We start from the raw sequence: 53847 nt of genomic DNA, 5'->3' as shown, positions 1-53847 counted from the left end.
TGGCTTGGTTTATGGGTGCGCCCGCCACGCTGTTTCTGATCCCCGCGCTGCTGATCCCGCTGGTGCCGGGACGACCGCTCTATTATGCCATGTACTATGCCGTTCAGCAGGACATGGATCTGTCGGCGGACTTTGCCCGCCAGACCGCTCTTTATGCCCTTGGGATCGCACTGGGCGCCAGTCTGGTGTGGGCCCTTGCCGATATGCGCCGCCACCTTAAGCAAAACGGTTTTGGAAATTGAATCCAGCAAAAACCCGCCGCTGACAAAAGTCAGCGGCGGGTTTCTTACTTATAGATTTACAATATTCGCCCGCAGGAGGTTCAGCTCCGTCCGGTCATGGGTCACCAGCAGCACCGGCTTTGTTTCCGCCACCCGGCGGATGGCCCGGATGGCCCGCTGCCGGTTTTCATCATCCAGTCCCGTAAATGGCTCGTCCAGGGCAATAGCCTCCGACGGGGCCAGCAGCGCCCGGGCCAAGGCCAGACGGCGCTTCATGCCTCCGGACCACGCCCCCACCGGCTTGCCCGTCTCCCAGGTCAGGCCCAGCGCCGTGAGCATGGCCGCCGCTTTCGCTTCCTCGTAGTCCGTCCCCAGCGCAAACCGGAGATTTCCCAAGGCGTCCAGCCCCTCTAACAGGCGGTCCTCCTGAAAAACGGCGCTCCAACGGACGGCCGTTCCCATCAGTTCGCCGCTGTCTGGCTTTTCCAGGCCCAACAGGATCCGCAGCAGGGTGGTCTTTCCCACGCCTGACGGCCCCCACAGGGCCGTGACTCCCACACCGACGGTAAAAGACACGTTTTCCAGCACCGGAAGGTCTCCGTAGGCTTTGCATAGGTTTTTGACTTCCATCACAGCCCCGCCTTTCCCATCAGTCGGTCCACCAGCGCCAAAAACAGTCTCTCAAACGCCACTGACACCGCCACAATGGTAACGGTCCACGCAAACAGATCCGCCGTCTGGAAGTAGACCTTGGCGGTGTATAGCCGCTCTCCCATGGACCCGGCGGGCAAGCCGATGATCTCCGCCGCTGCCCCGGCTTTCCAGCAAAGCCCCAGGCCCAAAGATACCGCCGTGCGGAAATAGGGCATCACCTGCGGCAGATAGATGCCCCGGAGCCGCCGCCCAAGGGGGACCCGGAACACCCGGGCCATTTCCAGAAGCCGACGGTCCGTGCGGCAGATGCCCTCCAGCACATTCAGGTACACCGGCGGGAACACCATCAGCGCCGAGATGAACAGGGACAGGCTCCGGCTGTTGAGCCACACCTGCGCCAGAATGATGAAGGACGCCACCGGCACCGCCTTGACCGCCGCCACCAGCGGGGCCATCAGCCCCCGGAGCCACTGTTTCCACGCCGCCAGTGCCGCCAGCACCACCGCCAACACCGTGGCGAGCAGAAATCCGCCGAAGATGCGGATGGCGGACCAGGCCACCGTCCGCCAGAAAGCGGCGGTAACGGCCAGCTGCCCCAGCCGCAGCAGCACATTCACCGGAGACGCCAGCAGCAGCTCTCCATGGGGGTATGCCGCCCTCAGGGCCATGGCTGCCAGCTGCCACACCACCAGCCAGAAAAGCACCGCCCACAGGCGGAGGTCTGTTTTCCTGTCCATAGGCGGCGCTCCTTTCTATCGTAAATTCAGATATAGGCCAAGTGTAGCTCTGCCTGCGCGGATTTTTCGGTTTTATCCGCCATAGTAAAAATCATCCCCGGGCAGGGCGCCGCCCACGGAGGAGGGCTCCGCGTCGGCCAGAACCTGCAGATAGCCGGAGAGCTTGTCCTTCATCTCACCGCCGGTGAGACAGACGATGTTGCAATAGGGCAGAGCCTTTTCCGCCACAGCGGCATCTACAATGCCGTACTCGCCGACAAGGGCGGCAGCCTCAGCAGTGTTGCCGTTCACCCACTCCACGCTGGCGGCGTAATTCTGGAGGAAGCTGTCCACCGCGCCGGGATTGGCCTCCACCACATCCCGCCGGGCCACGATGACGCCGGTGATGAGTGCGGAGCCGTTGTCCAGCTTGTCCCACTCCGCTGTCAGATCCAGCGCCATGCGAAGGCCCTCAATTTTTGTCTGAGCCACGGTGACAAAGGGCTGCGGCAGCAGGGCGATGGCCGCCTGGCCGGAGGCCAGTGCCGCCACACACTCGCTGTGCTCGCTCTTCCAGTCGATGGTCACATCCTTGTCCGGGTCAATGCCGTTTTCCGTCAGCAGATACCGCAGGGCATATTCCGGGGTGCTGCCCTTACCGGCGGCCACGATGGTCTGGCCCTTCAAGTCCGCCATAGACTGCACCGTTTCTCCGTTTTCCACGATATACAGCACACCAAGGGTGTTCACCGCCAGCACTTCCACGGCGCCGCCGGTCTTGCCGTACAGCACGGCGGCCAGATTGGCGGGGACGCAGGCCATGTCCAGGTCCCCCTTGATGAGGGCCGGGGTCACCTCGTCGGCAGAGCCGGCCAGCGTGAAGGTGTAAAGATTGCCCACCTCACCCTCGTAGGGTTTGGCAGAGCTCAGCAGGGCGCCGATCGTTTCATCATTGTCCTTCATCAGCTTCACAAGGCCCATAGCAGTCGGGCCTTTCAGTGCGGCAATTCTGAAATGGGCAGTGTCTGCCTCTGTACCATCCGGCGCTTCGACCGCCGGTTCTTCCGTTTGGGCAGGTTCCTCCGGCTGCTCCGATTCGGCGGCCTTCTGGCCGCAGGCAGTCAGGGACAGGGTCAGGGCCAGAGACAGGCCCAGCGCCAACAGTTTTTTCTTCCAGTTCATGTTTTTTCTTCCTTTCATACGCTCCCCGCCGGGGCATAGACGGTCTTGGCGGTGACACCCTCCAAGCGGCCCAGCTTTCCAGACAGGGCGGAGATGACGTCACCGGGGGCATCCATGGCCACGCTGATGATGTTCACGCCCTTCTCCCGGTAGGGTACGCCCATGCGGCCCACGATATACGGCCCGTACTGGTGCAGCAGGTCATTCAGTGCCGCGACCTGCGTGCCCTCCCGGACAATGATGGCAATGACAGCCACCCGCGTTTCCACAGCTTCCACAGCGGTCTCTCCTTCTCAATAAAGTAATACATCCCCCCTGCCGTTCAGCAGAGGGGATGACAAATGTACAGCGATCTTGTCCTTCCTCATCTTTCGGTTCGGAGCATCCTCACCGGCAGAACGGTATGCGGGCATGGTGTCGCCGGTCAGAAGCACTTTCCGGAGACGTTCCAACCATAACATACCCGTATGGTCCTGTCAAGACAAAGCCCCGCCCCGGAATGATCCGGGACGGGGCATAAACGTTTTTCTTATTACATGCCGCAGGGCTGATAGGTAGAAGTCAGCACCTGTTCAAAGGCAGGGGCATCCGGCGTCTCGATCCGCTGGAGGATCAGTTCACCGGCAGTCTCACCCAGCTTTTCCACCGGCTGGATGATGCAATCCATCTGGTTGGAATACAGGTAATTGATGTCCGAATCATAATCCACAAAGGTGACCAGGTCGATGTCCTCTCCCAGCTTGAAGCCCTTCTTGTGGAGGTAGATCACCGTCTCCGAGGCCATCAGGCCCTGGGCCACCACCAGCGCGTCACACTTCTGCTCCAGCAGCTCATCCAGACAGGACTGGGCGCTGTTTTCCATAGAGTTGCCGTAGCGAATCAGCAGGTCATCCTGAGGCAGACCGCAGTCCGCCACAGCCTCCTGATAGGCAGCGATCCGCTCCTTGGTAGAGGACAGCCGGGGCAGGCCGCCGATCATGCCGATCCGCTTGTCGCCCTTGCCCGCCAGACGGCAGACGCTGCGGTAGATCGGTTGGAAATTGGACACGCTCACCGACGGGAACCGCTTTGTGTCAAAGGTCCGGTCCACCAGCACCACCGGAAATCCGGCGGGGATCAGGGACTCGAACCGGCTGAAATCCTCCATGGTGCTGGCGATGAGCAGCCCGTCCACCAGTCCCGCGGAAAGCAGGCGGATATTGGTCTCCTCCCGCTCTGGGTTCTCCTTTGTATTGGCAATGATCAGATGGTATCCGTGGGCAGAGAGATAATTCTCTACGGATTCGATCATCGTTGCGAAAAACTTATTGGAAATATCCGGAACGATAAATCCAATGGTTTTTTTCTTTCCGGTCCGGAAGCTTCTGGCCGAGGCGTCCGGCGTGTAGCCCAGCTCCGCGATAGCCCGGTAGACCTTCTCCTTGGTCTCGCCGGAGACGTAGCGGGTCGAGTTGATGGTGTGGGAAACCGTGGCGGTGGAAACACCCGCCAACCTTGCCACATCGCTGATGGTCACCTTCATGATCGTTCACCTCTTTACGCAATTTTTCTACGTTTGCGTAATCATTTGCATTTTACAGTATACGCCCCCGCTTCATATAACGTCAAGTCTTTTTTGGCTCCTTTCTTCTACTTTTTCGCTTTTTTATCAAATTCCAACCAAATCCTCGCCATTTTGCCCAATATGCTCTCAGAATGTTATGCAAAATGCTGATTGCCATTTTTTATCGTCCATGATAAGATAGTAAAAGCAAAGAAATAATCGTTTGCGCAAACGATTCTTTAATCTTTTAAAGTTTTTTCAATATTGAAAGGAGTTTTCCCATGCTCACGAAGATTGGTATCAATGGCTTTGGCCGCATCGGCCGTCTCACTTTCCGCGCTGCCCTGACTCATGACGATGTTGAGGTTGTCGCTCTGAACGATCCCTTCATGAACCCCGAGTACATGGCTTACATGCTCAAGTATGACTCTGTTCACGGCAAGTTCCCCGGCACTGTCGAGGCTTATGACGGCGGTCTGATCGTCAACGGCAAGAAGTACCCCGTCTTCACCTCTATGGAGGTCAAGGACATTCCCTGGGCTTCCGTGGGTGCTGAGTACATCTGCGAGTGCACCGGCAAACACCTGACCAAGGAGCTCTGCCAGGGCCACATCGACGCTGGTGCCAAGCACGTCATCATGGGCGCTCCCTCCAAGGATGACACCCCCATGTTCGTCTGCGGCGTCAACCTGGATAAGTACACCAGCGACATGACCTTCGTCTCCAACGCTTCCTGCACCACCAACTGCCTGGCTCCCATTGCCAAGGTTCTGAATGACAAGTTCGGCATCGTGGAAGGCCTGATGACCACCGTTCACTCTGTCACTCCCACTCAGAAGCTGCTGGACGGCGCTTCCCTGAAGGATTGGCGCGGCGGCCGTGCTGCTACCGGCAACATCATCCCCTCCTCCACCGGCGCTGCCAAGGCTGTCGGCAAGGTTATCCCCGAACTGAACGGCAAGCTCACCGGTATGTCCATGCGTGTTCCCACTCTGGACGTTTCCGTTGTGGACCTGACCGTCAAGCTGGCTAAGCCCGCCACCTATGAGGATATCTGCAAGGCCATGAAGGACGCTTCCGAGGGCGAGCTGAAGGGCGTTCTGGGTTACACCGATGAGGAAGTTGTTTCCTCTGACTTCCTGGGCGATTCCCGCACCTCCATCTTCGACAAGAAGGCTGGTATCGCTCTGACCGACACCTTCGTGAAGGTCGTTTCTTGGTACGACAACGAGTGCGGCTACTCCAACAAGATGGTGGAGCTGATCCGTCACATGTCTGCCGTTGACCACAAGTAAGTTTTCAAGCATCATGAAGCGGCATGGCGTTCTGCCATGCCGCTTCAGCGTGTAGAAAAAGTCTTTTCTCTCTGCTGAGTCTATTTTCAGAGCTTTACAACTGTTCTAAAGCTTTTTGATTTCAATAACGCAGCACCCTTTTTGGGGTGGCCGCGCACACGCTTCCTCACCGCTGCAGAAAATCTGTCGCTTTCTTGGCAGGCGCAAAGCCGCTCGCCGCAAGGGTTCCGGCAAAAAGCGCAAATTTCTCAAGAGAAATACAGAAAAGGGCTTGACTTTTTTAAAGTCTCTGTTATAATAATATCGCTGTCTGTTCAAGGCAACAAGTGCATAGCGGAAAAGCGCTGGACACAGCTATGGAGAAGTCGCCTAGTTGGTCGAGGGCGCATGATTGGAAATCATGTAGGCTCCTAAAGGGTCTCGAGGGTTCGAATCCCTCCTTCTCCGCCACACAAAACCCTGTAATCTCAACGGTTACAGGGTTTTGTTATGCCCTTTGCACCTTTATTGAGCTTTACGCCAACCAGACTGTTTCGCCGGTCATGTTCCATAAGACCGGCAGCCGTAGGCGGCGCTACGAAGCCTTACCGGTTGGCTGTCCCCGATGATATAGCTGTCGTTTCAACGTCATCAGCAGCAGTCTTTTCCCCCCGCCCTACTTGCGCTTTTCCCAATAGGATGATAAAATGTGCTATTAGAAAACGCCAAACAACAGCAAAAGGAGAATTTGCTTTATGAAATTAGGTATCGTGGGACTGCCGAATGTTGGCAAGTCCACCCTGTTCAACGCCATCACCAACGCCGGTGCCGAGAGCGCCAATTACCCCTTCTGCACCATTGACCCCAACGTGGGCATGGTAGCAGTGCCGGATGCACGGCTGGACAAGCTGGCAGAGATCTATGAGCCGGACAAAAAGACCCCGGCGGTCATTGAGTTCGTGGACATCGCCGGTCTGGTGAAGGGCGCCAGTCAGGGTGCGGGCCTTGGCAACAAGTTCCTGGCCAATATTCGCGAGACCGATGCCATCGTCCATGTGGTCCGCTGCTTTGATGACGAAAACATCATGCACGTGGTGGCAGACGCCGGCACCAACGTGCCCGTAGATCCCGTGGGGGATATTGAGGCCATCGATATGGAGCTGATCATGGCGGATTTGGACATGGTCCAGCGCCGTGTGGACAAGGCCCAGAAGGCCGCCAAGGGCGACAAGAAGTTCCTTCATGAGGTGGATGTATTCAAGGCCCTGGCGGAGCATCTGGACGGCGGCAAGTCTGCCCGGACCTTTGACTGCTCCGATGATGACAAGGCCCTGATCTCCACCTCCGACCTGCTGACCCTCAAGCCCATCATCTACGCCGCCAACATGGACGAGGACGGCTTCGCCAATCAGGAGGGCAACGAGTATCTGAAGAAGGTCCGTGCGCTGGCAGAAGCGGAGGGTAGCGAGGTGCTGCCCATCTGTGCCAAGCTGGAGCAGGACATCGCTGAGCTGGAGGGCGAGGACCGCCAGATGTTCTTGGACGAGCTGGGCATTGCGGAATCCGGTCTGGACCGGCTCATCAAGTGTAGCTACTCCCTGCTGGGCCTTATCTCTTTCCTGACCTACGGCAAGGATGAGTGCCGCGCCTGGACCATCAAAAAGGGCACCAAGGCCCCTCAGGCCGCCGGTAAAATCCACACTGACATCGAGCGGGGCTTCATCCGGGCGGAGGTCATTGCCTATGATGATATGATCAAGTACGGCGGTGTCAACGCCGCCAAGGAGAAGGGCCAGCTCCGCAGCGAAGGCAAGGAGTATGTGGTTCAGGACGGTGACATGATCTACTTCCGCTTCAACGTGTAAAATCAGCTTTAAACAACAGCGGTCCCGGATATGACACCCGGGACCGCTCTTTCGCGAGGATGGGGGATGTGTGAAAAAGCTCTACCGCCAAAAGAAATGGACATGACGAAAAGTCATGTCCATTTCTTTTGGTGGAGCAGAGCAGAGCTTAAACGAACACTCAGCCTCGTTATTCTCTACTGCGTTAACTGCGGATTCTATTGGGATCTGGATTGTATTTTTATTGCCGGAGAAACTGAACACCAGCCGCAGATCATCGTCATAAGCATACACCGCGACCAGGAATGTGTCAAATAGGCGCGCTTGGTACTTCTTATCGTGAACATCGCCATCTCGGAACATCTCCAAGCCGGATATAATGTCATCGCGGCTGACAGTCACGATGTCTGCCCGAGCCGCTGCGATATTAGCTTTGATGGTAGCGCGCTCAGACTCCAGCTCGACCAGCCTGCTTTTCGTGGTTTCGGTGATGATGCCCTGCTCGATGGCGGACATGATGTTTTTTATGCCATGCTCCGTGCCGGCGAGTTGGTCTTCCAAAATGCCGACCTTGCTCTCGGCTTCCTTGCGCTCATTGTAGGCGACCGTGCTGTCGGCGATCCACTCGATAACATCGTCCTTCAGAGCATAGTCCTTGATGGCCTGGGCGACCTGCAGCTCAATTTCATCTCGGCGCACATTCTTTTTATCGCAGGTCTTTTCCGTTCGACGCTTCTGGCAGACGTAGTAGTAATGCAGGTTGCCGGAGCGTCCGGTGCCGGAGACGCCAGTCATGGGGCTTTTACAATGCCCGCAGAACAGCTTGCCGGTAAGCAGATAGTCACCATTGACGCGGTGACGCCCTTGCGGATTCTTCTTCGTGGTGATCACCTCCTGGACCTTGAAGTAAAGCTCGTCGCTGATAATCCTCGGGATGCCGCCCTCTTTGCGGACATCGCCGTAAATATAGATGCCGCGATACCGTTCGTTGGAAAGGATCTTCTGAAAGCTCGACCGCCCCCACGGGCGACCGTACGAGGTCTTGATTCCACGGGCATTCAGGCTGGCCATGATATCAACGAAAGCCTCACCGCAGGAAACGCGAGTGAATATCTCCCGGATAACCGCAGCCTTCGGCTCGTCGATGGCATAGTGCAGCGTTTCGTCCGCTTTATAGCCGTAGGGCAGATGGCCGTTCGCCACCATGCAATTCGCGGCGTTGTCATATAGGCCGCGCTTGATGTCCTCGGCCATGTTCTCGGAATAGAACTGGTTGACATTCATCATCGAGCGGGCGGCGAAGCGTCCAGCCGCAGTATCGTCGAAATCCTCCTCCACATAGAGAACACGAACGCCAAGATCCTGAAGCCGAGCTTCGTTGATCAGAGCCTCCAGCATATTGCGCCCCATGCGGTTAGACTTCCACGCGATTACATAGCGGAACTTCCCTTTTGCAGCGTCAGTCATCATGCGCTGGAAGTCACGGCGCTTGTCGGTGCGGCCAGAAACGGCGCGGTCGGCATAGGTGTCAATGATCCTGATGCCATACTCCACCGCCAGCTCGTAGCCCTTTTCAAACTGCTGCTCTACGGAAATGTCCTTCTGGTTGTGGCTGCTGTACCGACCGTAGAGAACGCCCGGCTCTTCGATTTCCAGCTTCTTGCCCCGCTTCGGTTTCGCCGGGTGCTTTGCAGGTTTTCTTGGCAACAGCGCCACCCCCTTCTAACGATAGATTTGCAGTAGTAGATATTCAGAATCAGAAACAGATTACAGATACAGTCTCAGATACAGATACAGGTACAGAGACAGTGCGCGCACGATCGCGCGCACACGCACGCGCGCACGCGATGTATCGCTACCCTATAGATACGGTATAGATACCATATCTATAGGGTATCTATTGTTCGATTTTATGATTTTCCGCATATAAGCGCGCTGCGGGGAACTTCTCGAATAAATCGTCGAGACTTGAAATCTGGGTGGTTACCACAGAGCCAGATCTCGTATCAGAAAATAGACCACTTATTGTATCAGCCTCATCAGAATAGACATCACTGCTGAAACGGAGCATTGAGTTTCCAGTCACAGCCATGCTAACAGAAAAACAATCTCGGGAATCGGCATCGAACTCAGTTTCAAATGCTTCGCGCGTTGCCAGTACATAGTCCCCGAAAGATGATTCTCTCCCGGAGGTTCCAACGGAAACACGGAGGCTATATATGCCGTCTTCTTCTCCGACGGACAGAGATAAAACAGGTACAACTCCAGACAGCATAGAAGAAAGGCTATCTTCGTGGGCTTGCAGCTCCTGGTCGACAGAGGCACTTTCTTGGACTTCGGACGAGCACCCAGCTAATGATAATGCCAATACACAGCATAAGAAAACTGGCCAGCCTTTGAACACTCTTTTCATGTTTACCTCCTCGCTTCTCAAACTCCCGCTCCTACACCATACCACGATGCGAAGTCAGTCGAAAGTGATAATATATCTTTTCAAAGCGAAACTGCATAAATTTTGATAGAATAACGATGCCGTAGATGGCAATTTTGCAAAGAAAGGAGTCCGGGCATGGGACACGATCATCAATCGGAAGCAGTAGCGAGGAGCATATTGAAAACGCTGCTCGCGGCCGAGCTGTTTTCAAAGCTTTCCGAAAGCCAGCAGGATATGATAATCAGCCAGCTAAAAGCCCTTTTATCACATTGATGATGATATCTTGTTTTTCCGGGGTCAGCAGCTCGAATAGCTCAATATACTCTTTTGTGCGCCCATCGCTCGTTTCAGCGGTGGGCGTTACGCTTCTTTCCATGCTGACATCATATCCCATAAGCCAGGCCTCGGAAACGCCGAGTGCGAGGCCGAGGATTGTAAGCTTGTCCTGCCCGGGAAGGGTCTTCCCTGAGACATACTGGCTCAAATCGTTCTTGTTGAGCTTTACGTCAAACCGTTTGCAATAAGGCTCTGCAGCGTGAAGAATATCGACCTGGCGCATCTTCTTGATGTCCATGATTTGCTTCAAACGCTGAGAAGTGTTGTACTCTTTCATCGGTCTATCCTCCCCTTGCAGATGACATCATTATAAAGGGCTTTGAACAAAAGTTCAATAGCGAAAAGAAAAAAAGTTCAACTTTTTTGAAAAAATGTGTTGCAAATCATCAAGGCGTATGGTATTCTAACGACAGGTTCAAGGAAATTGAACTTTTGAACAAGCTGAAAGGAGGATAAAAATGGCGTACGATTACAGCAAGCTCTTGGGTCGCATCACCGAAAAGTTTGGAACGCAGGCTCGCTTTTCCGGCGCGATGGGAATGTCTGAGCGCAGCCTTTCTCTGAAGCTCAACAGCAAAGTACCGTTTAAGCAGCCGGAGATTTCCAAGGCCTGTTCTCTGCTGGAGATTGGCGATTCCGACATTCCTGCTTATTTTTTTACCATTGAAGTTCAATAGCTTTGAACTAATGGGAGAGAGGAGGTTCCGATGCAGGTCGCAAGGCTTACGCCAACCGAGGAAAGCGAGCTGGTGAACGAAGTACATATCAACACGGCGGAGATTCCTGATTTTGTACGGGACAACCTCGCCGCAGCGACGCTGGATCTGATCCACGGAATACTTCGGCAGCCAGGTGGACGCGAAGCGCTGGACGCAAAAACCGCAGCCAGACGCGCAGGCAGATCCGCAAAATGAAGGGAGTTGAAAGAATGGCATATTACCGGACTTGCCCGCTTTGCGGGAGCAATAATGACCCGGGTGAAGCCTGTGATTGCCGCGCGGAAACGAAAAAAGAGTCCGCCCCGGCGCAACGGGAACGGACTCAGGCAAATGGATACCCGTACACAGTTTACCAGCCGGGTCGAGCCTCGTCAAGAACAAAGGAGGTGCAACCGTGGCAGAAGAGTTGAGAGAGCTCCGGCTTTCCAAGCAGATACCGGCCAAGGATATGGTCGCGGTGGTACAAGCCATCTACCCCAAGTACGACAAGACCGTTCAGAGCAAGTGCGAGAACGGAGACGCCTACGGTGTGAGCCTGCGGCCGGACGCGATGGCGGCGCTCTACGCGCACTTCGCACCGGAGCTGGTAGAGAGCCGTAAGACGGCCAAAAAGGACGCGCACCGGCTGACCTGTCGTATCTCGGCAAGGCTTGAAACCGCCGACTACGAGGAGTTGCAACGGCTGATAGCGGCTGAGGGCTACGCCACCACACAGGACTGGCTGACCGCCACCGTCCGCCGCTACATCGCAGAGGCAGGTGAAACCGAATGAACTACGATCTGCCAGACCACCCCGTTATCCAAAACATGGAGCGCACCGGCTACCCGGACGGCAAGGAGCCGACCTTCCCGATTTGCCCCGTCTGTGGTGAAGAGTGCGAGGAAATTTTCAGAGACAAAGATTTGAATATCGTCGGCTGCGATATCTGCATCAAGCAGTCCGACGCATGGGAGGAGCCGGAGTGCTTCCCCGGAAAGGAGCATTGATGAAAGGACTGGTTATCACTACCGAAAACAAGATGCAGGTCAGGGAGTTCGGCGAGCCTGCCTATGAGACCATCGGAAAGGCTGTCGGCGGATGGATCGAGGTCGTACACCCGAAGGGCCTGCCCGATCCGTTCTGCATGGTCGTCAACGAGGAAGGACTGCTGCACGGTCTGCCGCTCAATTTGTTCGGCTGCATTCTCTACGATACCGTGCGCCACGGAAATCCCATTGTCGGAAACATCGTGATTCTCAAAGAAGGCTTCACCACGCCTGGCGAGAGAGACTTTATCGGGCTGGACGAGGACGACGTCAAATTCCTCGGCGCAATGGCCGTCAGTCTGAGCGGCGGCGGCATCAAGTGGGAAAGCGAGGCGCGATAATGGCAAAGTTCTATTTTACCTACGGCACGGACGGTCAGCCGTTTTTCGGCGGCTGGACTGAGGTCGAAGCCCCGGACTCTCACGCGGCCTGTGCCGCGTTCCGCGCCTATCACCCCGATAAGACCGAGGGCTTAGTGAATTGCTCCAGCATCTATGACGAGGAGAAGTTCAAGCTGACCGGAATGTACCGGGAAAGCAATTTCGGTTTCCGGTGCCACGAAATCATCACTCTGCGGCGCGAAGCCGCTACCAACTGAAAGGAGCTATCACCATGATTAGAAACCCGAACGACATCCAGGAGGGCGCAAAGAAAATCCGCATGCTGATCGCCGGTTATCCCGGCATCGGAAAATCCACTCTGGCACTGTCCGCCCCCAATCCCCTGCACATTGACGTCGATTTCGGCATCGACCGCATCGAGCCGCGCTACCGCAAGCCGTACATCCAGCCGCAGAGCTACGACGAGATCCTTGGCGACCTCACCCCCATCAATCTTCAGGACTTCGATACCCTCGTCTTTGATACCGGCGGCAAGCTCATTTCCCTCATGTCCCTGTGGGCTATCAAGAAAGACCCGAAGTATGGCCAGCGCGACGGCAGCCTCTCTCTCAAGGGCTATGGCTTCGTCGGTAAGGAGTTCGTCCGGCTGATGGACTACTGCTTCTATGAGCTGCAGAAGAACATCGTCATTGTATTCCACGCCACCGAGGAAAAGGACGGCGACAACACCCGCCTCCGCATCAAGGTCGAGGGGCAGACAAAAAACAATGTCTGGGAGCCTATGGACTTGGGCGGCTTCGTGGAGATTTACGGCAATGACCGCACCATCGGCTTCTCCAACTGCGAGAGGTATTTCGCCAAGGGGACGCGCGGCATCTCCGGCATTCGCAAGATCCCCGCACTCGGCCCGACCAGCCCTAACGACTTCCTGACGAAGCTGTTCGCCGAGTACAACGCCAAGGCCACTGCCGAGGTCGAGCAGAACGCTGTTGATCAGGCGGCATACGAGGCCGCGATGGTTGAGGGCACGGCCATCATCGCCGGCATTGTCGATGCCGACACCGCCAACGCCGCCATGCCGAAATATCAGGCCATTAAGCACGCGCTGACCTCCAACAAGGAGCTGGGCGTCCTCTGGAACAAGAAGGTTAAGGAGTGCGGCCTGTTCTACGATAAGGTGCTGAAAAAGTACACGCCCGCGCCGGCAGCGCCCGGAGAGGAGAAGGGAGCTGAGTAAATGGGACGCTACCTGATGACCCATTCGCTGCTGTCGTCCTGGCTCTACACCATGAAGGGCAACCCCTATGAGGATATGACAACGGAGCGCGACCCGATGGCGGAGTTTATGCTGACGCTGCGCCGGGAGCCGACGCCTACCACCGAGGCCATGCAGAACGGCATCGACTTTGAAGATTTGGTGACGAGCATTATCAACGGCCGCGGCGATCCGAACAATCAGTGGTATGCCGCTGCCGAAAAGGTCGCTCGACGGTGCGCCGAGGGCATCCTCCAGTACAAGGCCAAGAAGGTTGTCGAAGTCGGCGGCGTGAGCCTGCTGCTGTACGGCCGTCTGGACTGCTTGAAAGCCGGGGAAATCATCGACGTCAAGTTCACCAAGAGCTATGACGCTGGAAAATATTTCGGCAGTACCCAGCACCCCACCTACTTCGAGTTAATCCCCGAAGCGCGGCAGTTTACCTACATCGCCAGCAACGGGCGCGATGTATGGCCGGAAACGTACCGCCGTGAGGACGCTCCCAGCATCTTCCCTGTCATTTCCGACTTCTTCGACTGGCTCCGGGCAGTGGATCTGATGCAGGTCTATCAGGAGAAGTGGGCTGCATTATGAACGGCAAGCTGAAAGACTGGTCGTTCTCTCGCACCGGCGAAAGCGTCCTGACCATCACGACCAGAGAGAGCTGCAAGAAGCTGTGGGATGCGCTCGGCGATCAGGAGATCACATTCTCCATCAAAAGGCGCGTCATCCCCCGAAGCCTCAACGCGAACAGCTACGCGTGGTCGCTGATTGAGAAATTGGCCGTCGCGGTGAAGTCGGACAAGGACTCTGTTTACGAGGAAATGCTCCGGCGCTACGGCACCGGCGAGACATACACCGACGAGGCCGGGAACGAGTGCAAGGTACTGTTTTCCCTACGGGAGGGCGTACCGCCTGCACTGGTGGCGCGGCACTACGCAGAAACTGGCGTCGGTTATGTCGAGGGGAAGAAGTTCATTCATTACCGGGCGATCAAAGGCACCAGCGAATATTCCACGAAAGAAATGAGTGTCTTTCTGGACGGCATCATTTCCGAGTGCCAGGAGGTCGGCATCGAAACCGACACCCCCGAGCAGATTGCCAGATACAAGGAGGAATGGGGTCGATGAGCTATGGCGAAGAACTTATGACTGAAATGCTGATTGCCGAAGCACTCGAGGAGCAAGACCGGAAGGACCAGGTGTGCCGCTTCTATGGAGCTATCGGCGCCAAGGTGTGGATTACCTCGGACGGGAGCAGCATCAGCATTCGCAAGATGGATAGCCGTCATATCCGAAATTGCATCTCAATGCTCAAGGGGAATATGCCGCTTTATGATGAGCCTTTCGATAGGATCGCCTTAAAGTATATCGAACTGTTTGAAGCGGAAATTCAGACAAGATACCCACCCAAAGATGCCTCCGAGGGCTTCTTTGATGAAGAGGAGGACGAATTCATTGCGCAAAGTTTATTGTGACTACTGCGGTCGAGAGACTGAGTATGTCGACAGCAAGGTCATCTACGGCAAGAGCTACGGCAAGATTTACCTCTGCCGGAACTGCATGGCTTATGTTGGCGTTCATAAGGGAACGGACAAGCCCCTCGGTCGGCTGGCCAATGCGGAACTGCGGAATTGGAAAAAGGCTGCACACGCCGTATTTGACCCTCTGTGGAAGTATGGCCGCTTTCGCGGTCATCGCAACGCTGCCTATGCGTGGCTAGCCCAGAAGATGGGCTTGCCTGTGGAGAAGACCCACATCGGAATGTTTGATGTCGGCCAGTGCCGCAAGGCTATCGAAATCATTGAGAAAGAAACGAAAGGAGACCGTTATGGAAGATACCAAAAAGACCCCCGCTGAGCTGGTCGCTGATCTGATGCTTGACCCCGGCTTTGTCCTCGTTCCGCAGGATCGCTACGAGGAGCTGATCCGCGCTGAAACTGAGCGCGATGTGCTGGAAGCGACCATCAAGGGTGAGAACAGCTACAATGTCGATAGAGTTCTCGATGCCATTCAGCAGGCGCGCAGTGCGCTGTTCCGCATGAAGATGTTGGTGCTGCGAAACGCTGACGAGCCGGAGGATACGGCCGATGCTGAATAAGATCATCGTCATGGGTCGATTGACCCGCGACCCAGAATTGCGGCGTACGCAGTCCGGCCTTTCTGTGACCAGCTTCTCCGTCGCCTGCGACCGCGATTTCAAAAGCCAGTCCGGGGAAAAGGAAACGGATTTCATCGACATCGTTGCCTGGCGCCAGACCGCTGAATTCGTCTGCAAATATTTCAGCAAGGGACGCATGGCGATCGTCGAGGGGCGACTGCAGATCCGCGACTGGCAGGACAACAACGGCAACAAGCGCCGATCCGCCGAGATTGTAGCCGACAATGTTTACTTTGGGGATTCCAAACGCGACGGTGACGGAGGCGGCTATCAGCAGGGCGGTTACGCGCCGCAGGGCGGATATCCTCAGCAGAGCCAGGGCTACGGTGCGCCGGGCGGCTCTTATGGCGGCACTGCTCCTGGTGGATATCCCGCCTCTGACTACGGTGACTTTAGTGAAGTCGGCGAGGATGATGGAGAGCTGCCATTCTGAAACGGTCGCCCGGGGAACCGGGCGACAGCCCACCGAAGGAGGTGAACACTATGGCGAGCTATCGGAATATCAGCATGGACTTTTGGACGGACAGCAAGGTCGTCGATGACTTTACGCCCGAGGATCGGTACATCTATCTCTACTGCATGACCAATCCGCACACCAATCTCTGCGGCTGTTACGAGGTCAGCATCAAGCAAATTGCCAACGAGACAGGGTACAACAACGATTCCGTGGAGCGCCTGCTGAAACGCCTGGATAGCGCGCACAATGTCATTCGGTACAGCGCGCAGACCAAGGAGCTGCTGATCCTTAACTGGTGTCGATACAACTGGTCGACGTCCGAAAAGCTCAACAAGCCGCTGCTGGGCGAGATTCGCAAGGTCAAGAACGATCGTTTCCGCGAGTACCTGGCAGCGCGCTACAACGAGCGCTCTACCGTAACGGCGCAGTATAACGCTGCAGAAGATGGCCACCCCGAGGTCCCCCGCCATAAGCACGGCGCGCATGGATGGGTGCGGCTCACCGAAGAGGAATACGCCCGGCTGATCGACGACCTCGGCGAAGAAGAGTTGACGCGCTGCATCGACTACATAGACGAGTCCGCTCAAATGCACGGCAACAAGAACAAGTGGCGCGACTGGAATCTTGTCATTCGGAAGTGCAGCCGTGAACGCTGGGGCATCCGTGCCGGCAACGGCAGCCGATCGAGCACCAGCGGGAGCGCTATGGACGACCTGCAGCAGCTCCACCAGATGTACGCCAGCGAGGAAAGCCTATGACGCACAAGGAAATGAGCGAGATATTCGCCGTGATGCTCCTTGCCTATCCGAATGCAGAGGTTTTCAAGGGCGGCATCGCAAAGCTCGGCCCTACCATCAATCTGTGGGTGACCTGCTTGCCGGAGATCGACTTCTGGACGGGGCAGCAGGCTGTTGTAAAGTTGGTGCGCGAGTGTAAATTCCCGCCGACTATCGCAGAATTCAAGGAAAAAGCCGAAAAGGTGCAGGCCGAAGTGAGGGCGCGGATTGATCAGGCGTGGAATTACCTCAAGCTCGATATGGACTTTGGGAAAACACCAGAGGAGGCTGTGGCAAGATTGTCGGAGGGAACGGATATCAGGCGCGTCATTGAGACTATGGGTGGCCCCTCTCGGTTGATTGCAACAGGAGAGCGCACCTTTGGCGACGGCACCGTAAAGACATACGAGTATTACAACTACGACGGTTTCAAGTCCGCATATGAAACGATCATCCGGCAGACAAGCGCGCTCAACAGCGGGCCGCGCAAAGCGGTCGGGCCGGGCATGAAGCAGATAGGAGGGAAAACATGAAACGAAGAAGAAAAAGGAGGGCTTCGCCGGCGCCGCTTATCTGCCTGCTCGCAGTTTTAGCCTGCATCGTGGCTCTCCGCATCAGTGTCAGCGAGGAAACCGCAGCGTCAGCACAAATGACCGGCAAGTTAGAAAAACCAGCAACGACAGCACCTGTCCGGCTTTTAGAAGTAGAAATGGCCGAGGCTGAGCAAGTTACCAGGGCCGAAGATCGTCCCGCCCGTGCAGCTCGGTATGTCAACATCGAAATGACTGACGAGGAGCTGGCAGAACTGGCTGCGGTCGTATTCCTCGAAGCCGGCAATCAGCGCGCCGAGGGGCAGCAGGCCGTTGTCGAAGTCGTTTTCAACCGCGTGCTACACTCCGCTTTCCCGGACTCAGTACACGATGTGCTGCACCAAGGAGAAGACGGCGATGTTCCCCAGTTCTCCACCATCTACGCGGTCAGCACCGCGACGCCGACGCAAGCGCAGTATGACGCCATCAACGGCGCTCTGTATGGAGATACGATCCTTGACGCCGACGTGGTTTTCTTCTCCCGCAATGGAGAGAACGACCGCGTATGGGGGCAGATCGGAGATCACGTCTTCTGCCGCGAATACATCTGGAGGTAACGAGCATGACGCGAAAGAGATTTCGGCAAGCCTGCGGCATCATCGCCGCGCTCGGCTTTCTCCTGGTCCTCGGAACTGCCGGCGCCAGCGATTGCGACCTTATCCCCATGAGCCAGATACTCCGGCAAGGTTGCATCGGGCTGGGAATGTTCGCCGGTGGGCTATGGTTGGGAGGGTATCTCTCATGACTGTGAAGAAAGACCCGAAGCGCCAGCTGCTCGGCAAGATCGCAAAAGCCCGCGGCAAGCAGTTTGAGAGCCGCATCGACGATTCCTTTGCCTACTACGCACAGAAAGGCTATGCGATCATCGAAAAGACGCCGGAGCCGATGCACCCCACGAAAAATCTCGGCAATGGCAAGTTCATCGCCTACTACGAAAAGCAGGCACAGCCGGACTATAAAGGCACCATCAAGGGCGGTAGGACGGTCATGTTCGAGGCGAAATTCACCGCCGCCGACCGAATGGAGCAGAGCCGCGTCCTCCAGAGCCAGCAGGACTATATGGACAGGCATCAGGCGCTCGGCGCTCGCTGCTTTGTCATCGCCGGTTTCAGTTCCGGCATGGTCTATTGCGTCCCCTGGGACATCTGGAAGACCATGAAAGACCACTTCGGCCGCAAGTATGTGACGGAGGCCGACTTGGAGAAATATCAAGTGCAGACGGCGTGGAATGGCACGCTGCTCCTGCTCAACTGAATTGAAAGGAGTTACCACCATGAGCGAAATTTCCATGTATGAAGCCCAAAAGAAGAAGATGCAGGGCCTGTGCGATGAGCACGATCTCGTCTATCGCTTTGAAAAAGACAGATACCCCATCATCTTTACCATCAAGCCCGTACAGGGCATGGACGCACAGATTTCCATGCTGGAGAATGTCGAGGAGGTCGGCTACCGCAGCCCCGACGCCTCCATGTCCTGGATCTTCGAGGACGGCGGTCTGGACACGAAGGTAACGGGCGGCACCTTTACCATCAGCAAGACGCTCCGCACCAAGATTGAGTCCATTCTGGTGAAGATGATTACCTACTGGCAGCAGTATTTCTTTCGCGATGTGCTGGAAAAGAACGCATTGCGCAGCGGCCTCATGCCGGTCATTGACGAGGACGAGGCTGGCGATACCGACGAGGAGCCGGAGGACGAGGGGGATATGCAGGGCGAGGATGGCCCCGAGGTTGACCTGGACGACCCCGACATTCAGCGGGCCATTACCATTGTTCGGGCAGAGAATAAAGCGACTGTGGGGCTGTTGCAACGCCGTATGAGCGTTGGCTACGCAAAGGCTGCGCGTCTGATTGACGCACTGGAGGAGCTTGGTGTCGTCGGTCCGTATAACGGATCCGACGGCCGCGAGGTCCTCCCCACCGACGAGCCTGACGATACGGAAGGCGGTGAAGATTGATGCCGACCGTGAATGCAAATAAGCATACCGCACACGACCTGCAGCTTGCCGGTCAGATGCGCCGCGAGGACTACAAGACAATCAAGCACATGGACAAGGCGACGCTTGCGGCCTACCTCAGCCGCGTGTGGAAACGCGGGTATGACGCCGGGTATCAAGCCGCCGTTAAGTCGGTCGCACCTCAGCTGCGCGAAGCCGCAGAGCTGAAAGCGGCGGGCAAGGAGGGCTAAGTCATGGGAAACGCCCTGCGGCACGTCAGAGGGGAAAGTCAGAAGAATATTGTCCGCTTCATAGAAGGGCTGAGCGGGAAGTATTCCCGCTGGGACATCTGGCAGGACTTCATCATCATGTCGGCCACCGCAATCGCCAACACGATGGGAGGTCCGCAGGTCAAGGCCAGGGAAGAAATGTACCGCAGCCGCGCAGAGAAGTATTCCGCCAAGGAGCTGGAAGTCTTTGCAGATATGTTGCTTGAGCTCGTAGCCGAGCTGGAGCGCGATCCCGAGCAGGACTTCCTCGGTGAGCTTTTTATGGCGCTCGGCCTCGGAAATGAATGGAAAGGACAGTTCTTCACTCCATACAGTGTCTGCAGGGCGATGTCCGCGATGTCCTATGCGCCTGACATGACGGCGCGGATAGAAAAGCAGGGCTGGATATCCGTGAACGACCCCGCCTGCGGAGCCGGTGCGCTGCTGGTTGCATTCGCCAACGAGTGCAGGAGACAGCATATCAACTACCAGACCTCGGTGTTGTTTGTGGCACAGGACATAGATTTCCTCGCCGGGTGTATGTGTTACATCCAACTGAGCTTGCTCGGCTGCCCTGGCTATGTTGTCATTGACGACTCGCTCCTGCGCCCGTCCGTCAGCTACGACACCCGCGGTCTGCTGCCAAAGGACGGCCCGCAGGTCTGGTACACGCCGATGTATTTCCGCGATGTCTGGCACTACCGCCGCATCGGGGCGCAAATGGATCTCCTGTTTCGGAACGCGGCAGAGCAGGTACCGGCAGAGCCGCCGACGCCTGCCGCGCCGCCGGAACAATCTCAACCGCTGGCGGAAACGAAAACCGGCCAGCTCACTCTATTTTGATGGGAGGGAATGGAATGCGGCAGCCGCCGCCTCTCGGGAGCCGGACATGGAAGCCCGAGGAAGAAGATTATTTGATGGAAAAGTGGGGGCAGATTTCTGTTCCGGCCATCGCAAAGAAACTCAATCGCACCACAAACGCCGTCAAGGTCAGAGCTCAGCGTCTGGGTTTAGGCGCGGTATTGATGGCCGGCGAGTATGTCACTCTAAATCAACTCCTGCTGGCGGTGAACGGAGAAAGCAGCTCCTACGGCTACAAGATGAAAAGCTGGGTCGAAAATCGCGGCTTGCCCGTCCACACGAAAAAGGTCAACCGCTGCAGCTTTCGTGTGGTCTACATTGAGGAGTTCTGGGAGTGGGCCGAGCGATACCGCAGCTTCATCGACTTTTCCAAGATGGAGCCGTTGGCGCTCGGTGAGGAGCCGGGCTGGGTAGCCGAGCAGCGCAAGAAAGACTTTGAGGCCTATGCCATTCAGAGGAAAGACCCGTGGGGAGAGGACGAGGACTCTCGGCTGAAGATGCTACTCAGTAAGCACAGGTACTCATGGGCGGAAATTTCCGAGATGATGCATCGTTCTCACGGTGCGATCGCGCGCCGTTGCCGTGACCTCGGCATCAAGGATCGCCCTGTTTCGATGGAGCTGACCGGCAAGCGTGGCACATGGACCAGCGAGGATTTTGAAATACTGGCAGACGGCATCCGACACGGCGACAGCTACGCTGCCATAGGCAAGGCGGTCGGCCGTTCCGAAAAGTGCGTCCGATCCAAGGTCTACAACGATTATCTGACCGAGAACGCCGACAAGGTGCGGGAAATGCTCGGTGATGGCTCGTGGGGGCACGGTGCGCCGGAAATGGACGTCCGTCATGGCTTCTATATCTCCCGCACCTGCCATCAGGTCAGGCGCGACCTATCCGCGCTGGCAACGGTCCTTCGTAAGCGCATGAACGATCTCGGCTATGATCCTTACTGGCAGCGGTTTATGTGCATGAATTGGGACGACATTGGCGGATGCTCCGCAGGGTGTACGGATTGCGACAGCTGCACAGCATTCCGGCGTATTCAGCCTCAGTATTGCGCACGGTGCGGCGGCACCTTCTACGAGCGCAAGGAAAACCGCTTCTGCGCGGCCTGCCGCACCGCGAGGAAGAAGCAGGCCCAGCGGCACTGGTGCCGCGTGAACGGCATGAGCCGAAAATAATAAACTGTCCCAGCCGAGGGGCAAAGCTCGGCATAAGAAAGGAGCATTTTATGGCAGAAATCAAGTACATTCCGGTTAAAAAGCTGTGGCAGCACCCTGATAACCCCCGCAAAGATTTGGGCGATGTGACCGAGCTGGCCGAGAGCATCAAGGTCAACGGCGTACTCCAAAACCTCACCGTTGTTCCGCTGATCGGGGAAATCACAAAGAAGTGGGACGGAGAAAGCTACCGCGTCATCATCGGCCACCGCCGTCTTGCGGCCGCAAAGCTGGCTGGTTTGGAGGAGCTTCCCTGCGTCGTGGTCGAGATGTCGGAGCGGGAGCAGCTGAGTACGATGCTCACGGAGAATATGCAGCGGTCCGATCTGACGGTCTATGAGCAGGCGCAGGGCTTCCAGATGATGCTTGACATGGGCGATACCGTCGAGGACATCGCGGAAAAGTCCGGCTTTTCCGCTACCACCGTCCGGCGCCGTGTGAAGCTCCTGGAGCTGGATAAGGACAAATTCAAGAAGTCCGAGGAGCGCGGCGTCAGCCTTTTCGAGTACATGGAGCTGGACAAGCTGAAAAGCCCGGAGCGCAAGAACGAAATGCTTGATTACATCGGCACTGAGAACTTCAAGTACAAGCTGAAACAGGCCATCAATGATGAAGCTGCAGAGGCGCGTAAAGCCCTATGGGTAGAGCAGCTGAGTACCTTTGCGACGCAGATCACCGACAAGACCGGCTATAAGAGAGTCAATAGCTTCTATACCAACGGAGAAGTCAAAGTGGATCGCCCGGAGGATGCCGATACCATTGAGTATTTCTTCTTCGTCGAAACATGGGGCTATATTGTGCTGATGGTCAAGGATGAGCCTACCACCCTTACCCCGGAGGAAGAAGCGAAAGAGCGCGAGGAACAGCTGAAACAGGAGCGAAAGGACGCCGCAGTAAAGGCACTGTCCGAAGCAACCGCCCGCGCCTATGAGCTTCGCGCCGACTTCGTGGCTACCGTTTCCGCAGCCGCCATCAAAAAGCGCCTTGCGGACATCGTGGCGTTGTGGGCCTACGCCGAATACTGGGATGATACCGGCTGGCTCACCGAAGAGGAGATCGCGCAGGCTACTGGCGCCGAGACCCTTGCCGAAGATGACGAGGACGGCGAGGACGATGCCGCTTTTACGCTCCAGGCCGTGACCGACGCGATCGGCAAGACGCCCGAAAAGGCGCTCCTGCGAATGATCTATGCGCGCCTGGGTGATGGCAAATCCGAGGGCTATTTCCGCAGCTACTGGAACAGCTACACCATGAAGCACGAGGAAAACGAGAAGCTGGATCGCATCTATGCTCTGCTCGTCAAGCTGGGCTACGAGATGTCCGACGATGAAAAGGCGCTCCAGGACGGAACACATGAGCTTTTCGGGGAGGCGACCGACGAATGAGAGCATCTACCTGCAAAGGCTGCGGCGCGGCTATCGTCTGGATCAGAACACCCGGAGGGAAGTCCATGCCGTGTGACGCCACCCCGCGCTATTACATCGAAAAGCCCCGCTCCGGCAGTAAAAAGATCGTCACGCCTAACGGCGAGGTCATTTCCTGTGAGTACACGGAAGATCCGCACAAGGCCACCGGCACCGGCTTCGCTCCCCACTGGGGGAGCTGCCGGGCGGCGGGCAGCTTCAAGTCGAGGGAGGAACGCAATGGATAAGCTGACATGGTATGACGAGGATGGGCGGCTTTACTGCCGCCGTGGGTATGAGGTCGCGCTGGCGCGGCTGGCTTCTTACGAAGCAACAGAGTTGATGCCGGACGAAATCGTAAAGATGGGGATGATGTTCGAGGATAGCAAGCGCTATTCCGGCCGGCTCGAATTGAAGCTGAATGCTGCGGCAAAACGGATGCCCAAATGGGTATCTGTAAAAGAGAGGTTACCGGAAGATCGTAGCGATGTCCTCGTTGTCGCGTATTGGCACGAAAGATGGGGCGTCTATATGGGCTGGTGCGCTACCGAAAGGGCGAAATGGAGTGTCCATATCGGCATTGGGGATAGAGACGATGTCGCAGTCACCTATTGGATGCCTCTCCCGGAGCCGCCGAAGGAGGACGACAGAAATGATTGATACCGGGGATGTCACGATGTTCTGCCATTGGAACAAAAGACTGGTCTGCAAAAAGGACTTTTACTGCGACACCTGCAAACATCAGCTCGCCGCCGACGATAAAGAGAACGGCAAAGCCGAGCCTGTGCAGCTGCGGTGGACTGAGGATTATGACGGAGGCAGAGTTCCCGAATGCCCCTCCTGTGGGAATATGCCGTACAGTTTGGAGCGGTGCATCTTCTGCGGTCAAAGATTTCTGCCCGATGCGCTCACAAAGGAGTGGAGCAAGCCGCCGGAGGAAGTACGCATGGATTGTCCCTCCTGCGGCGGGGAGAATACGCTGGTCGGCGCCAGAGCACGCAGCAACGGACACTTTCACGGTCGATGCACAGCCTGCGGTTGTGTGGTGATGGAATGAAAAGGAGCTTCTATGGAACGATTTGAAAACCTGCTCGATTTTATCAATGAGCTGAACGAGAACGGGCGCATTCCGTACGACGATTACAGTCGCCTTTTTGACTTGGTGCAGGAGTTCGCAGGAGCGGAGGAAGCAATCAACGCCGCCGCGACCGATATTGCCGCCCTGCTGTGGCTGAACGGCAACTGCGAATATTGTGAGCACGGAGAGAAAGAGGAGTTCAGCGGCGCGAACAGATGGCATTGCCGTCTCGGAAACGGCATAGACTGCCGCCCTGTGTGGCGCGGCGCTGCAACGAAGGCCTCCCTGCCGGAGATACACAAGGCAGAGCCGACTTCGCTTCGTGCAAAGCCCAGCCGCGCGGAGACTATGTTCGGGCCGAAAGAGACATGGGCTATCCCTGATAGAGCGGAAGCCGAGGAGACCACGCCGAAGACATACAAGGGATTTCTGCTTATTCGGTGCGCACAATGCGGCGAGCTGCGCGGCTTTTGTGCAAAACAGCCTATCTCGTCCTATCGGTGCGCAACCTGCAACGGAGAGACGCCGCTGCACGATCTCACGTCGGCGCACATCCGCTGCAAGTGTGGAAAGCACTTCAAATACCGGACGAATTTCGAGGAGGACTTCTTCACCTACAGCTGCCTTTCCTGCGGCGCGCCGGTCGATCTGGCCTATAACAAGAAAGCTCGCACCTATCAGACGGTGCGATGATGCTCATTATCACCGTTCACGTCAATGCTCCGGCAGGACAGGCCATTGGCATAAAGGAGCAGATTGCTCAGGATTTGGAGCGATACGGAGATACCCGTGTGGTGTCGGTAGAGGTAGTGCAGCCAACATACCGGCAAATGCAGATTGGAGAGACTGTCAGCCAGCAGGGCGGCAAGAGGAAGTAAGAACAGATTGGGGTGAGCTATTACGACGCTTTCGGAATTGAATCAGCATTTTGAGCTGATAGAGAAACTGGCAAGGGCAAGGGAGATGCTACAGTCCTTGCGTGACGCGGCTTGCCCCGGCGCGGCTGCCCTCACAGGTATGCCGCATACTCCCGGCATAAAGGATAAGGTCGGCGACCTCGCAGCTGAGATTGTGGATATGGATGCGCGTGTCGGATTTCTGGAGGAAGAGGTCAAGGCCAGCGAGGGGCAGATCATGCCGTTCATTCAAGGCATCGACGATGACCAGACGCGCCTGATCTTCCGGCTGCGCTTCCTGAGAGGACTCGCATGGAAAGAGGTCGCAGCGGTCATAGGAGGCCGCAATTCGGAGGATTCGGTAAAGATGGTGTGTTACCGCTACCTCGGCAGTTAAAAGCTGTTCTTCGCTGTTGCAACTCGTTTCTTGATATTCCCCGCACCATGTATTAGGATTAGACTCGTAAAATCCTACATAAGCCAGGCGGCCATCCCTCGCGGGGTGGCCGTCATTCGTATGGGAAGGAGGTTGAGGCCTGCGCGTTACTCCTTGCGCGCTGGTCATGCACCGGGTCCGATGTTCGCCAGCAGAGGGCAGCGGTGACATCATAAAAGGAGATTTCCAAAATGTTCGGAATTGTCATTCTGGCCGTCTATGCGGTGCTAATGATCGGCGTCACGCTGATGTTCACCCGAAAGACGACCGACGCAGAGGGCTTCCATGTGGCGGACCGGCGCATCGGCTCGGTGATTGCCGCCATGAGCATCGCCGCCACTTGGATTTGGGCTCCCTCACTGTTCACTTCCTCGGAGATGGCCTATACTCGCGGCATCCCGGGGATGTTCTGGTTTACGGTACCGAATGTGCTGTGCCTGATCCTGTTTATCCCCTTTGCAAAAAGGATTCGGGCGCAGTACCCGGAGGGCATCACCTTGACCGGCTACATGGCGGAGCGCTATCACTCCGGCAAGGTCAAGGGCGTCTACTCCTTCCAACTCGGCGCGCTGGCCGTTCTTTCAACGGCAGTGCAGCTGCTCGCTGGGGGAAAGACGCTGGCCCTCATTACGGGACTGCCATTCTGGAGCATGACGCTCGCCCTGGCAGCTATCGCATATTCCTACTCCCGCTTCTCTGGGCTGAAAGCCTCCATCATCACTGATGTCGTCCAGCTGGGCATTATTCTCATGGGTGGCGCTCTGCTGGTCGTTCTGAGCCTTCGCATGACCGGCGGCTTTGACACGGTACGGGCAGGGCTCGGTGCTGTCTCTGGAGAATATACTTCGCTCACCTCCTCCACGGGCATTGAGGTCCTGCTTGGCTACGGTCTGCCGATGGCTGTCGGTCTGATCTCCGGCCCATTCGGGGATCAGTGCTTCTGGCAGCGAGCTTTCGCAATCAGGCGCGACCGCATCGGCAGATCGTTTTTTGCCGGTGCGCTTTTGTTTGCGCTCGTTCCGATCTGCATGGGAACGGTGGGCTTCCTTGCCGCTGGATCCGGCTTTGTGGCCAGCGACACCGGCATGGTCAACTTTGAATTCGTCTCCTCGCTGCTTCCGACATGGGTGCTGGTCCCGTTTCTGTTTATGATTATCTCCGGCCTGCTCTCCACAGTGGATAGCAACCTTTGCGCGGCAGCGTCGCTCACGACAGACTGGCTCGGCATTGGGAAGGACACGGTGCAGACTTCGCGCCGCACCATGCTTTGCCTGCTGATCGTGGCTATCGCCATCGCCAACATTCCCGGCCTGACGGTGACATACCTATTCCTGTTCTACGGAACGCTCCGCGCTTCGACGCTGCTGCCGACGGTCATGACGCTGCTCGGCAAGAAGCTGACGGGCAAGGGCGTTTTTGCTGGTGTGCTGACCGCGCTGTGTGTCGGGCTTCCGATCTTCGCCTACGGCAATCTCGCCGGCATTCCGGCTGTGAAAGCGGCAGGCAGTCTGACGACCGTCCTGTCCAGCGGCCTTGTCGCCGTTATCGCCTCAAGAAAGGCGGTGAAGGCATGAGCCTCGGGAGGAAGCAGAGCATCGACAACAGCGCATGGCTGGAAGCCGTTGCAACAATCGAGGACGCCGTTTCCCGTGAGGAGCTGGACGCTTTGACCGCCGCGGCTGTTGCTGACATCAAAGCCCATACAGAGGGTAAGGCTGCGGCCTATGCGTGGAGCGCAGGTAAGGACAGTATTGTCCTTGGCAAACTGTGCGAAGCGGCTGGCGTCACTGACTGCATGATCGGCGTGTGCGACCTGGAATACCCCGCCTTTGCCGCGTGGATCGAGGAGCATAAGCCGGCAGGCTGCGAAGTCATCAACACGCATCAAGATATCGACTGGCTGGCGAAGCATCAAGAGATGCTTTTCCCCAAGGACTCCGCCGCGGCCGGACGATGGTTTTCTATCGTGCAGCACCGAGCGCAGCGTGAATACTTCAAGGCGCACGAGCTGGACGTCATCATTCTCGGCCGTCGCCGTGCGGACGGCAATTATGTCGGTCGCAACAGCAATATCTATACCGATGGCAAAGGTGTTACGCGATTCAGCCCGCTCGCTGCGTGGAAGCATGAGCACATCCTTGCCTATATTCACTACCATCAGCTCCCGCTTCCGCCGATCTACGGCTGGAAGAACGGATATCTGTGCGGCACTCACCCGTGGCCCGCCCGCCAATGGACGGGCAGCATCGAGAACGGCTGGCGCGAGGTCTACGATATCGACCCCAGCATCGTCCTTGCGGCGGCTGAAAAGATTGACAGCGCTCGCGCCTTCTTGAAGGGGGTGCAGGCATGAAGGTCATAAAGAAGCCTCTGACCGAGCTGCGGCGACCGGATCGGAATGTCCGAATGCACACCGACAAGCAGCTGAAGGAGTTCCGACGCTCTGTCGAAATGTTCGGTCAGATCCGCCCCATCGTGGTCGACGAGGACGGCGTTATTCTCGCCGGCAACGGCTTGTATGAAACGTTGCTGTCCCTCGGCCGCACAGAGGCGGACTGCTATGTCGTGTCTGGACTGACTGAGGCGGAGAAGAAAAAGCTCATGCTGGCCGATAACCGCGTCTTTGACCTGGGCGTTGACGATCTGGCCGCGCTGGACGCTTTTATCCTCGACCTGAAAGATGACCTGGACATTCCCGGCTACGAAGAGGATCTTCTCCGTGCGATGGTGATGGAGGCTGACGAAGCCAGCGACGCCCTGCTTGAGTACGGCACCATTGAGCCGGAGCAGGCTGCGGCCATCACCGAGACGCGCGAGAAATACGCCGCCCGGGAAGAAGCTGCTGCGGCGCAGGCTGAGGAAGTCGCACCCGTGCAGAGCGGCGCGGCGTCTTCCACCGAGCCCGCCAAGAGGTTTATCCTCTGCCCGAAATGTGGTGAGCGGATATGGCTGTAAAGCGCATCAGCTCAGACATCGACGTTGTGACTGCGGCGCGCCAGCGGATCAAGAATGTATTTTCCAATGGCGTCCCCGTATACCTCTCATTTTCCGGCGGCAAGGACAGTATCGTTCTTGCCGACCTGACCTATAAGCTGATCCAGGCCGGAGAGATCAATCCCTCGCAATTGACCGTCCTTTTCGTGGACGAGGAGGCAATCTTCGATTCCATTGAAGCGACGACCAAGGCGTGGCGAAAGAAGTTCCTGCTTGCCGGCGCCAAGTTTCAATGGTGGTGCATCGAGGTCAAGCATTTCAGCTGTCTCAATGAGCTGTCCAGCGATGAAACCTTCGTCTGCTGGGATCGGCGCAAGCGCGATGTCTGGGTGCGGCAGCCGCCGCCCTTTGCCATCCGCAATCACCCGCAGCTCCGGCCAAGGATCGACAACTATCAATCCTTCCTGCCCCGCGTGACGATGGACGGCATTATGATCACCGGCGTCCGCGCGGCAGAGTCCATTCAGCGGCTCCAATACATGGCGGCTCTGAATATGGGCGCAAAGGGCATCACCGGCACGAACACCATCTATCCCATCTACGACTGGAAGACGGCGGATGTCTGGCTGTACCTGCGAGATCAGCGCATCGAAGTCCCCGAGGTCTACCTGCAGATGTATCAGGTCGGCGTCAATCGGAATCAGCTGCGCGTGTCGCAGTTCTTCTCCGTTGATACCGTACCCGTGCTGGTACACCTGGGCGAATATGACCCATCGCTCATGGAGCGTGTCCTCCGGCGTGAGCCGAACGCCTACCTTGCCATGCTGTACTGGGACAGCGAAATGTTCCACCGCACCACAAGGAAGCGCCGGGAGCTGGAGGGCGAGGACACCAAGGACTACCGTGCGCTCCTGAAGGAGATGCTGTTCGTCCGCCCGGGAGACTTCTTCAATACGGAGCATAAGCGCAAGATCGCCAAGCAGTACCGCAAGATGTTCATTCAGATGGACGGAATGGCGCGGCCGCGCGACTACAAGAAAATGTACGGCGGTCTGACTGCTGGAGATCCCAAGCTCCGCACCCTGCGCGCCATCTATCAGGACATATCCTGCGCCTACGCTGATTACGCCAAGCGCTTCCGGAAGGGAGGTGAGGCAAATGGCTGACGCGGATCTGTTCGCCCCGTTATCCTCCCTGCAATGGGTAGACCGGGAGCAGCTCAAGCCCAATGACTACAACCCCAACAAGGTCAACCGTGAGAATCTGAAACTGCTGGTGCAATCGATCATGACCAATGGCTGGACGCTTCCCATCGTTGTGCGTCCCGACTACACCATCATCGACGGCTTTCACCGCTGGACCGTGGCCGGAGAGGAGCCGCTGCACACCATGCTCAAAGGCAAGGTGCCGGTGGTAATCGTGCGGCATGATGACGCGACCGAGGATATTTACGGCACCGTCACACACAACCGCGCTCGCGGTACACATCTGCTTGAGCCGATGAAAGCCATCGTAAAGCGGCTGCTGGACGAGGGCAAGTCCGTTCAGGAGATCGGCAAACAGCTCGGAATGAAACCCGAAGAAGTATTCCGGCTCTCTGATTTCTCGCGTGATGACTTCCTCGGCATGATGACCAAGGGCGTTAAGGGGTATAGCCATGCGGAATTGCTGACGAAGTTATAACACAATACCACAGCCAGGCGCATACATCGCACGAGAGCGGCGTATCTGCGTCTGGCTGTGTTGCGCCCTCCCCCTCTCGGCATCGTCGCGCTGAGGGCGGGGAAATGCGTTGCAACAGGCGACGACGGCAAAAGGTACTGTGACGACCCCCGCCCCACACGCCGCGGGCTCGCCGACCCCGAAAAAAGCGTAGTTACCAAGGCAAAATTTTGGCATTTCCGTTCCGCTTTGGCGTTGCTTTTGGTGCCAAGCGCGGCACCTGTGGCGGTACCTGCCGCAATCCCTCATCGCTTTATCCGTCTTTCTCTGCGGGAATGTGGAGGAAGTCCAGATAAAGGCCTCCTATTTATATAAGACCACACGCGGGATAAGGGTCTCGCACAAAGCTGCTGGTACCGGCCTGTGTGCTCCAGTGCAATTCTGGTGAGTCCCGCATTCGGACATAAAAAAGACCCGACTGCTGCAACAGTCGGGCTTTGCGTTCCTCTGGGTACGGTAATGAACATCAATACCATATCACAATTTACGCAGACAGTCAAGCCGGCTGGACTGCGCAAGGAAGGAGGAGCGCCATGTCTGAAGCTATTGATGTCATTACCGGGGAAACAGAGGTAAGCACGACAGAGCTGGCCTGCGTCCTGGGCATCACAGGACGGCGCATTCGCCAGATGGCGGAGGACGGTCAGCTGCAAAAGGTCAGCAAGGGGCGCTTCCTCCTTGCCGATTCCGTCCAGCGGTATGTTAAGTTCCTGTCTGACGGCCCGATGGACGAAGAGGATAAGAAGCTGGAGAAGACCCGCCGCGTGGCGGAGACGACGATGAAGGCGTCCAAGGCCACCATTGCCAAGCTGGAGGCTGAGGAGCTGAAAGGCAAAATGCACCGGAGCGAGGACGTGGCCGCGATGACTACCGACTTGATCTATGCCATTCGCGGGGCGATGATGGCCCTGCCCGGCCGTCTGGCCGTGGACGTGGCCTCGGCGAACTCCCCAGCGGAGGCCGCCGAGATTATCCGCCGCGAGGTCAACAAGGCCATGCGGGAGCTCTCCAATTACCGCTATGACCCAAAGAAATACGAGGAGCGCGTCCGGGATCGGAGGGCCTGGGAAGCTGACAGTGGGCGTGATGCCGATGACGGATAAGGAAACGCGCCGGCTCATAGAGGAGAAAGAGGCCCGCGAGCGGGTAAAGAGGCTGAATGTCGTCATCGGGAAAGTCTTGGCCGGCATGAAGCCGCCGGACGACCTGACCGTGACCGAATGGGCGGAGCAGAATCGCCGCCTGTCGGCCGAGAGCGCCGCAGAGCCCGGACCGTGGCGCACCGAACGCACCCCCTATCTCCGCGAGCCGATGAATGCATGGACCGACCCAAAGATACGGCACATCGTCATGGTGGCCGCGTCCCAGGTCGGCAAGTCTGAATTTCTCAATAACTGCATCGGCTATGTGATCGACCAGGACCCCGGCTCGATCCTGTTTGTACACCCTACCACCATTGACGCAAAGGAGTATTCCAAGCTCCGCATCGCGCCGATGATCCGCGACTGCCCCACGCTGAGAAAGAAGGTCAGCGACCCCAAGAGCCGCGACAGCGGCAACACAATTCTGCAAAAGACCTACCCCGGAGGCATCCTCACGATGTGCGGCTCCACCGAGGCCCACGCTCTGGCGTCAAAGCCCATCCGCTATGTGCTGGGTGACGAGCGCGACCGCTGGGCGCTGTCCGCCGGCAACGAGGGCGACCCGTGGGATCTGGCGATGGCGCGGCAGACGACATTCTACAACGCGAAAAGCGGTGAGGTGTCCACGCCCACCGTCAAAAACGCCAGCGCCATTGAAGCCGCCTACGCGACAGGCACGATGGAGAGGTGGAAATCCCGCTGCCCTCATTGCGGCGAGTATCACGAGATCCAATGGGCGGACATCCGCTTTGAGCACGACGAGATCATCGTCGCGGGGAAAAAGACCTACAAGGTCCGCAGCGTCTGCTATGCCTGCCCCGGCTGCGGCTGCATCTCCACCGAGGCGGAAATGAAGCGCGCCCCGGCAAGATGGGAGGCGGACAACCCCGCTGCCTATGAGCAGGGCACGCGCTCGTTCTGGCTGAACGCCTTTGTCAGCCAGTGGGCGAGCTGGGAATCCATCATTCTGAAATACCTGAACGCCATCGGCAGTACCCGCAAGATGCAGGTCGTCTACAACACCTGCTTCGGCGAGCTGTGGGAGGATCGCGGAGACCTGGAGGACGAGGACAGTCTGATGGCGCGCCGGGAGGAATACCCGGCTGAGCTGCCGGAGGGCGTGCTTGTTCTGACGGCCGGTGTCGATACCCAGGACGACCGCATGGAATATGAGATCGTCGGCCACGGCCACTTTGGTGAGACATGGGGCATTGAGAAAGGCATCATCATGGGACGGCCCGACGACGATGCCGTATGGGCGCAGCTGGACGAGCTGGTATTTGACCGCGTTCTGCGCTTTGAGAACGGCGTGGGGCTGAAAATGTCAATGTCCTTTGTGGACGAGGGCGGACACTTCACGCAGGAGGTCCGTATGCAGTGCCGGGCGCGGCTGGGCAAAAAGGTGTTCTGCATCAAGGGTATGCCCGGCAGCGATAAGCCCTACACCGCGCCGCCGAAAAAGCAGAAGATCATCATCAAGCAGACGGCGGTCGGCACCTGCTGGCAATACCAGATCGGCGTTGACTCCGGCAAGGAGGTCATCATGGACAACCTGCGCGTACAGACGCCGGGCGCGAAATATTGTCACTTCCCCAAGCGGGATGACTACGGCTCCGGCTACTTCACAGGGCTGCTCTCCGAGGTCAAGGTCTACGACCCCAACAAAAAGCAGCCGTGGCAGTGGAAGAAGATCCCCGGCCACGAGCGTAACGAGGCGCTGGACTGCCGCAACTATGCGCTGGCGGCGTTCAAGGCGCTTCCTAAGAACCTGGACGAGATAGACAGGCGGCTAAAGGAGGCGGGCGGCGAACGCGCTCCTGCCCCTGTTGCAACGCCTGTCATGCCGCCTCCCGCCGCCAAGCAGAGGCCGAAGCGCAGAAGCGGAAAGAAATACTACGACGATTGGTGAGGTGTCCGATATGGATAAAGTTGAACTGCGGGCGCGGCTGGACTTCTGGCAGAGCGCCCTCTCAAAGCTGCGCGCCGCATATCTGGCTCTTGTGGACGGCGGCGTAAAAAGCTATGTCATCGACGACCGCGAGCTGACGCGCTTCGACCTGCCTGATCTGAAGGACGAGATCGAGGACGCGGAGAAGAAGGTCGATGAACTTTTAGCGGAGCTGAATGGCCGCAAGCCGAGAAAGGCTTTCGGCATCGTTCCACGCGACTGGTGACCTTTTTCGTGAGGTCACGAAAATGATACCGGCAAAGCGCCCGAAAGGGCTTTTTGCACAGGCAGTCCGGCGGAGTTTGCTCCTTTCGCCGCCGGGCGGCCTGTTTTTTATTCCGAAAACGGGAGGCGATAAGCATTGAGCAACAAGAAAGACCGCCGCCGCGCAGCCGCGCCGCAGGCGAAGGGGTACAGCGAAGCCGGGGCCAGCTTGACGCGGCGGGCGCTCAAGGGATTTGTTCCGGACAGCGGCGCTCCCAATGAGGACATCAACCGCAACAACGCCACCCTGCGGCAGAGGGCGCGAATGCTCTACATGGCCGCGCCGGTGGCTACGGCGGCGATCAATACCAACCGCACCAAGGTCATCGGGACGGGGCTGACGCTCAAAGCGTCCGTGGACCGCGAGGTGCTGGGCATCTCCCCGGAGGCGGCGAAGAAGTGGCAGCACGCGGCGGAGATGGAATTCCGGCTGTGGGCAGGGAAAAAGCAGAACTGCGACGCGCTGGGCCTGAACAACTTTGAGAGTTTGCAACAGCTCGCCTTGAAGTCGTGGCTGCTCAGCGGCGACGTGTTCGCACTGGTCAAGCGATACCCGGCAACACCGCTAAACCCCTATACCCTGCGGCTGCACATCGTGGAGGCAGACCGCGCCTGCACGCCAAGCGAATATGGCGGCGGTGTCACCATCGGCGGCTTCGTGGAGGGCAAGATCCCCGAGGGAAAGCCCGGCGCAGGCCACAAGGTCTACGACGGCGTGGAGGTGGACAGCAACGGCCGCGTGGTCGCCTATCACATCAGCAACACCTACCCGCACGAGATCACCAGCGAGCCGCAGAAGTGGCAGCGCGTTGAGGCCTACGGTGCCAAGACCGGCCTGCCGAACATTCTCCACATCATGGACAGTGAACGCCCGGACCAGTACCGCGGTGTTCCTTATCTGGCGCAGGTCATCGAGCCGCTGCTCCAGCTTCGGCGCTATACGGAGTCCGAGCTGATGGCGGCGCTGGTGCAGAGCTTCTTCACTGCATGGATCGAAACGGAGACCGACCCCTCCGATACACCCTTCAACGAGGTCGGCGCAGGAGATATTGCCGGCGTCCCCACCGAGGTCAACGCGGACGGCGGACCGATGGCGAACAACATCTCCGATGATGACAACGAGTACGAGATGGGACCGGGTACGGTGACGCACCTCGCCCCCGGGGAAAAGGTCAACTTCGGCAATCCGAACATCCCCACCGCTGGCTTTGAGACCTTTGTCAAGACGCTGTGCAAGCTGGTCGGCGCAGCCTTGGAGCTGCCCTACGATGTGCTGATCAAGGAGTTCAACAGCTCCTATTCCGCAAGCCGAGGCGCGCTGCTGGAGGCGTGGGAAGCATTCAAAATGCGCCGGAAGTGGTTTGTGGACGACTTCTGCCAGCCGGTCTATGAGATGTTCCTGGCCGAAGCGGTCGCTCTGGGGCGCATCAACGCCCCCGGCTTCTTCACGGACCCCCTTGTGCGGGAGGCATGGTGCGGTGCGCGCTGGATCGGCCCCGTGCAGGGCAGCCTTGACCCCAAGAAGGAGGCGGAAGCCGCCCTCATGCTGATCGACAACGCCATCAAGACCCATGAGCAGGTCAGCCGTGAGATGAGCGGCGGCGACTGGGAGGAGAATGTGGAGCAGCTGCAGCGAGAAAACGAGCTGCTGACACAGGCAGGAGGCAACAAGGTCACCGTTGTATCGGCATCGCCGAAAGAAGGTGACGGCGATGAAGACTAACTTCGAGCATCTGCAGAGCCTGAATGTGCGGAGCATGGCGCTCGCCATCTGGAACTATGCAAGCGACTACTGCGCCTATTGCCCGAAGAACATGGAGCGCCGCTGCAACGAGAACTGCCGCGCGGGAATCCGCGAGTGGCTGAACAGTCCCTACATTCCGTCAAGCGATATCTGGAAAGAAAAGAGGTAATGCGCATGAGTATTCCGGCAAAGAGAGCTGGGCGAAAGTCTCCCGCCGTCAGCATCTCGAAAAAGGTCTATACGATGGCCACGGTGGACGGCAGTGATGCCGAGATCACCATGTACGGAGACATCTACGAGGAGCAGCCTACGAACTGGTGGGGCGAGCCCGTCGAGGGGCAGTACATCCTGCTCTCCGAGTTTTTGGAGGACCTCAAGCAGATCTCCGGCTGCACGTCCATCACTATCCGCATGAACAGCTACGGCGGCGACGCCGGATCGTCCAACATGATCCACAACCGCCTGCGGGAGCTGGCGCGGAACGGCACGAAGCTTACCTGCATCGTGGACGGCGTGGCCATGAGCGGCGGCAGTCTTATCATGTGCGCCTGCGATACGGTCAGGGTCAATCCCTCCAGCCTCGTCATGATCCACAAATGCTGGACCTTCCTGTGGGGCGGCTACAACGCCGACGAGCTACGGGAACAGGCTACCCAGCAGGAGGCGTGGGACAAGATGCAGATGGAGGTCTACACGCGCAAGACCGGGCTGTCGGCCACGGTGATTTCCCACATGATGGCGGACACGACCTATATGACAGGCCGCGAGGCCATCGACAAGGGCTTTGCGGACGAGCTGATCGAGGACGCGGAGCCGACCAGCATCGCCGCCAGCGCGGACGGGCGCAGCCTGTTCGTGAACGGGAGGCAGATGCACCTTGCCCCCGGCATGTTTGCGCCGGACAACATTCCCACGGTCACACCCGAGGCCTCCGCCCCGGTTGAGACAGATAAAAACAAGCCGGAAGTCACCGGCGATGAAGGAGGAATTTCCATGACTAAGGAAGAGCTCCGGGCAAAGTACCCGGACGAGATCGCCCAGGTGGAGGCCGACGCCCGCGCTTCCGTCGATCACACTGAGGCGGTCAACGCCGCGATCCAGGCCGAGCGTGCGCGTATGCAGGAGATCGACGAGATTTCCGGCCTGCTCGACGCGACGGACGTGCAGCAGGCCAAGTACGGCGACAAGCCCTGCTCTGCTGCCGACCTGCTGATGGCAGCGGCCAAGAACGCCGCCAAGCAGGGCAAGAAGTTTCTGACCGATCTGAAGGACGACAGCGAGGAATCCGGCGCTGAGGGCGTTCCTGCCGCTCCTGCCCCCGCAGTCGAAACGCCCGAGAGCGAAGACGGCGAGAAGAACGACACCCCCGAGGCGCGCATGACCAACGCCCGGAGCATGGTCGCTGACCTGCTGGGCAAGAAGAAGGAGGGCTAAGAACATGATCAATCTGAGTGAAAAGCTCGGCGAGATGACCTTTGACGGTCTGATCACCGACATCAAGCCCGCGCCCGAAGTGCGCGGCGGCGTTATCCGCAAGCTGTCCGCTGCGGCCACGCTCAAGCGCGGCACCATTCTTGCCAAGTCCTCCGGCACGGCCGGCGACGGCAAGCTGGTCGTTCTCGGCAGCACGGCCAAGGAAAACGAGACCCTGACCCCCGACTGCATCCTGTGCGACGACATCGACGTCGGCACCGCCGCCGACGAGAAGGTGGCAGTCTACACCGCCGGCTGCTTCGACATCGGCAAGGTGACGGTCTCGGCCAGCTACACCATCACCGAGGGTGATAAGGATAACCTGCGTATGCGCGGCATCGTCTTCAAGGCTGCTGCCGCTGCCAACTAAGGAGGGAATCAACAATGGCTTCTGAACTGAATTTCTTTGACACCTATGTGCTGATGGCGATCACCGAGGAGATCGTTCCTCAGCAGACCTTTTTCAAGGACCGCTACTTCCCCACCGGGGAGGGCGACATCTTCGCCTGCGACAAGGTGCTGACTGAGTACCGCAAGGGCGACCGCAAGATGGCCGCGTTCGTCTCCGCCCGCGCCGGCGATATCCCCATGGATCGCCGCGGCTACGAGATCCACGAGTATCAGCCCGCTTTCATCGCTCCGTCCCGCCTGCTGACGCTGGACGAGCTGCGCAAGCGCGGCTTCGGTGAGGCCATCTACGCCAACAGCACCCCCGCCCAGCGCGCGGCCCGTCTGCAGCTGGGTGACCTGACCGACATGGACCGCCGCATCGTGCGCCGCGAGGAGTGGATGTGCGCGCAGACCATGATCAACAACGCCTGCACCATGCAGACCTACATCGACGACAAGACCGAGGGCGAGAAGCTGTATGTCAAGTTCTTCGATGACGCCAGCGACCACACCTATACCGTGGCCACCAAGTGGAACGCCACGGGCGGCGACTTCTTCGGCGATGTGAAGGCCATGTGCCGCAAGCTGTCCAAGCGCGGCCTGCGCGCGGTTGACCTGGTGCTCGGCTCTGACGCAGCCGACGCGATCCTCGACATGGAGAAGGTGCAGAAGCTGCTCGACCGCAACAGCGGCATCATCATCGGTACCATCGACCAGGAACTCAGCCGCTACGATGGCGTGGTCTATATGGGTACGCTGAACTTCGGCGGCTTCAAGCTGAACCTGATCTCCGTAGACGAAACCTACATCGACGGCAGCGGCGCGGAGCAGAAGTATTTCCCCGCCACCTCCGCCATGGTCACCGCCCCCGGCTGCGGCCATCTGATGTATGGCCAGATCACCCAGATCGACTACGGCTCCACCGAGTTCGCGTCCCATGCGGCGACCCGCGTTCCGAAGTTCTCTCTGAACCAGGAGGCGGACATCCGCAAGCTGCGTCTGGGCGCTCGCCCCCTGGCTGCTCCTCACAACTACTGCCCGTACATCTACGCGGCGGAAGTTGTGTCCTGACCCGGCGCGGAAAGGAGACTGCTATGACGAAAATTGAGATCATCTGCGGCACATACGGCTACAGGCCGGATGGCTCGAAGCACCCCATTCCCATCGACCGCGGCGGTATCTGCGAGGTCTCCGAAGAGGAGGCGCAGCGCCTTTTCGCCCTGTGCGTCGCCCGCCCCGCTACGGAAACGCCCTCTCCCGCTGTTGCAACGCCCCCTGTGGGCGAGGACGGCAGCGGGGCTGGCGCTGACCCGTCTAACGGCGACGAGGGCGCAGAGGACGCGGAAAGTGCCCACCTTGATCCCGAGCAGCTTAAAACGCTGACCAACGCCAAGCTCACGGAGCTGGCCAAGGAGATGGGTATCGACACCGCCAAGCTCAAGACCAAGGCGCAGCTGATCGCCGCCATTACGGATGTTCCGCTGGAGGACGCGATTGCCGAGGACGACGACGGCGTGGACGACGGCGAAGCGCCCCCTGTGCTGACGCCGGAGGCGCCTGTGGTATGAGCGGCTTCAAGGATATGGTCGCCCGCGACAACTTCGGCGTGTTCCTCAACTGCGACGAGTTCGCGGAAAAGCGCACCGTCAAGTATGACGGGGCGACCTACGAGGATATTCCCATCGTCCTCTCCGGTCTGAAGGAGAAGGACCGCCGCCAGCTGATGAGTGACCATGCCCAGGGGCTTTACATCGTTTCCTCCGTTCTCCACTGCGCCCTGTCCGATCTCGGCGGGGTGCAGCCGGAGCGGGGGCAGCGTATCAGGATCAACGACCAGGAGGGCGGCGGAGGCTTCTTCCGAGAGTTCTATATCGCGTCCTCGGTCTGTGAGATGGGTATGCTGCGCGTAGAATTGGAGGCGGTGGACGAATGAGCTTTATCCGCGTCAACGAGGTCGGCGGCGGCAGTCTGGAGCGCGTGAACAAGCTGCTGCACAATGTTCCGGGCGGCGTTTACAAGGCGGCTTTCTCCGCGTTGAGGCGCGCCGGAGATACAGCCAAGACCCGCGCCGGACAGTTCGCCGCCGCCGAGTACACCATCAACAAGGGTGAATTCATGCGAAGAGTTCACTCCAAGACCCACATCACAGGCGGTGCGGGAGGCGTGATGGGTATGAGCATCAGTTTCTCCGGCACCGTGCTCCCACTGCTGACCTTCAACACCACATACAGCCGGGACGGCACCGTGCAGACACAGGTAAAGCGCAACGGCGGAGCCGCGACGCTTCAACACGCATTCGTGGCCCGTATTTTCGGCCCGACTGCCGTTTTCGAGCGCGTCGGCTCGCCGCGTTTTCCTGTGGAGCAGAAGTTTGGTCCGTCTACCGGACACATGATGCGGAACGAAGAAGTCATCGAGAAGATGGACGAAACGATCCGCGACACCTACGAAAAGCGCATTGAGCATGAAATCCTGCGCGTGCTGAACGGATGGGGAGGCTGATTTATGACAAGGATCATTCTGCTGGAACGCCTGCGGGCCTTTACTGAGGAGGTCACCGCCGACCTGATCATGCCGACCCGTTTGCAGAAGGGCGACACGGAGCAGAGCTTCCGCCCTGCCAATGTCTACCTGACGCGCCTGCCGGACGGCACTTCCGCCACCAAGAAGGCCCCCTATGTGCTGCACCAGGTCATTACCGGCATGGATCAACAGCCGCAGGGACAGCGCGTGACCTCCAGTGCCAAGGTCCGGTCTATCTGCTGTGTCTATAACGATGACGAGCAGGAGGGTGGGCTGATGCTGCTGAATCTCATGGAGCGGCTGCGCATAGCGATGCTCAGGCAGGTCGTGATCGGGGGGCAGTTTACCCTTGACCTGGAGGCGGGGCTTGAAACGCTGGTCTATCCCGATGACACCGCCCCCTATTTCGTGGGGGAAATGATCTCCACATGGAAGCTTCCCCCCGTGGAAAGAGAGGTTAACCTATGAGCGAAAAAATCATCGACACGGCGGCTCAGCCCGCCGCACCAAAGACGGCAAAGAAAAAGCCTGCCGCGCCGAAGAAGGTCGCCGACACCGGCGGCTTCTGCGTCTATCTCGGTCCGACCATGATGGGCGTGATCCAGCGCGGCACCATCTATCGCGGCGGCCGGAAGGAAGTCCTTGACACACTTGCCCCGGTGATCGAGCAGCACCCGCTGATCGCGTCGCTGGTGGTGAGCGACGAAACGCTCCCCGCCGACCGCATCAAAGTCAAAACGCCTGGGAACCTGCTGTATGTGAATTATCACAAGCTGGCCAAGGGCATGAAGTAAGGAGGAAATTTCAATGAACCACGGCGTATATGTCTCTCAGCAGGCTACCAGCGTCAGCACCCCTGTCGTGGCGGAGTCCGGCGTCCCCTTCGTGGTCGGTCTGGCTCCTGTTCAGGCGGCGGATAAGCCTGCTGCCCCCGGCACCCCTGTTCTCTGCACCAGTTGGTCCGAGGCGGCGGAGAAGCTGGGCTACTCCGACGACTGGGCAACCTACACGCTCTGCGAATTCATGTATTCGCACTTCAAGCTGTTCGCCTGCCAGCCCGTCATTTTTTGCAATGTTCTGGATATCGCCACCGCAAAGGAGGCGTCTGCCGCGACCGATGTTGCGGTGACGGAGCACAAGGTAAAGCTTCCCATCGCGGCCATCAACGATTCCACTCTGGTCATCAAGCCTGCCGGCGGTACCGGCTCTGCCTATGTGTCCGGCACCGACTATAACGCCTATTACAGCGGCGAGCATCTGGTAGTGGAGCTGCTGTCTACCGGCAGCGCCTATGACGCAGAGCAGGTAAACATCGCCTACAACAAGGTCAAGGCATCCACCGTCACCGCATCTGACATCGCCTCCGCGATGGAGAATGTGGAGCTGTGCCTGACCCTGCTGGGCATCGTCCCCGATCTGCTGTGCGCCCCTGGCTATTCTCAGCAGTCTACCGTGGCCGCTGCGATGACCGCCAAGGCAGGCAACATCAACGGTCTGTTCCGCGCCAAGGCACTGATCGACATTGACTGCGGCGCTTCCGGTGCGCGCACCTATTCCGATGTTCTCACCAAGAAGAACGCCGCCAACATCGCCGACGAGGACGAGATCGCCTTCTGGCCGATGGCGAAGCTGGGCGATTACAAGTTCCACCTGTCTACCCAGATGGCGGGGCTGATGGCGCAGATCGACACCGGCAACGGCGGCTGCCCCTATGAGTCCCCCTCCAATAAGGGGCTGCAGTGCGACGGCCTCTGCCTGGAGGACGGCACCGAGGTCAACCTGACGCTTGCGCAGGCCAACTACCTCAACGGCGTCGGCGTGGATACCGCGCTGAACTTCATGAGCGGCTGGGTGGCGTGGGGCAACTACACCGCCTGCTATCCCTCCAACACCGATGTCAAGGACTACTTTATCCCGGTCAGCCGTATGTTCGGTTGGGTCGGCAACTCCCTCATCAAGACCTTCTGGAGCAAGCTGGACAAGCCTATGACCCGCCGCCTGATCGACACCGTTCTCGATTCCGCCAACATCTGGCTCAACGGTCTGGTGGGTATGGGTTACCTTCTGGGCGCTCGTGTGGAGATGCTGGAGAACGAAAACCCGCTGACCAACCTCATGGCCGGCATCATCAAGCTCCATGTCTACATGACGCCGCCCTCTCCTGCTCAGGAGATCGACTTCGTGCTGGAGTATGACGCCAGCTATGTCACCAGCGCCCTGCAGGGCTAAAAGGAGGTTTGAATCATGGATCAGAGCATTATCAACTTCAAGGTCTACGAGGACTCTGTTGAATATGTCGGTATGGCACAGGCGACCCTGCCTGACCTGACCGCGCTGACGCAGTCCATCTCTGGCGCCGGCATTGCCGGCAATGTGGAGGCGGTCATCCTCGGCCACTTCGACGCGATGACGCTGGGGCTGAACTTCCGCACCGTCACTGCGCAGAGCGTGAAGCTCTCCGAGCCCCGCCGCCACACCATTGACCTGCGCGTGGCACAGCAGGACGAGGATGTCGTCGCAGGCGAGGTTGTCGTGCGCGCTGTGAAGCACATTTTTGTTGTTATCCCCAAGAGCGACAAGGGAGGCACCGTTGCCCCCGCCTCTCCCTCCAACGGCTCCGGCGAGTACGCCGTCCGCTACTGGGCGACCTACATCGACGGCAAGAAGGTGCGCGAGATCGATCCGCTGAATTTCAAGTGCGAAATCAACGGCGTCGATTATCTGGCGCCTGTTCGCACGGCGCTCGGCATGTAATCCACATTTCGCCCGGGGCGGTTTTCCGCTCCGGGCATATTTTTCAATTCTGAAAGGAGTTTCATCATGGCTGACAACAAGAATATTATTTCTCCCGATGCTTTTTCCACCGCTGTGGATCATGACGAGTTCGCTGCCGCTGAGGAGCAGGCCAGAATTAGCGAGAGCGCATTCACCGTGAAGCTGAAAAAGCCCTTCACCTACGAGGGGCAGACCTTCTCCGAACTGACCTTCGACTTCGACAGTCTGACCGGCGACGATGCGCTGGCCATCGAGGACGAGCTTCAGGCTATCGGCAAGCCCACCATTTCGCCGACCTTCTCCGGGCAGTTCCTGATTCGCATGGCTGCCCGCGCCTGTACCGCGACCATCGTTGACGGAAGCGGCAGGCCGCGCCGCCTCGGTGATGATGCGCTCCGCGCGCTGCCTATCTCCGAGTTCAACCGTGTGCGGAGCAAGGCTCGCAGTTTTTTACTGGCATCGGAGCTGTAACCGGCGACGGCGGCGTCTGGCTCCGCAGGCAATGTCTTACGATGGCGAAAACCAATCAGACCCCTGTTTCCTACTGGCTATCGCTGCCCCTGCCGTCTCTGTGCAAGTGGATCAAGGTCAGCAACCAGCTTGTGAAGGAGGCTCGGGAGCGACGCAAGAATAAATAAATCTGAAAGGAGGGCCATCTATGGCAGGCCGCAAAGAGTATGAGATGCTATTCCAGCTGAACGCGCAGCTTGGAGGCAATTACAGCAAGACCTTCAAGGCCGCTCAGCAGGAAATTGTGTCCATGCAGAAGGAAATTCAGGCCCTCTCCAAGACGCAGGCGGATATTTCCGCATTCCAAAAGCAGCAGGCAGCCGTGGAAGCGACACGGAAGCGGCTGGAAATGCTGCGGCAGCAATATGACAATATTCAGCGGGAGATGGAGGAAACCGGCAACGAGTCCGCCGACATGAAGAACAAGCTGCTGGCAAAGCAGCTTCAGATCGACAAGACCTCCGCCTCGCTGGAGAAGCAGACGGCAAAGCTGAACGAGCTGAGCGGGGCTCTGGAAGAGGCAGGCGTCAATACCGACGACCTCTCCCACAGCTCCGAGCAGCTTGCCGGCAAGATCGACACGCTGAAAAAGAAGCAGGGCGAGGCCGCCGATAAAGCTATGACCTTCGGCGACAAGGCGGGGCAGGCCTTTAATCAGGTACACGAGGCCATCGTGGCCGCAGGCATCGCCGTCGCCCTGAAAGAGATCTACGAATACTTCGCCAGCTGCGCGCAGGCGTCGATGGACTTTGAGAGCGCCATTACCGGCGTCGCCAAGACCACAGACCTCACAGACGAGGAACTGGCGGCAATGTCGGATTCCATCAAGGCGCTGTCCACGGAGATCCCCGCCACCACAGAGGAGATCGCGGCGGTAACCGAAGCCGCGGGACAGCTCGGCATCCAAAAGGACGCCCTGCTGGACTTCACCGAGATCATGACCATGCTCGGCACTGCCACCAACATGACAGCTGACGAGGCAGCAACCTCCCTTGCGCGCTTCGCCAACATTACCGGCATGGCAACGGACAATTACGGACGGCTCGGCTCTGTCATCGTTGACCTTGGCAACAACTTCGCCACGACGGAATCCGAGATCGTGGCGATGGGTACGCGCCTGGCGTCGGCGGGTAAGCTGGCCGGACTGACCGAGCCGGAGATCATGGCTCTGGCGGCGGCGATGTCCTCTGTCGGCATCGAAGCCGAGGCGGGCGGTACCGCCATGACCCAGACGCTCAACGCCATTGAAAAGGCCGTTGCAAAGGGCGGGGACGACCTCACGGAGTTCGCCCGTATCGCGGGTATGTCCTCCGAAGAATTTTCTTCTGCGTGGAAGAACGATGCCATGAGCGCCCTGACTTCCTTCATCGGCGGGCTCGGCAAGCTGGACGAGCAGGGCGAGAGCACCGTCCTCGTACTGGAAGACCTGGGTCTGACCGGCATCCGGCAGAGCAATATGCTCAAAGCCCTGGGTCTTGCCGCAGACCAGATGACCGGCGCGGTGAACACTGCAAATACCGCCTGGCAGCAGAATACCGCCCTCACCAACGAGGCCAACAAGCGCTATGCCACCGCGCAGAGCCGGTTGACCATGATGCAGAACGCCTACAACAACCTCAAGGTAGCCATCGGCGACGCCTATACTCCCGCGCTCAGCGAGGCTTACGGCGTCGGCACAAAGGTCCTCAACAGCATTACGGCGTTCATTCAGAAGAACCCGGCGTTGGTCAATGCCATCACCGCCTTTGCAGGCGTGATCGGCGCGGTCGTCGCCGCGCTGGCTGCCTATGCGGTCGCTGCAAAGATAGCCGCAGCCGCCAGTGCAATTCTCACTGCGGCGATCCCCGGCGTCAATGTCATCATGGGCGTTACCGCTGCCGTGGCCGCAATCACGGCTGGCATCGTTGCTCTGGCCACCGCTGCGGCGAATGACGCCGTACCCAGTGTGAAGGAGCTGACCGAAGCCGCCCGAGGAATGCGGGAGGCGATGGACGAGGCCAAGGCCACCTATGACGATACCGTTACCTCCACCATGGCCGCTGCAGGCGTCGCAGACACCTACATCGGCAAGCTGGAGGAGATGGAGGCGGCGGGGCTCAATACCGACGAGCAGCACAGGCAGTACCACAACACCCTGGCTCTGCTCTGCCAGGTGGTACCGGAGCTGGCCGATTATATCGACCTCGAAACCGACACCATCAACGGCGGCACCGAAGCACTCCGCGCCAACACCGAGGCGTGGAAGCAGAATGCCATGCAGCAGGCCTATCAGGATCAGCTCACCGAGCTGTACTCCCAGTATTCCGCCGTGCTGATCGAGGCAGAAGAAAACAGCATCGGGCTCACCAAGGCGCAGTACAGCTTGGAGGCCGCCCAGCAGAAGCTGTCTGATACCTACGCGCAGATGGATGCGCTATGGGCAGACGCGCAGAAGCAGGCGGATGCCTATTACAACCAGTACGGCTATTACACCGATGCGACCGCTTTCCTCTCGCAGGAATACTACGACCTGCAAAACTCCATCTACGATACCAACAACGAGATATGGGCGGCTGAGAAGTCCATCAAGAATTACAACAAGGCGATGGAGGAGGACGCAGACGCCGTTTCCGATGCTGAGGCGGAGATCGCCCTCGCGGAAGAGGCGGTCAAGAATCTGACCGCCTCCATGAACGAAGGCACTGGCGCGTCCGAGGAGGCTGCTGCACAGGTCAGCGAGTTCCAGGCTGCCATCTCCGGCGTGCAGGAAAAGATCGCTGCCCTTGTGGAGTCCTACAACGAGGCGTACAGCGCGGCATACGAAAGCATATCCGGACAGTATCAGCTTTGGGACGAGGCCGCAAAGGTCGTTGCAACCAGCGCAGGCAGCATCAATTCTGCACTGGAGAGCCAGATCACCTACTGGCAGGACTACAACGCCAACCTGCAATCCCTGACTGACCGCAGCGCCGACATCGAGGGACTGAGCGACATGATCGCCTCCTTTGCTGACGGCAGCTCCGACAGCGTGAACGCGATCGCCGGCATGGCAGGCGCCACCGACGAGCAGCTGGCCACGATGGTAGCCAACTGGAAGACTCTGCAGCAGGAGCAGCAGAACGCAGCGGGGAGCGTAGCCGACCTCAAGACCGACTTCACGGCCACCATGGACGAGCTGCAGACGGCGCTTGCTGAGGACATTGAAGCGATGGACCTTGGCGACGAGGCCAAGGCAAGCGCGCAGGCCACCATTCAGGGCTTTATCGACGGAGCTGTCGGTATGCTGCCCCAGGTGACCGCTGCCTACAACCGCGTCGCCGCCGCAGCCAGAGCCGCACTGTCCGCGTCCGGTACCGGAACGGCCGGCAGCATTCCCGGCTACGCAGTTGGTACGCAGTCCGCCGCACCCGGCTTTGCCCTCGTCGGCGAAAACGGCCCGGAGCTGGTCTACTTCAACGGCGGCGAGCAGGTCATGACCGCCGAGGAGACCGCCGCTATGCGCGAGAGCATGGAGATCCAGGCCATCACCTTCGCCCCGCAGCTGCTGGAGGCACTGCACGCCATCCATGGCGACGGCGCGCTTTCGGCAGAGCCAGGCGCAGGCTCCGGCGCCGGATCGGTGGAGCTGCAGATCGTGTTTCAGATCAACGGCAGCGCATCGCCCGAGACGGTGGAAGCTCTGCGTGAGTACGGAGACGAGTTCGCCGAGCGCGTCCTTGAAGTCATGGAGGAGGCCGGCATCGACACCGCAAGGAGGGCCTACAAATGAGGAAGACCTACACCACCATTCAGGGCGATATGTGGGACAGCATCGCCTTCTCCCAGCTGGGGAGCGAAGCGTACACCGACCGGCTGATGAATCTCAATCCGCAGTATCTCGGGTACTACACCTTTCCGGCCGGGATCGTGCTGAAGCTGCCCGACCCTGCTGAGGATGTCGGCGATGCCCTGCCCCCGTGGAAGCAGGTGGTCGGATGAGCAGCCCGAATCAGGCACGCCGCGTCACGGCGCAGATATTTTTCCAGGGCGCGGACATCACCGGCAGTATGCGCCCCTATTTCCTGTCGGCCACCTACACCGACAAGGAGGCGGACGGCACCGACGATCTGCAGCTGAAGCTTCAGGACCGCGATGATATATGGCTCAAAAAGTGGCTGGCCGATGCCATCGACGCAGCAGCCTCCGCAGGGAGCCTGTCCGCGTCCTCCAAGGCCAAGACCGATGGTGCGGCAAAGTTCTACAAGGTCACCGCCAAAAGCGGCTTGAATGTCCGCTCTGGCCCCAGCACCAGCTACGGTAAATACGGTGCTCTGGTCTGCGGCGCGGAGCTGCAGGTCGAGGGCATTGAAAACGGCTGGGCGAAGGTCAGCTATAACGGCAAAACCGCCTATGTCAGCGCATCGTACATCAAGGAATCCGGCGGCGGGGGCGGCGATGCTTCTGCCGCCGCTCCTGCCTCTGCTTCCGGCGCCGGCTTCAAGATCAGCGCCGTGTTCGTTCGGGAGAACTGGACGGGCGGCGGCAGGGATAAGGTGCTGGACTGCGGACAGTTTGAGCTGGACAGCGTTGACGCCTCCGGCCCGCCGAACACCATTACCATCAAGGCGACGGCTCTTCCGTACAGCGCACAGATCCGCCAGACGGAGAAATCCAAGGCATGGGAGGCCTACACGCTTTCCGGCATCGCAAACGAGATGGCCGCTGCCAACGGAATGACCTGTATGTTCCTCGCCAACAGCGACCCGTCCTATGGCCGCGTGGAGCAGTACAAGCAGAGCGACATCGCCTTTCTCTCCAAGCTGTGCCACGAGGCGGGCATCTCTTTGAAAGCCACCAATAACCTGATCGTACTTTTCGACCAGGAGGATTACGAGAAGAAATCCCCCGTGCTGACCATCGTCCGCGGCAGCGGCAGCTACACCAAGCACAAGCTGAACGCGGGAACGGCCGGAACGCAGTACGCTTCCTGCCGCGTCAGCTACACAGACCCCGGTACAGGGAAGTGCATCGAGGCCACCGTCAAGGTCGAGGACTACAACGACAAGGCCAAGAACAACCAGCAGCTGGAGATCACCGCGAAGGTGGCAAGCGTGGCCGAGGCCAAGACCAAGGCCGAAAAATATCTCCGGCTGCACAACAAGTACGCAAAGACCGCGACCTTTACGCTGCCCGGCAATCCGGATATCGTGGCCGGCGTCACAGCCAAGCTCACCGGCTGGGGTGCGTGGGACGGGAAATACATTGTGGAGCAGGCTGCGCACTCGGTCGGCTCGTCCGGCTATACCACGCAGGTCAAGCTGCGCAAGACATTGGAGGGATATTGATGGACGAACTGCAGAATATCCTTTCGAGGCTCGTTCAGACCGGCACGGTAACGGCCGTCGACAGCGCAAAGCGCAGGGCTCGTGTCAAGTTTAAGGACACAGGTATCATTTCGGACTGGCTCTATGTGATCCAGCACTACGGAGCGAATTTCTACATAAAGCCGGACGCAAAGCACACGCATGAGATCACGGACACCTTCACCGGCGGCGGCACAGCCAGCGAATTCCCCGACCACGACCACCTGCCCGGCTCGCATCTGACCTACTGGATGCCGAAGGTGAATGACCGCGTCCTCTGCCTATACCTTCCGGTATTCAACGGGGACGGTTTTGTGTTAGGAGGTTTTTGAGCATGGGAATGGTCGGCTGTCTGGGCGACATCGTTTTTACGGTGTCTGACCGCACGATCGAAACGATCAATAATGTCACCTGGTCTGGGTCGGCCCGGTACGCGACCCATCAGCGGCACGGCACACACGCTCTTACGGAGTTCACCGGCCTTGACCCCGACAAGATGACCTTCGACATCGTTCTCTCCGCTTACCTCGGCGTTGATCCTATCGCCGAGGTCGTGAAGCTGTGGAACTATGAGCGCGGCGGCATCGCCGTCCCGCTGGTGATCGGCAATAAGGGCTACGGGAAATATCGCTGGTCCGTGCTTGATCACAAGATGAAGATGAAAACCTATGACGGACGCGGCAACGTCACCAGCGCCACCGTGTCCGTCAGCCTGCAAGAGTATCTGAGGGGGTAAAGCTGCCATGAGCTACAAGGTGACCGCATCTGACATCGGCGCGGTGCAGCTCAACGAGACTGACACCGTCCGCTCTGTCTTGCAGAATATCGCCATTATCCTTTCCACGCGGCAGGGGACCTGTCCGTTGTATCGCGGCTTCGGTCTTCCTCAGAAGTTCGTGGATAAGCCTCTGCCGGTAGCTATGCCTATGATGTATTCCGAGGTCAAAGAGGCAGTGGAAGAATACGAGCCCCGCGCCGAGGTGGTGAATGTGACCTTTGCGGCCGACAGAAACGCCCCGGGCAGGCTGATCCCTACCGTGGAGGTGAACATCATCAATGAGTGAGAGAAATACGGGATATCAGTTTGTTTCTACCGACACCGAAGCGGTGGAATCGCTGCTGATCTCCATTTACGAAAAAATCACCGGCGTCAGCGTGAAGCCCGCCAGCCCCGAAAAACTGTTTATCCAGTTCGTGGCCGCCGTGGTGATTCAGGAGCGCGGGCTGAACAATTACACAGGCAATCAGAATATCCCAAGCCGCGCGGAAGGGGAAAACCTGGACGCGCTGGCCGAGCTGTTCTATGTCACGCAGCGCCCGGCGGCGCAGGCTGCGGTCTGCACCGAGCGCTTCCATATCTCCGAGGCACAGACCACGGCGATCCTCATTCCTGCCGGTACGCGCGTCACTGACGCCAGCGGTACGCTGACATGGGAGACGGTCGCGGATGCCTATGTGTCCATCGGCGAGACCTATGCCGATGTGCAGATCCGCTGCCAGACTGTTGGTGCGGTCGGCAACGGCTACGCAGTGGGACAGATCAACACCTTCGTTGACCTGTTCGACTACTGTGAGCGCTGCGAAAACCTCACCGCCAGCGATGACGGCGCAGACCAGGCCACTGACGACGAGTTCTATGAGCTGATGCGCGCCAGTCAGGACGCTTACAGCTGCGCCGGAGCCAAGGGTGGGTATATCTACTTTGCCAAGCAGGTCAGCACCAAGATCGCCGACGTGGTGGCGAACAGCCCCAGCGACGGAGCGGTGGACCTCTATGTCCTCATGGACGACGGCACCATCGCTACCACGGAGATCAAGAATGCTGTCCTCGCTGCCTGCAACGATGACACGGTGCGGCCGCTGACAGACAAGGTCTCTGTCAAGGACCCGCAGAAGGTGAGCTACAATATCACCTTCACCTACTATGTGCCGAAGGACGGCGCCCTCAGCTCCACAGAGATCAAGGCTGCGGTCGACAAGGCCGTGGCTGAGTTCGTCGCGTGGCAGTGCGGGAAGCTGGGGCGCGACATCAACCCCTCCGTGCTGATTGGAAAGCTCATGCAGACCGGCATCAAGCGCGTGGCGCTGACCAGCCCGGTCTTTACCACGCTGCGGGATGGCTCCGACGACACGACGCCGCAGGTTGCGTCGGTCGGGACCATCACGGCCACGAATGGGGGCTACGAGGATGAATAAGGCGCACGGCATCACGAAGGAAAACCTGCTGGCCTCCTTGCCGGCAGTCCTTGCCAATGACGACAATATGGCAGCGCTTGCCTCTGCTGTTGCCGAGGCGCTGGCTGCCCGCGTAGGCGAGATCGAGAGCGTGTCGATCTACTCACAGATCGACCGGCTCCCGAACGAGCTGCTGGACATTCTGGCGAACGACTTCAAGGTTGACTGGTGGGACGCCAACTACACCCTGGAGGAAAAGCGCCGGACGCTGAAAGACTCATGGAATGTTCACCGCAGGCTCGGCACCAAGGCGGCAGTCGTGCTGGCGATCTCCGCCATCTACCCCGATACGCAGGTCAGCGAATGGTGGGAATACGGCGGCAAGCCGTACCACTTCAAGCTGCTGATCGACGCCACCTATGAGGATGTCGACCCCGTCAGACATCAGCGCGTGATCGACCGCGTTGACTTTTACAAGAATCTGCGCTCGGTGCTGGACGAGGTAGAATACTACGACGCCGGAGGACTGGCAACAGAGTATTTCGGCGCGGCCTGTATCGGCTGCGAGCTGGTCGACAGCGCGGCCGCCATTCGATACTGACACGGAGGTGTTTTACTATGGCAACATGGAACGGCGTCATCACCAACGCCGGCAACAGCCTGCTCAATGAGTGGGTGAATGAAAAGACCCTGAACTTCGACAGCGCAGCTGCGGGGCAGGGCACCGTCGCGGCGGCGGCAATGATGGCACAGACCGCCCTCGTCAATGAAAAGCAGACCGCGAGCCTGCTGGGCGGCGAGAGGGTATCTTCCGGCATTCGCCTGAAGCTCCGCATCGCTGCGCCGAATACGGCCTATACGCTGAATCAGTTCCGCGTATCTGCCAGCGTGAACGGAGGAGCGTCCGCCATGATCGCCTTGTTCCAGCTGGAGCAGGGCGTTCCCATTCCCAGCAAGACAGAATCGCCGGATTTCGTCTACACCTTTTACGCGCTGATCTCCTGCTCGAATACCGGCACATGGACGGTGACGGTCGACACCAGCGCCTGCGTCACACAGAGCGATATGTCCGCTGCCATCACTGAGGCGGTAAAGACCAAGCAGGATAAGATCATGGTCAAGGGTCTGCTGCTGGGCGACGGGAACGGGAATATCTCTGCGGCAGTCGCCGGAAAGGACTACGGTTATCCACTTGCAACAGGCTCAGGAGCGCCGACAGACACGACCGAGGGTACCGCAGGGCAGCACTACTATGACAGCGCTACGGGCAAGGAATACGTCTGCAGCGGCAAGGACAGCAGCGGCAAGTATCAGTGGAAGCTGTCCGGCGCCAGCGACGCGGCCGATCTGACCTATAACGGTGAATCGCTCGACACCTTCCTTGATGGCGTTTCCAGCGACCTCGACACGCTCTCCAAGGGGCTGGACGGAAGTAAGCCACTCACCGGCAAGACCGATCCGACCTCCAGCACGAAGGGCTCGGTCGGCCAGTCGTATCTGAACACAGACACCATGCAGACCTTCTACTGCACGGCAGCCAACGATCAGACCGGCGTATATACATGGGAAAAGCCCAAGGGCGGCGGCGTGGCTCCACAGCTGGAGGTCTCTGTTGCCACCGGATCGGCTATCACCTGTACGAACGGCGAGACTACTCTGACCGGCACCAGCGTCGGCGGTAAATGCGTTTTTGATCTTCCCGGCTACGGTACATGGTCGCTGTATGCCACGCTGAACGGGCAGACCACCGCCACCGAGACTGTGGTCGTGGATCAGGTCAAGCAGTACGCGGTGACGCTGAGTTACTTCGCGGCTACGCTGACCGTAACGGCGGAATCCGGCGCAGTCGTGACCGCCACACTTGGCACGAAGCAGTATACCGGCACCTGCGGCAGCAACGGCAAGTGTGCGCTGACCGTCAACTATGCCGGCACCTATTCCGTGACGGCCACCAAGAGCGGGGTATCCTCGTCCACGGCGTCTGCGGAGGTGTCGACCTCCGGCGGCAGTTACACCGCAACGGTGAAGTTCTGCACCCTCACCGTCACCATCGACAGCGGCTCTACGGTCAAGGCGGTCAACGGTTCCACCACGCTCACGGCCACCAGCAACGGAACGGCAAAGTTCTACCTGCCGAACACCGGCACGTGGAGCGTCACCGCCACCAAGAACGGCGAGACGGCCACCGGCAGCGTAGCTTGCAGCTCCTACACCGGCTATACGCTGGAGCTGTCCTATGTCAAGGTCTTCGGTGTCTGCTGGAATTACAATGCACAGTCGACGGCGCTGACCCGCCTGAAAAAGTCCACCGATCCGAACGGACTGGTCAATGTCGACATCACCACGAATCCCGCGCCTGCGGTCGGTACCGGCGCCGGCAGCTCCCCCTTCGACAGCTATCTCCCGTGGAGCGGCATGGACGAGTACAACATCATCAACAATGCCGTAAGCTACAAGAAGGGGCAGAGCGGCTTCTCTCGAAGCAGCTACGATACCGTCGTCTTCATCCCCGAGTATTACTTCCGTATTATCGACGATGCCGCCAACAAGAAACGGTACTTCTACATCGCGGATAAGGCCAAGAGCGGCTTCACCAAACACCCCGGCTCCGGCAAGTATGTCGGCCGCTACAACACGATCTCCGGCCATTATTCCAAGACCGGCGCTGCGCCGCTGGTCAACCTGACCCGCGCATCGGCTCGTTCCGGTGCCAGAGGAAAGGGTAGTAAGTGGAGCGAGTATGACTTCGCGTCTTGGTGCGCGGTCTGGCTGCTCTATTTGGTGGAGTTTTCCGACTGGGACAGCCAGAGCAAAATCGGGCGCGGCTATGTGGACAGCAACAACTCTGCCATTTCTTCCGGCGGCACAGACAGCATGATCTACCACACCGGACGCGCAGCTGGGACGAACGGAAAGACCGCCGTCCAGTACCGGCACATCGAGAATCCCTACGGCAATGTCTTCGAGTTTATCGACGGGATCAACTTCTCCGACGGAACGGTATATGTCTGCCTGAACCCTGCGAGCTATGCAGATGACACCGCGACCAACTATACGAACATCGGCTCCAAGATACAGAGCGATGGGTACATCACGGCCATCGGCGTAGCGGCTGCCATGCCCTGGGCGTTCTTCCCTACGGGGGTCGGAGGAAGCGAAACAACCTATATTCCGGACTACGCCTACTACAATTCTGGCTGGCGTGTCCTCCGCGTCGGTGGCGACTGGAGCAGCGGCGGCTGTGCCGGCCTTTTCTACTTCTACGCGAACAACACCTCGTCGTACACGTACTCGTACGT

Annotated in this window: 71 protein-coding genes and 1 tRNA gene (1 of these 72 only partly in view); 64 read left to right on the top strand and 8 right to left on the bottom strand. The window is 58.6% G+C overall.

Annotated elements, in window-relative coordinates; translation table 11 throughout:
- Window positions 1-242, top strand: partial view of a threonine/serine exporter family protein gene (locus H8Z83_RS00355; protein WP_187013211.1) — the 3' portion only. It extends 202 nt beyond the left edge of the window; only the last 242 of its 444 coding nucleotides appear in the window; its start codon lies off the left edge, out of view; its stop codon occupies window positions 240-242.
- A gap of 48 nt (window positions 243-290) precedes the next feature.
- Here the strand turns inward: H8Z83_RS00355 and H8Z83_RS00350 are convergent, their stop codons facing one another.
- The 5 genes from H8Z83_RS00350 to H8Z83_RS00330 all read right to left on the bottom strand — a co-directional run bounded on the left by H8Z83_RS00350 (window position 291) and on the right by H8Z83_RS00330 (window position 4295).
- The gene (locus tag H8Z83_RS00350) at window positions 291-851 is read right to left on the bottom strand and encodes an ATP-binding cassette domain-containing protein (protein WP_187013210.1); all 561 of its coding nucleotides are present in this window, start codon (window positions 849-851) and stop codon (window positions 291-293) included.
- Window positions 851-1612, bottom strand: coding sequence for an ABC transporter permease (locus H8Z83_RS00345; protein ID WP_187013209.1), 762 nt, complete (start codon window positions 1610-1612; stop codon window positions 851-853). Before H8Z83_RS00345 ends, H8Z83_RS00350 begins: the two co-directional genes overlap by 1 nt.
- A gap of 72 nt (window positions 1613-1684) precedes the next feature.
- Entirely contained in the window at window positions 1685-2773 is a 1089-nt protein-coding gene (locus H8Z83_RS00340) for an ABC transporter substrate-binding protein (protein WP_187013208.1), read from the bottom strand.
- A gap of 14 nt (window positions 2774-2787) precedes the next feature.
- Window positions 2788-3042 carry a TM1266 family iron-only hydrogenase system putative regulator gene (locus H8Z83_RS00335; protein ID WP_187013536.1) on the bottom strand — a complete coding sequence of 85 codons (255 nt, stop codon included), beginning with the start codon at window positions 3040-3042 and terminating at the stop codon, window positions 2788-2790.
- Window positions 3043-3305: 263 nt separating this feature from the next.
- Window positions 3306-4295, bottom strand: a complete 990-nt coding sequence (locus H8Z83_RS00330; RefSeq protein WP_187013207.1) for a LacI family DNA-binding transcriptional regulator — start codon at window positions 4293-4295, stop codon at window positions 3306-3308.
- 302 nt (window positions 4296-4597) lie between these two features.
- Here H8Z83_RS00330 and gap point away from each other — a divergent pair, with 302 nt between their 5' ends.
- From gap to ychF, 3 genes are all read left to right on the top strand, one after another.
- A complete protein-coding gene (gene gap, locus H8Z83_RS00325; protein ID WP_187013206.1) occupies window positions 4598-5611 on the top strand; it encodes a type I glyceraldehyde-3-phosphate dehydrogenase in 1014 nt (337 codons plus the stop codon).
- A gap of 358 nt (window positions 5612-5969) precedes the next feature.
- Window positions 5970-6061 (top strand) — tRNA-Ser (locus H8Z83_RS00320).
- Window positions 6062-6345: 284 nt separating this feature from the next.
- On the top strand, window positions 6346-7455 hold the full coding sequence (gene ychF, locus H8Z83_RS00315; protein ID WP_187013205.1) for a redox-regulated ATPase YchF: 1110 nt from the start codon (window positions 6346-6348) through the stop codon (window positions 7453-7455).
- Window positions 7456-7536: 81 nt separating this feature from the next.
- Here the strand turns inward: ychF and H8Z83_RS00310 are convergent, their stop codons facing one another.
- The 3 genes from H8Z83_RS00310 to H8Z83_RS00300 form a co-directional block, all read right to left on the bottom strand.
- Window positions 7537-9141: a recombinase family protein gene (locus tag H8Z83_RS00310; protein ID WP_243184664.1), complete on the bottom strand. Its 1605-nt coding sequence runs from the start codon at window positions 9139-9141 to the stop codon at window positions 7537-7539.
- A 190-nt stretch (window positions 9142-9331) separates the two neighbouring features.
- On the bottom strand, window positions 9332-9847 hold the full coding sequence (locus tag H8Z83_RS00305; RefSeq protein WP_187013204.1) for a hypothetical protein: 516 nt from the start codon (window positions 9845-9847) through the stop codon (window positions 9332-9334).
- 262 nt (window positions 9848-10109) lie between these two features.
- Complete coding sequence (locus H8Z83_RS00300) at window positions 10110-10481, bottom strand: transcriptional regulator (RefSeq protein WP_187013203.1); 372 nt, start codon at window positions 10479-10481, stop codon at window positions 10110-10112.
- A gap of 181 nt (window positions 10482-10662) precedes the next feature.
- Here H8Z83_RS00300 and H8Z83_RS00295 point away from each other — a divergent pair, with 181 nt between their 5' ends.
- The 60 genes from H8Z83_RS00295 to H8Z83_RS00005 all read left to right on the top strand — a co-directional run.
- Window positions 10663-10881, top strand: coding sequence for a DUF739 family protein (locus tag H8Z83_RS00295; protein ID WP_147574074.1), 219 nt, complete (start codon window positions 10663-10665; stop codon window positions 10879-10881).
- Between the two features lie 30 nt (window positions 10882-10911).
- Complete coding sequence (locus tag H8Z83_RS00290) at window positions 10912-11118, top strand: hypothetical protein (RefSeq protein ID WP_187013202.1); 207 nt, start codon at window positions 10912-10914, stop codon at window positions 11116-11118.
- Between the two features lie 262 nt (window positions 11119-11380).
- Complete coding sequence (locus H8Z83_RS00285) at window positions 11381-11695, top strand: hypothetical protein (protein WP_187013201.1); 315 nt, start codon at window positions 11381-11383, stop codon at window positions 11693-11695.
- Window positions 11692-11910 (top strand): hypothetical protein, encoded by a 219-nt coding sequence (locus H8Z83_RS00280; RefSeq protein ID WP_118729333.1) that lies wholly within the window; start codon window positions 11692-11694, stop codon window positions 11908-11910. The genes H8Z83_RS00285 and H8Z83_RS00280 overlap by 4 nt, the downstream gene beginning before the upstream one ends.
- A complete protein-coding gene (locus tag H8Z83_RS00275) occupies window positions 11910-12290 on the top strand; it encodes a DUF3846 domain-containing protein (protein ID WP_158574561.1) in 381 nt (126 codons plus the stop codon). Before H8Z83_RS00280 ends, H8Z83_RS00275 begins: the two co-directional genes overlap by 1 nt.
- Window positions 12290-12547 carry a hypothetical protein gene (locus tag H8Z83_RS00270; RefSeq protein WP_187013200.1) on the top strand — a complete coding sequence of 86 codons (258 nt, stop codon included), beginning with the start codon at window positions 12290-12292 and terminating at the stop codon, window positions 12545-12547. The genes H8Z83_RS00275 and H8Z83_RS00270 overlap by 1 nt, the downstream gene beginning before the upstream one ends.
- 14 nt (window positions 12548-12561) lie before the next feature.
- Window positions 12562-13527: an ATP-binding protein gene (locus H8Z83_RS00265; RefSeq protein ID WP_118358652.1), complete on the top strand. Its 966-nt coding sequence runs from the start codon at window positions 12562-12564 to the stop codon at window positions 13525-13527.
- Window positions 13528-14139, top strand: a complete 612-nt coding sequence (locus H8Z83_RS00260) for a hypothetical protein (protein WP_187013199.1) — start codon at window positions 13528-13530, stop codon at window positions 14137-14139.
- Window positions 14136-14675: a hypothetical protein gene (locus H8Z83_RS00255; protein ID WP_187013198.1), complete on the top strand. Its 540-nt coding sequence runs from the start codon at window positions 14136-14138 to the stop codon at window positions 14673-14675. Before H8Z83_RS00260 ends, H8Z83_RS00255 begins: the two co-directional genes overlap by 4 nt.
- Entirely contained in the window at window positions 14672-15022 is a 351-nt protein-coding gene (locus H8Z83_RS00250; protein WP_118729337.1) for a hypothetical protein, read from the top strand. The genes H8Z83_RS00255 and H8Z83_RS00250 overlap by 4 nt, the downstream gene beginning before the upstream one ends.
- Window positions 15003-15404 carry a DUF3268 family zinc-finger domain-containing protein gene (locus H8Z83_RS00245; protein WP_147574083.1) on the top strand — a complete coding sequence of 134 codons (402 nt, stop codon included), beginning with the start codon at window positions 15003-15005 and terminating at the stop codon, window positions 15402-15404. Before H8Z83_RS00250 ends, H8Z83_RS00245 begins: the two co-directional genes overlap by 20 nt.
- Window positions 15376-15645, top strand: a complete 270-nt coding sequence (locus H8Z83_RS00240) for a hypothetical protein (RefSeq protein WP_187013196.1) — start codon at window positions 15376-15378, stop codon at window positions 15643-15645. Before H8Z83_RS00245 ends, H8Z83_RS00240 begins: the two co-directional genes overlap by 29 nt.
- Entirely contained in the window at window positions 15635-16138 is a 504-nt protein-coding gene (locus H8Z83_RS00235; protein ID WP_187013195.1) for a single-stranded DNA-binding protein, read from the top strand. Before H8Z83_RS00240 ends, H8Z83_RS00235 begins: the two co-directional genes overlap by 11 nt.
- Before the next feature lie 50 nt (window positions 16139-16188).
- Complete coding sequence (locus H8Z83_RS00230; RefSeq protein WP_187013194.1) at window positions 16189-16920, top strand: hypothetical protein; 732 nt, start codon at window positions 16189-16191, stop codon at window positions 16918-16920.
- Window positions 16917-17471 (top strand): replicative helicase loader/inhibitor, encoded by a 555-nt coding sequence (locus H8Z83_RS00225; RefSeq protein WP_187013193.1) that lies wholly within the window; start codon window positions 16917-16919, stop codon window positions 17469-17471. Before H8Z83_RS00230 ends, H8Z83_RS00225 begins: the two co-directional genes overlap by 4 nt.
- A complete protein-coding gene (locus tag H8Z83_RS00220) occupies window positions 17468-18085 on the top strand; it encodes a cell wall hydrolase (protein ID WP_187013192.1) in 618 nt (205 codons plus the stop codon). Before H8Z83_RS00225 ends, H8Z83_RS00220 begins: the two co-directional genes overlap by 4 nt.
- A gap of 5 nt (window positions 18086-18090) precedes the next feature.
- The gene (locus H8Z83_RS00215; protein ID WP_118358636.1) at window positions 18091-18273 is read left to right on the top strand and encodes a hypothetical protein; all 183 of its coding nucleotides are present in this window, start codon (window positions 18091-18093) and stop codon (window positions 18271-18273) included.
- A complete protein-coding gene (locus tag H8Z83_RS00210; protein ID WP_187013191.1) occupies window positions 18270-18782 on the top strand; it encodes a Holliday junction resolvase RecU in 513 nt (170 codons plus the stop codon). Before H8Z83_RS00215 ends, H8Z83_RS00210 begins: the two co-directional genes overlap by 4 nt.
- Window positions 18783-18801: 19 nt before the next feature.
- Window positions 18802-19485 (top strand): DNA translocase FtsK, encoded by a 684-nt coding sequence (locus tag H8Z83_RS20030; RefSeq protein ID WP_301332339.1) that lies wholly within the window; start codon window positions 18802-18804, stop codon window positions 19483-19485.
- 8 nt (window positions 19486-19493) lie between these two features.
- Window positions 19494-19715 (top strand): hypothetical protein, encoded by a 222-nt coding sequence (locus tag H8Z83_RS00200; protein WP_187013189.1) that lies wholly within the window; start codon window positions 19494-19496, stop codon window positions 19713-19715.
- A 3-nt stretch (window positions 19716-19718) separates the two neighbouring features.
- Window positions 19719-20576 (top strand): N-6 DNA methylase, encoded by an 858-nt coding sequence (locus H8Z83_RS00195; RefSeq protein WP_187013188.1) that lies wholly within the window; start codon window positions 19719-19721, stop codon window positions 20574-20576.
- A gap of 14 nt (window positions 20577-20590) precedes the next feature.
- Window positions 20591-21775, top strand: a complete 1185-nt coding sequence (locus H8Z83_RS00190; protein ID WP_187013187.1) for a hypothetical protein — start codon at window positions 20591-20593, stop codon at window positions 21773-21775.
- 50 nt (window positions 21776-21825) lie between these two features.
- Window positions 21826-23199 carry a ParB/RepB/Spo0J family partition protein gene (locus tag H8Z83_RS00185; protein ID WP_187013186.1) on the top strand — a complete coding sequence of 458 codons (1374 nt, stop codon included), beginning with the start codon at window positions 21826-21828 and terminating at the stop codon, window positions 23197-23199.
- Window positions 23196-23465 (top strand): hypothetical protein, encoded by a 270-nt coding sequence (locus H8Z83_RS00180; RefSeq protein WP_187013185.1) that lies wholly within the window; start codon window positions 23196-23198, stop codon window positions 23463-23465. Before H8Z83_RS00185 ends, H8Z83_RS00180 begins: the two co-directional genes overlap by 4 nt.
- Window positions 23458-23877 (top strand): DUF551 domain-containing protein, encoded by a 420-nt coding sequence (locus tag H8Z83_RS00175; RefSeq protein WP_187013184.1) that lies wholly within the window; start codon window positions 23458-23460, stop codon window positions 23875-23877. The genes H8Z83_RS00180 and H8Z83_RS00175 overlap by 8 nt, the downstream gene beginning before the upstream one ends.
- On the top strand, window positions 23870-24274 hold the full coding sequence (locus H8Z83_RS00170) for a hypothetical protein (RefSeq protein WP_187013183.1): 405 nt from the start codon (window positions 23870-23872) through the stop codon (window positions 24272-24274). The genes H8Z83_RS00175 and H8Z83_RS00170 overlap by 8 nt, the downstream gene beginning before the upstream one ends.
- 12 nt (window positions 24275-24286) lie before the next feature.
- Complete coding sequence (locus H8Z83_RS00165) at window positions 24287-24988, top strand: hypothetical protein (protein WP_187013182.1); 702 nt, start codon at window positions 24287-24289, stop codon at window positions 24986-24988.
- On the top strand, window positions 24985-25173 hold the full coding sequence (locus H8Z83_RS00160) for a hypothetical protein (RefSeq protein ID WP_187013181.1): 189 nt from the start codon (window positions 24985-24987) through the stop codon (window positions 25171-25173). The genes H8Z83_RS00165 and H8Z83_RS00160 overlap by 4 nt, the downstream gene beginning before the upstream one ends.
- Window positions 25174-25258: 85 nt before the next feature.
- Window positions 25259-25588 (top strand): hypothetical protein, encoded by a 330-nt coding sequence (locus H8Z83_RS00155; protein ID WP_147356518.1) that lies wholly within the window; start codon window positions 25259-25261, stop codon window positions 25586-25588.
- 230 nt (window positions 25589-25818) lie between these two features.
- On the top strand, window positions 25819-27201 hold the full coding sequence (locus tag H8Z83_RS00150; protein ID WP_118358612.1) for a sodium:solute symporter family protein: 1383 nt from the start codon (window positions 25819-25821) through the stop codon (window positions 27199-27201).
- Window positions 27198-27980: a phosphoadenosine phosphosulfate reductase domain-containing protein gene (locus H8Z83_RS00145; RefSeq protein ID WP_187013180.1), complete on the top strand. Its 783-nt coding sequence runs from the start codon at window positions 27198-27200 to the stop codon at window positions 27978-27980. The genes H8Z83_RS00150 and H8Z83_RS00145 overlap by 4 nt, the downstream gene beginning before the upstream one ends.
- A complete protein-coding gene (locus H8Z83_RS00140) occupies window positions 27977-28582 on the top strand; it encodes a ParB/Srx family N-terminal domain-containing protein (RefSeq protein ID WP_118358608.1) in 606 nt (201 codons plus the stop codon). The genes H8Z83_RS00145 and H8Z83_RS00140 overlap by 4 nt, the downstream gene beginning before the upstream one ends.
- Complete coding sequence (locus H8Z83_RS00135) at window positions 28573-29727, top strand: phosphoadenosine phosphosulfate reductase domain-containing protein (protein ID WP_055270156.1); 1155 nt, start codon at window positions 28573-28575, stop codon at window positions 29725-29727. The genes H8Z83_RS00140 and H8Z83_RS00135 overlap by 10 nt, the downstream gene beginning before the upstream one ends.
- A complete protein-coding gene (locus tag H8Z83_RS00130; protein WP_055270154.1) occupies window positions 29720-30244 on the top strand; it encodes an IbrB-like domain-containing protein in 525 nt (174 codons plus the stop codon). Before H8Z83_RS00135 ends, H8Z83_RS00130 begins: the two co-directional genes overlap by 8 nt.
- A 572-nt stretch (window positions 30245-30816) precedes the next feature.
- A complete protein-coding gene (locus tag H8Z83_RS00125) occupies window positions 30817-31386 on the top strand; it encodes a hypothetical protein (RefSeq protein ID WP_187013179.1) in 570 nt (189 codons plus the stop codon).
- The gene (locus tag H8Z83_RS00120) at window positions 31376-33334 is read left to right on the top strand and encodes a phage terminase large subunit family protein (RefSeq protein WP_187013178.1); all 1959 of its coding nucleotides are present in this window, start codon (window positions 31376-31378) and stop codon (window positions 33332-33334) included. Before H8Z83_RS00125 ends, H8Z83_RS00120 begins: the two co-directional genes overlap by 11 nt.
- A 10-nt stretch (window positions 33335-33344) precedes the next feature.
- Entirely contained in the window at window positions 33345-33599 is a 255-nt protein-coding gene (locus H8Z83_RS00115; RefSeq protein WP_118358604.1) for a DUF6148 family protein, read from the top strand.
- A gap of 135 nt (window positions 33600-33734) precedes the next feature.
- Complete coding sequence (locus H8Z83_RS00110; protein ID WP_187013177.1) at window positions 33735-35360, top strand: phage portal protein; 1626 nt, start codon at window positions 33735-33737, stop codon at window positions 35358-35360.
- On the top strand, window positions 35350-35550 hold the full coding sequence (locus H8Z83_RS00105) for a hypothetical protein (RefSeq protein ID WP_118729363.1): 201 nt from the start codon (window positions 35350-35352) through the stop codon (window positions 35548-35550). The genes H8Z83_RS00110 and H8Z83_RS00105 overlap by 11 nt, the downstream gene beginning before the upstream one ends.
- Before the next feature lie 5 nt (window positions 35551-35555).
- The gene (locus H8Z83_RS00100; protein WP_243184663.1) at window positions 35556-36815 is read left to right on the top strand and encodes a head maturation protease, ClpP-related; all 1260 of its coding nucleotides are present in this window, start codon (window positions 35556-35558) and stop codon (window positions 36813-36815) included.
- Between the two features lie 4 nt (window positions 36816-36819).
- Complete coding sequence (locus H8Z83_RS00095) at window positions 36820-37224, top strand: head decoration protein (RefSeq protein ID WP_118729365.1); 405 nt, start codon at window positions 36820-36822, stop codon at window positions 37222-37224.
- Between the two features lie 14 nt (window positions 37225-37238).
- Window positions 37239-38315, top strand: coding sequence for a major capsid protein (locus H8Z83_RS00090; protein WP_187013175.1), 1077 nt, complete (start codon window positions 37239-37241; stop codon window positions 38313-38315).
- A gap of 23 nt (window positions 38316-38338) precedes the next feature.
- The gene (locus H8Z83_RS00085) at window positions 38339-38812 is read left to right on the top strand and encodes a Rho termination factor N-terminal domain-containing protein (protein WP_187013174.1); all 474 of its coding nucleotides are present in this window, start codon (window positions 38339-38341) and stop codon (window positions 38810-38812) included.
- On the top strand, window positions 38809-39177 hold the full coding sequence (locus tag H8Z83_RS00080) for a hypothetical protein (protein ID WP_187013173.1): 369 nt from the start codon (window positions 38809-38811) through the stop codon (window positions 39175-39177). The genes H8Z83_RS00085 and H8Z83_RS00080 overlap by 4 nt, the downstream gene beginning before the upstream one ends.
- Entirely contained in the window at window positions 39174-39746 is a 573-nt protein-coding gene (locus tag H8Z83_RS00075; RefSeq protein ID WP_187013172.1) for a hypothetical protein, read from the top strand. Before H8Z83_RS00080 ends, H8Z83_RS00075 begins: the two co-directional genes overlap by 4 nt.
- Before the next feature lie 3 nt (window positions 39747-39749).
- The gene (locus tag H8Z83_RS00070; protein ID WP_187013171.1) at window positions 39750-40235 is read left to right on the top strand and encodes a hypothetical protein; all 486 of its coding nucleotides are present in this window, start codon (window positions 39750-39752) and stop codon (window positions 40233-40235) included.
- A complete protein-coding gene (locus tag H8Z83_RS00065) occupies window positions 40232-40561 on the top strand; it encodes a hypothetical protein (RefSeq protein WP_187013170.1) in 330 nt (109 codons plus the stop codon). Before H8Z83_RS00070 ends, H8Z83_RS00065 begins: the two co-directional genes overlap by 4 nt.
- 13 nt (window positions 40562-40574) lie before the next feature.
- Window positions 40575-41996, top strand: coding sequence for a phage tail sheath family protein (locus H8Z83_RS00060; protein WP_187013169.1), 1422 nt, complete (start codon window positions 40575-40577; stop codon window positions 41994-41996).
- Between the two features lie 15 nt (window positions 41997-42011).
- Window positions 42012-42521, top strand: a complete 510-nt coding sequence (locus H8Z83_RS00055) for a phage major tail tube protein (RefSeq protein ID WP_187013168.1) — start codon at window positions 42012-42014, stop codon at window positions 42519-42521.
- Between the two features lie 66 nt (window positions 42522-42587).
- On the top strand, window positions 42588-43013 hold the full coding sequence (locus tag H8Z83_RS00050) for a hypothetical protein (protein WP_187013167.1): 426 nt from the start codon (window positions 42588-42590) through the stop codon (window positions 43011-43013).
- A gap of 41 nt (window positions 43014-43054) precedes the next feature.
- Window positions 43055-43180, top strand: coding sequence for a hypothetical protein (locus H8Z83_RS19835; protein ID WP_256435276.1), 126 nt, complete (start codon window positions 43055-43057; stop codon window positions 43178-43180).
- Window positions 43181-43200: 20 nt separating this feature from the next.
- Window positions 43201-46800 carry a phage tail tape measure protein gene (locus tag H8Z83_RS00045; protein WP_187013166.1) on the top strand — a complete coding sequence of 1200 codons (3600 nt, stop codon included), beginning with the start codon at window positions 43201-43203 and terminating at the stop codon, window positions 46798-46800.
- Window positions 46797-47009 carry a tail protein X gene (locus tag H8Z83_RS00040; protein ID WP_187013165.1) on the top strand — a complete coding sequence of 71 codons (213 nt, stop codon included), beginning with the start codon at window positions 46797-46799 and terminating at the stop codon, window positions 47007-47009. The genes H8Z83_RS00045 and H8Z83_RS00040 overlap by 4 nt, the downstream gene beginning before the upstream one ends.
- On the top strand, window positions 47006-48355 hold the full coding sequence (locus H8Z83_RS00035; protein ID WP_187013164.1) for an SH3 domain-containing protein: 1350 nt from the start codon (window positions 47006-47008) through the stop codon (window positions 48353-48355). The genes H8Z83_RS00040 and H8Z83_RS00035 overlap by 4 nt, the downstream gene beginning before the upstream one ends.
- Window positions 48355-48705: a hypothetical protein gene (locus H8Z83_RS00030; RefSeq protein WP_187013163.1), complete on the top strand. Its 351-nt coding sequence runs from the start codon at window positions 48355-48357 to the stop codon at window positions 48703-48705. The genes H8Z83_RS00035 and H8Z83_RS00030 overlap by 1 nt, the downstream gene beginning before the upstream one ends.
- 2 nt (window positions 48706-48707) lie before the next feature.
- On the top strand, window positions 48708-49109 hold the full coding sequence (locus H8Z83_RS00025) for a phage tail protein (RefSeq protein WP_118358570.1): 402 nt from the start codon (window positions 48708-48710) through the stop codon (window positions 49107-49109).
- A gap of 7 nt (window positions 49110-49116) precedes the next feature.
- Window positions 49117-49437, top strand: a complete 321-nt coding sequence (locus H8Z83_RS00020) for a GPW/gp25 family protein (RefSeq protein ID WP_118358568.1) — start codon at window positions 49117-49119, stop codon at window positions 49435-49437.
- Window positions 49430-50569, top strand: coding sequence for a baseplate J/gp47 family protein (locus tag H8Z83_RS00015; protein WP_187013162.1), 1140 nt, complete (start codon window positions 49430-49432; stop codon window positions 50567-50569). The genes H8Z83_RS00020 and H8Z83_RS00015 overlap by 8 nt, the downstream gene beginning before the upstream one ends.
- The gene (locus H8Z83_RS00010) at window positions 50562-51149 is read left to right on the top strand and encodes a phage tail protein I (RefSeq protein ID WP_187013161.1); all 588 of its coding nucleotides are present in this window, start codon (window positions 50562-50564) and stop codon (window positions 51147-51149) included. Before H8Z83_RS00015 ends, H8Z83_RS00010 begins: the two co-directional genes overlap by 8 nt.
- Window positions 51150-51166: 17 nt before the next feature.
- Window positions 51167-53847, top strand: a 2681-nt coding sequence (locus H8Z83_RS00005; protein ID WP_207731955.1) for a hypothetical protein, incomplete at its 3' end; no start/stop codon positions are given.

It is taken from the genome of Dysosmobacter segnis, assembly GCF_014297285.1.
In the GTDB taxonomy this organism is placed as follows: Bacteria; Bacillota; Clostridia; order Oscillospirales; family Oscillospiraceae; genus Oscillibacter; species Oscillibacter segnis.
The sequence above is the reverse complement of the archived record's forward strand: the minus strand, read 5'-3'. Positions and strand labels throughout refer to the sequence as shown.

Bases quoted from the DNA above. Each gene is read 5' to 3' on its own strand.
- H8Z83_RS00350 (WP_187013210.1), bottom strand. From the start codon at position 851: ATGGAAGTCAAAAACCTATGCAAAGCCTACGGAGACCTTCCGGTGCTG.
- H8Z83_RS00345 (WP_187013209.1), bottom strand. From the start codon at position 1,612: ATGGACAGGAAAACAGACCTCCGCCTGTGGGCGGTGCTTTTCTGGCTG.
- H8Z83_RS00340 (WP_187013208.1), bottom strand. From the start codon at position 2,773: ATGAACTGGAAGAAAAAACTGTTGGCGCTGGGCCTGTCTCTGGCCCTG.
- H8Z83_RS00330 (WP_187013207.1), bottom strand. From the start codon at position 4,295: ATGAAGGTGACCATCAGCGATGTGGCAAGGTTGGCGGGTGTTTCCACC.
- gap (WP_187013206.1), top strand. From the start codon at position 4,598: ATGCTCACGAAGATTGGTATCAATGGCTTTGGCCGCATCGGCCGTCTC.
- ychF (WP_187013205.1), top strand. From the start codon at position 6,346: ATGAAATTAGGTATCGTGGGACTGCCGAATGTTGGCAAGTCCACCCTG.
- H8Z83_RS00305 (WP_187013204.1), bottom strand. From the start codon at position 9,847: ATGAAAAGAGTGTTCAAAGGCTGGCCAGTTTTCTTATGCTGTGTATTG.
- H8Z83_RS00300 (WP_187013203.1), bottom strand. From the start codon at position 10,481: ATGAAAGAGTACAACACTTCTCAGCGTTTGAAGCAAATCATGGACATC.
- H8Z83_RS00295 (WP_147574074.1), top strand. From the start codon at position 10,663: ATGGCGTACGATTACAGCAAGCTCTTGGGTCGCATCACCGAAAAGTTT.
- H8Z83_RS00290 (WP_187013202.1), top strand. From the start codon at position 10,912: ATGCAGGTCGCAAGGCTTACGCCAACCGAGGAAAGCGAGCTGGTGAAC.
- H8Z83_RS00280 (WP_118729333.1), top strand. From the start codon at position 11,692: ATGAACTACGATCTGCCAGACCACCCCGTTATCCAAAACATGGAGCGC.
- H8Z83_RS00275 (WP_158574561.1), top strand. From the start codon at position 11,910: ATGAAAGGACTGGTTATCACTACCGAAAACAAGATGCAGGTCAGGGAG.
- H8Z83_RS00270 (WP_187013200.1), top strand. From the start codon at position 12,290: ATGGCAAAGTTCTATTTTACCTACGGCACGGACGGTCAGCCGTTTTTC.
- H8Z83_RS00265 (WP_118358652.1), top strand. From the start codon at position 12,562: ATGATTAGAAACCCGAACGACATCCAGGAGGGCGCAAAGAAAATCCGC.
- H8Z83_RS00260 (WP_187013199.1), top strand. From the start codon at position 13,528: ATGGGACGCTACCTGATGACCCATTCGCTGCTGTCGTCCTGGCTCTAC.
- H8Z83_RS00255 (WP_187013198.1), top strand. From the start codon at position 14,136: ATGAACGGCAAGCTGAAAGACTGGTCGTTCTCTCGCACCGGCGAAAGC.
- H8Z83_RS00250 (WP_118729337.1), top strand. From the start codon at position 14,672: ATGAGCTATGGCGAAGAACTTATGACTGAAATGCTGATTGCCGAAGCA.
- H8Z83_RS00240 (WP_187013196.1), top strand. From the start codon at position 15,376: ATGGAAGATACCAAAAAGACCCCCGCTGAGCTGGTCGCTGATCTGATG.
- H8Z83_RS00235 (WP_187013195.1), top strand. From the start codon at position 15,635: ATGCTGAATAAGATCATCGTCATGGGTCGATTGACCCGCGACCCAGAA.
- H8Z83_RS00230 (WP_187013194.1), top strand. From the start codon at position 16,189: ATGGCGAGCTATCGGAATATCAGCATGGACTTTTGGACGGACAGCAAG.
- H8Z83_RS00225 (WP_187013193.1), top strand. From the start codon at position 16,917: ATGACGCACAAGGAAATGAGCGAGATATTCGCCGTGATGCTCCTTGCC.
- H8Z83_RS00220 (WP_187013192.1), top strand. From the start codon at position 17,468: ATGAAACGAAGAAGAAAAAGGAGGGCTTCGCCGGCGCCGCTTATCTGC.
- H8Z83_RS00215 (WP_118358636.1), top strand. From the start codon at position 18,091: ATGACGCGAAAGAGATTTCGGCAAGCCTGCGGCATCATCGCCGCGCTC.
- H8Z83_RS00210 (WP_187013191.1), top strand. From the start codon at position 18,270: ATGACTGTGAAGAAAGACCCGAAGCGCCAGCTGCTCGGCAAGATCGCA.
- H8Z83_RS20030 (WP_301332339.1), top strand. From the start codon at position 18,802: ATGAGCGAAATTTCCATGTATGAAGCCCAAAAGAAGAAGATGCAGGGC.
- H8Z83_RS00195 (WP_187013188.1), top strand. From the start codon at position 19,719: ATGGGAAACGCCCTGCGGCACGTCAGAGGGGAAAGTCAGAAGAATATT.
- H8Z83_RS00190 (WP_187013187.1), top strand. From the start codon at position 20,591: ATGCGGCAGCCGCCGCCTCTCGGGAGCCGGACATGGAAGCCCGAGGAA.
- H8Z83_RS00185 (WP_187013186.1), top strand. From the start codon at position 21,826: ATGGCAGAAATCAAGTACATTCCGGTTAAAAAGCTGTGGCAGCACCCT.
- H8Z83_RS00180 (WP_187013185.1), top strand. From the start codon at position 23,196: ATGAGAGCATCTACCTGCAAAGGCTGCGGCGCGGCTATCGTCTGGATC.
- H8Z83_RS00175 (WP_187013184.1), top strand. From the start codon at position 23,458: ATGGATAAGCTGACATGGTATGACGAGGATGGGCGGCTTTACTGCCGC.
- H8Z83_RS00170 (WP_187013183.1), top strand. From the start codon at position 23,870: ATGATTGATACCGGGGATGTCACGATGTTCTGCCATTGGAACAAAAGA.
- H8Z83_RS00165 (WP_187013182.1), top strand. From the start codon at position 24,287: ATGGAACGATTTGAAAACCTGCTCGATTTTATCAATGAGCTGAACGAG.
- H8Z83_RS00160 (WP_187013181.1), top strand. From the start codon at position 24,985: ATGATGCTCATTATCACCGTTCACGTCAATGCTCCGGCAGGACAGGCC.
- H8Z83_RS00155 (WP_147356518.1), top strand. From the start codon at position 25,259: ATGCTACAGTCCTTGCGTGACGCGGCTTGCCCCGGCGCGGCTGCCCTC.
- H8Z83_RS00150 (WP_118358612.1), top strand. From the start codon at position 25,819: ATGTTCGGAATTGTCATTCTGGCCGTCTATGCGGTGCTAATGATCGGC.
- H8Z83_RS00145 (WP_187013180.1), top strand. From the start codon at position 27,198: ATGAGCCTCGGGAGGAAGCAGAGCATCGACAACAGCGCATGGCTGGAA.
- H8Z83_RS00140 (WP_118358608.1), top strand. From the start codon at position 27,977: ATGAAGGTCATAAAGAAGCCTCTGACCGAGCTGCGGCGACCGGATCGG.
- H8Z83_RS00135 (WP_055270156.1), top strand. From the start codon at position 28,573: ATGGCTGTAAAGCGCATCAGCTCAGACATCGACGTTGTGACTGCGGCG.
- H8Z83_RS00130 (WP_055270154.1), top strand. From the start codon at position 29,720: ATGGCTGACGCGGATCTGTTCGCCCCGTTATCCTCCCTGCAATGGGTA.
- H8Z83_RS00125 (WP_187013179.1), top strand. From the start codon at position 30,817: ATGTCTGAAGCTATTGATGTCATTACCGGGGAAACAGAGGTAAGCACG.
- H8Z83_RS00120 (WP_187013178.1), top strand. From the start codon at position 31,376: ATGACGGATAAGGAAACGCGCCGGCTCATAGAGGAGAAAGAGGCCCGC.
- H8Z83_RS00115 (WP_118358604.1), top strand. From the start codon at position 33,345: ATGGATAAAGTTGAACTGCGGGCGCGGCTGGACTTCTGGCAGAGCGCC.
- H8Z83_RS00105 (WP_118729363.1), top strand. From the start codon at position 35,350: ATGAAGACTAACTTCGAGCATCTGCAGAGCCTGAATGTGCGGAGCATG.
- H8Z83_RS00100 (WP_243184663.1), top strand. From the start codon at position 35,556: ATGAGTATTCCGGCAAAGAGAGCTGGGCGAAAGTCTCCCGCCGTCAGC.
- H8Z83_RS00095 (WP_118729365.1), top strand. From the start codon at position 36,820: ATGATCAATCTGAGTGAAAAGCTCGGCGAGATGACCTTTGACGGTCTG.
- H8Z83_RS00090 (WP_187013175.1), top strand. From the start codon at position 37,239: ATGGCTTCTGAACTGAATTTCTTTGACACCTATGTGCTGATGGCGATC.
- H8Z83_RS00085 (WP_187013174.1), top strand. From the start codon at position 38,339: ATGACGAAAATTGAGATCATCTGCGGCACATACGGCTACAGGCCGGAT.
- H8Z83_RS00080 (WP_187013173.1), top strand. From the start codon at position 38,809: ATGAGCGGCTTCAAGGATATGGTCGCCCGCGACAACTTCGGCGTGTTC.
- H8Z83_RS00075 (WP_187013172.1), top strand. From the start codon at position 39,174: ATGAGCTTTATCCGCGTCAACGAGGTCGGCGGCGGCAGTCTGGAGCGC.
- H8Z83_RS00070 (WP_187013171.1), top strand. From the start codon at position 39,750: ATGACAAGGATCATTCTGCTGGAACGCCTGCGGGCCTTTACTGAGGAG.
- H8Z83_RS00065 (WP_187013170.1), top strand. From the start codon at position 40,232: ATGAGCGAAAAAATCATCGACACGGCGGCTCAGCCCGCCGCACCAAAG.
- H8Z83_RS00060 (WP_187013169.1), top strand. From the start codon at position 40,575: ATGAACCACGGCGTATATGTCTCTCAGCAGGCTACCAGCGTCAGCACC.
- H8Z83_RS00055 (WP_187013168.1), top strand. From the start codon at position 42,012: ATGGATCAGAGCATTATCAACTTCAAGGTCTACGAGGACTCTGTTGAA.
- H8Z83_RS00050 (WP_187013167.1), top strand. From the start codon at position 42,588: ATGGCTGACAACAAGAATATTATTTCTCCCGATGCTTTTTCCACCGCT.
- H8Z83_RS19835 (WP_256435276.1), top strand. From the start codon at position 43,055: ATGGCGAAAACCAATCAGACCCCTGTTTCCTACTGGCTATCGCTGCCC.
- H8Z83_RS00045 (WP_187013166.1), top strand. From the start codon at position 43,201: ATGGCAGGCCGCAAAGAGTATGAGATGCTATTCCAGCTGAACGCGCAG.
- H8Z83_RS00040 (WP_187013165.1), top strand. From the start codon at position 46,797: ATGAGGAAGACCTACACCACCATTCAGGGCGATATGTGGGACAGCATC.
- H8Z83_RS00035 (WP_187013164.1), top strand. From the start codon at position 47,006: ATGAGCAGCCCGAATCAGGCACGCCGCGTCACGGCGCAGATATTTTTC.
- H8Z83_RS00030 (WP_187013163.1), top strand. From the start codon at position 48,355: ATGGACGAACTGCAGAATATCCTTTCGAGGCTCGTTCAGACCGGCACG.
- H8Z83_RS00025 (WP_118358570.1), top strand. From the start codon at position 48,708: ATGGGAATGGTCGGCTGTCTGGGCGACATCGTTTTTACGGTGTCTGAC.
- H8Z83_RS00020 (WP_118358568.1), top strand. From the start codon at position 49,117: ATGAGCTACAAGGTGACCGCATCTGACATCGGCGCGGTGCAGCTCAAC.
- H8Z83_RS00015 (WP_187013162.1), top strand. From the start codon at position 49,430: ATGAGTGAGAGAAATACGGGATATCAGTTTGTTTCTACCGACACCGAA.
- H8Z83_RS00010 (WP_187013161.1), top strand. From the start codon at position 50,562: ATGAATAAGGCGCACGGCATCACGAAGGAAAACCTGCTGGCCTCCTTG.